Annotated in this window: 35 protein-coding genes (1 of these 35 only partly in view); 9 read left to right on the plus strand and 26 right to left on the minus strand. The window is 66.6% G+C overall.

Annotation, left to right across the window (positions count from 1 at the left end; translation table 11 throughout):
* The first annotated feature begins 164 nt into the window (after positions 1-164).
* Positions 165-1,049 carry a class I SAM-dependent methyltransferase gene (locus KCG34_RS05370; RefSeq protein ID WP_211939362.1) on the plus strand — a complete coding sequence of 295 codons (885 nt, stop codon included), beginning with the start codon at positions 165-167 and terminating at the stop codon, positions 1,047-1,049.
* A gap of 40 nt (positions 1,050-1,089) precedes the next feature.
* Here KCG34_RS05370 and KCG34_RS05375 read toward each other — a convergent pair whose 3' ends face one another.
* Positions 1,090-6,267, minus strand: a complete 5,178-nt coding sequence (locus KCG34_RS05375; protein ID WP_211939363.1) for a beta strand repeat-containing protein — start codon at positions 6,265-6,267, stop codon at positions 1,090-1,092.
* Between the two features lie 497 nt (positions 6,268-6,764).
* Here KCG34_RS05375 and KCG34_RS05380 point away from each other — a divergent pair, with 497 nt between their 5' ends.
* Positions 6,765-8,297 (plus strand): lipopolysaccharide biosynthesis protein, encoded by a 1,533-nt coding sequence (locus KCG34_RS05380; RefSeq protein ID WP_211939364.1) that lies wholly within the window; start codon positions 6,765-6,767, stop codon positions 8,295-8,297.
* A gap of 57 nt (positions 8,298-8,354) precedes the next feature.
* On the opposite strand, the gene KCG34_RS05385 is transcribed toward KCG34_RS05380, so the two are convergent.
* The 6 genes from KCG34_RS05385 to KCG34_RS05410 all read right to left on the minus strand — a co-directional run bounded on the left by KCG34_RS05385 (position 8,355) and on the right by KCG34_RS05410 (position 21,054).
* The gene (locus KCG34_RS05385; protein WP_211939365.1) at positions 8,355-10,592 is read right to left on the minus strand and encodes a GumC family protein; all 2,238 of its coding nucleotides are present in this window, start codon (positions 10,590-10,592) and stop codon (positions 8,355-8,357) included.
* Positions 10,593-10,979: 387 nt separating this feature from the next.
* The gene (locus KCG34_RS05390) at positions 10,980-15,554 is read right to left on the minus strand and encodes a beta strand repeat-containing protein (protein ID WP_211939366.1); all 4,575 of its coding nucleotides are present in this window, start codon (positions 15,552-15,554) and stop codon (positions 10,980-10,982) included.
* Between the two features lie 608 nt (positions 15,555-16,162).
* Positions 16,163-16,603 (minus strand): hypothetical protein, encoded by a 441-nt coding sequence (locus KCG34_RS05395; protein WP_211939367.1) that lies wholly within the window; start codon positions 16,601-16,603, stop codon positions 16,163-16,165.
* Complete coding sequence (locus KCG34_RS05400) at positions 16,596-18,053, minus strand: GMC oxidoreductase (protein WP_211939368.1); 1,458 nt, start codon at positions 18,051-18,053, stop codon at positions 16,596-16,598. Before KCG34_RS05400 ends, KCG34_RS05395 begins: the two co-directional genes overlap by 8 nt.
* Positions 18,054-18,103: 50 nt before the next feature.
* Positions 18,104-19,084: a UbiA family prenyltransferase gene (locus KCG34_RS05405; RefSeq protein ID WP_211939369.1), complete on the minus strand. Its 981-nt coding sequence runs from the start codon at positions 19,082-19,084 to the stop codon at positions 18,104-18,106.
* A gap of 185 nt (positions 19,085-19,269) precedes the next feature.
* Positions 19,270-21,054 (minus strand): hypothetical protein, encoded by a 1,785-nt coding sequence (locus KCG34_RS05410; RefSeq protein ID WP_211939370.1) that lies wholly within the window; start codon positions 21,052-21,054, stop codon positions 19,270-19,272.
* A 476-nt stretch (positions 21,055-21,530) separates the two neighbouring features.
* Here KCG34_RS05410 and KCG34_RS26045 point away from each other — a divergent pair, with 476 nt between their 5' ends.
* Complete coding sequence (locus KCG34_RS26045) at positions 21,531-24,965, plus strand: cadherin-like domain-containing protein (protein ID WP_211939371.1); 3,435 nt, start codon at positions 21,531-21,533, stop codon at positions 24,963-24,965.
* Between the two features lie 109 nt (positions 24,966-25,074).
* On the opposite strand, the gene KCG34_RS05420 is transcribed toward KCG34_RS26045, so the two are convergent.
* Positions 25,075-27,102 (minus strand): endo alpha-1,4 polygalactosaminidase, encoded by a 2,028-nt coding sequence (locus KCG34_RS05420; protein ID WP_211939372.1) that lies wholly within the window; start codon positions 27,100-27,102, stop codon positions 25,075-25,077.
* Positions 27,103-27,664: 562 nt separating this feature from the next.
* Between KCG34_RS05420 and KCG34_RS05425 the strand changes: the two genes are divergently transcribed.
* Positions 27,665-28,750: an acyltransferase family protein gene (locus KCG34_RS05425; RefSeq protein ID WP_211939373.1), complete on the plus strand. Its 1,086-nt coding sequence runs from the start codon at positions 27,665-27,667 to the stop codon at positions 28,748-28,750.
* Positions 28,751-28,953: 203 nt separating this feature from the next.
* Here the strand turns inward: KCG34_RS05425 and KCG34_RS05430 are convergent, their stop codons facing one another.
* From KCG34_RS05430 to KCG34_RS05460, 7 genes are all read right to left on the minus strand, one after another.
* Complete coding sequence (locus KCG34_RS05430) at positions 28,954-29,196, minus strand: hypothetical protein (RefSeq protein WP_211939374.1); 243 nt, start codon at positions 29,194-29,196, stop codon at positions 28,954-28,956.
* A gap of 51 nt (positions 29,197-29,247) precedes the next feature.
* Positions 29,248-29,811 carry a nitroreductase family protein gene (locus KCG34_RS05435; protein WP_211939375.1) on the minus strand — a complete coding sequence of 188 codons (564 nt, stop codon included), beginning with the start codon at positions 29,809-29,811 and terminating at the stop codon, positions 29,248-29,250.
* Between the two features lie 199 nt (positions 29,812-30,010).
* Positions 30,011-31,333 carry an amino acid permease gene (locus KCG34_RS05440; RefSeq protein WP_211939376.1) on the minus strand — a complete coding sequence of 441 codons (1,323 nt, stop codon included), beginning with the start codon at positions 31,331-31,333 and terminating at the stop codon, positions 30,011-30,013.
* On the minus strand, positions 31,323-33,872 hold the full coding sequence (locus KCG34_RS05445) for a CehA/McbA family metallohydrolase (protein ID WP_211939377.1): 2,550 nt from the start codon (positions 33,870-33,872) through the stop codon (positions 31,323-31,325). Before KCG34_RS05445 ends, KCG34_RS05440 begins: the two co-directional genes overlap by 11 nt.
* A gap of 5 nt (positions 33,873-33,877) precedes the next feature.
* Positions 33,878-35,197: an acetyl ornithine aminotransferase family protein gene (locus tag KCG34_RS05450; protein WP_211939378.1), complete on the minus strand. Its 1,320-nt coding sequence runs from the start codon at positions 35,195-35,197 to the stop codon at positions 33,878-33,880.
* 18 nt (positions 35,198-35,215) lie between these two features.
* Positions 35,216-36,784 carry an aldehyde dehydrogenase family protein gene (locus tag KCG34_RS05455; protein ID WP_211939379.1) on the minus strand — a complete coding sequence of 523 codons (1,569 nt, stop codon included), beginning with the start codon at positions 36,782-36,784 and terminating at the stop codon, positions 35,216-35,218.
* Entirely contained in the window at positions 36,781-38,115 is a 1,335-nt protein-coding gene (locus tag KCG34_RS05460) for an aminotransferase class III-fold pyridoxal phosphate-dependent enzyme (protein WP_211939380.1), read from the minus strand. The genes KCG34_RS05455 and KCG34_RS05460 overlap by 4 nt, the downstream gene beginning before the upstream one ends.
* Positions 38,116-38,288: 173 nt before the next feature.
* Between KCG34_RS05460 and KCG34_RS05465 the strand changes: the two genes are divergently transcribed.
* The gene (locus tag KCG34_RS05465) at positions 38,289-39,680 is read left to right on the plus strand and encodes a pyridoxal phosphate-dependent decarboxylase family protein (RefSeq protein WP_211939381.1); all 1,392 of its coding nucleotides are present in this window, start codon (positions 38,289-38,291) and stop codon (positions 39,678-39,680) included.
* 131 nt (positions 39,681-39,811) lie between these two features.
* Positions 39,812-40,465 (plus strand): GntR family transcriptional regulator, encoded by a 654-nt coding sequence (locus tag KCG34_RS05470; protein WP_211939382.1) that lies wholly within the window; start codon positions 39,812-39,814, stop codon positions 40,463-40,465.
* Between the two features lies 1 nt (position 40,466).
* Here the strand turns inward: KCG34_RS05470 and KCG34_RS05475 are convergent, their stop codons facing one another.
* The 7 genes from KCG34_RS05475 to KCG34_RS05505 form a co-directional block, all read right to left on the minus strand.
* The gene (locus KCG34_RS05475; protein WP_211939383.1) at positions 40,467-41,666 is read right to left on the minus strand and encodes a CaiB/BaiF CoA transferase family protein; all 1,200 of its coding nucleotides are present in this window, start codon (positions 41,664-41,666) and stop codon (positions 40,467-40,469) included.
* 21 nt (positions 41,667-41,687) lie between these two features.
* Complete coding sequence (locus tag KCG34_RS05480) at positions 41,688-43,943, minus strand: TonB-dependent receptor (RefSeq protein ID WP_211939384.1); 2,256 nt, start codon at positions 43,941-43,943, stop codon at positions 41,688-41,690.
* Between the two features lie 56 nt (positions 43,944-43,999).
* On the minus strand, positions 44,000-44,581 hold the full coding sequence (locus KCG34_RS05485) for a VOC family protein (protein WP_211939385.1): 582 nt from the start codon (positions 44,579-44,581) through the stop codon (positions 44,000-44,002).
* 37 nt (positions 44,582-44,618) lie between these two features.
* Complete coding sequence (locus tag KCG34_RS05490) at positions 44,619-45,266, minus strand: carboxymuconolactone decarboxylase family protein (RefSeq protein ID WP_211939386.1); 648 nt, start codon at positions 45,264-45,266, stop codon at positions 44,619-44,621.
* A gap of 29 nt (positions 45,267-45,295) precedes the next feature.
* Entirely contained in the window at positions 45,296-45,685 is a 390-nt protein-coding gene (locus KCG34_RS05495; protein WP_211939387.1) for a nuclear transport factor 2 family protein, read from the minus strand.
* 366 nt (positions 45,686-46,051) lie between these two features.
* Positions 46,052-46,675, minus strand: a complete 624-nt coding sequence (locus KCG34_RS05500; RefSeq protein WP_211939388.1) for a 2-hydroxychromene-2-carboxylate isomerase — start codon at positions 46,673-46,675, stop codon at positions 46,052-46,054.
* A 22-nt stretch (positions 46,676-46,697) separates the two neighbouring features.
* A complete protein-coding gene (locus KCG34_RS05505; protein WP_211939389.1) occupies positions 46,698-48,116 on the minus strand; it encodes an aldehyde dehydrogenase family protein in 1,419 nt (472 codons plus the stop codon).
* Positions 48,117-48,468: 352 nt separating this feature from the next.
* Here KCG34_RS05505 and KCG34_RS05510 point away from each other — a divergent pair, with 352 nt between their 5' ends.
* Together KCG34_RS05510 and KCG34_RS05515 are read left to right on the plus strand one after the other, a co-directional pair.
* On the plus strand, positions 48,469-49,767 hold the full coding sequence (locus tag KCG34_RS05510) for a spinster family MFS transporter (protein ID WP_211939390.1): 1,299 nt from the start codon (positions 48,469-48,471) through the stop codon (positions 49,765-49,767).
* Positions 49,764-51,410 carry a carboxylesterase/lipase family protein gene (locus KCG34_RS05515; RefSeq protein ID WP_211939391.1) on the plus strand — a complete coding sequence of 549 codons (1,647 nt, stop codon included), beginning with the start codon at positions 49,764-49,766 and terminating at the stop codon, positions 51,408-51,410. Before KCG34_RS05510 ends, KCG34_RS05515 begins: the two co-directional genes overlap by 4 nt.
* A gap of 2 nt (positions 51,411-51,412) precedes the next feature.
* On the opposite strand, the gene KCG34_RS05520 is transcribed toward KCG34_RS05515, so the two are convergent.
* From KCG34_RS05520 to KCG34_RS05530, 3 genes are all read right to left on the minus strand, one after another.
* Positions 51,413-52,093 carry a TetR/AcrR family transcriptional regulator gene (locus KCG34_RS05520; protein WP_211939392.1) on the minus strand — a complete coding sequence of 227 codons (681 nt, stop codon included), beginning with the start codon at positions 52,091-52,093 and terminating at the stop codon, positions 51,413-51,415.
* Positions 52,094-52,139: 46 nt separating this feature from the next.
* Entirely contained in the window at positions 52,140-53,744 is a 1,605-nt protein-coding gene (locus KCG34_RS05525) for an AMP-binding protein (protein WP_211939393.1), read from the minus strand.
* 77 nt (positions 53,745-53,821) lie between these two features.
* Entirely contained in the window at positions 53,822-56,068 is a 2,247-nt protein-coding gene (locus tag KCG34_RS05530) for a TonB-dependent receptor (protein WP_211939394.1), read from the minus strand.
* A gap of 221 nt (positions 56,069-56,289) precedes the next feature.
* Here KCG34_RS05530 and KCG34_RS05535 point away from each other — a divergent pair, with 221 nt between their 5' ends.
* The gene (locus KCG34_RS05535) at positions 56,290-57,588 is read left to right on the plus strand and encodes a glycoside hydrolase family 1 protein (RefSeq protein WP_211939395.1); all 1,299 of its coding nucleotides are present in this window, start codon (positions 56,290-56,292) and stop codon (positions 57,586-57,588) included.
* 50 nt (positions 57,589-57,638) lie between these two features.
* Here KCG34_RS05535 and KCG34_RS05540 read toward each other — a convergent pair whose 3' ends face one another.
* Positions 57,639-57,671, minus strand: partial view of a MarR family winged helix-turn-helix transcriptional regulator gene (locus tag KCG34_RS05540; RefSeq protein WP_211939396.1) — the 3' portion only. It continues 408 nt past the right edge of the window; 33 of the gene's 441 nt are visible here — the last part of the coding sequence; its start codon lies beyond the right edge, outside the window; its stop codon occupies positions 57,639-57,641.

Consider the following 57,671-nt stretch of genomic DNA (forward strand, 5'->3'; position numbering starts at 1 on the left):
TTTGGTAGCGGTGAATCATGACCTCGTTGCTTTCCTGCGCGGAATGATTTGAATTTCCTTCTTTCCTGACAATTGGGCGTTGAACATCGGCGTAAAATGGGGCGAATTGCCGGGGCGATCGGATGGGACGGAGGACCGCGCGCGCTATGGCTTTGGGCCGGTCGATGAAAGACCCCGCCGACCATCCTCTCCCGAAATTGCGGCCGGACTATCTGGCCCAACAAGAGGCCTATGGCGACGTGCGCCACCCCGACCGGCTTGTAGCGCACTACATGCTGGAACGCCGGCTGGCCGACCGCTTGCTGACCGCCAGCGCCAGCGAAAGGCGACAGCTTTACGGCCTGCTCTATGAGGAGCTGTTTTCCACCCTCGACGATCACCCTCAGCACACGGCCGAGCGGGAGGCGTGTTCGTTGCGCGTGACGCGGCAGCTGCGGCTGCTGCGGCCCTATGTCGATCAACAAGCCCGGTTTGTCGAGATCGGCTGCGGCGACGCAGCCCTGTCCATGGCGATGGCGCAGACCGTGCGCGAGGCTGTGGGCGTGGACGTGACCGATGCGCTGCTGCCGGGCGAGCGGTCAGCCAATTTCACCTTCGTCAAGACCGATGGAATTGCTTTGCCGATCGCTTCGCAAAGCGTGGACCTCGTCTATTCAAACCAGCTGATGGAGCACTTGCACCCCGACGACGCGTTGGAGCAGCTCCGCGAGATCCGCCGGATCATTCGCCCGGGGGGACGGTATGTTTGCATCACGCCGAGTCGGGTGACCGGGCCGCACGACGTTTCGCGCTACTTCGACTATGAAGCCACCGGCTTTCATGTTTCGGAGTACGACTACCGCTCGCTGCGGTCCGCCTTCCAGGTGGCCGGATTCAAGCGGTTCGAGGTGGTGTTCACGGCCCGTGGCCGCCGGATCGTTGCGCCCTACGCGATCGCACGAGCGGCCGACCTGGCGGCCTACGCCCTGCCGAGGAGCTGGCGGGCGCGTTTTGGCCGGACGCGTTGGGCCGACGTGCTGTTCGCCATGGTCGTGATCGGGCGTTGCTGAGATCCGCCGCGCTTCGGCGGCGGTCCCTGGCTTGGCCCAGTCAAACTACGTAGTGACCGCTCAGCGAGAGGCTGGAAGCATGCACGCCGAGGAGCGTGATGTGCTTGCCGTTGGAGAAGTCGACGGTGGAATAGGTTCCGTGGTCGGTGAAGGTGGGGTGCAGGCCGCCATTCAGGAACGCGCTGATGTCGATCCGGTCGGCGGCGGTGAAGTCGGTGATGGTGGTGCCGCTCGAAGCGGTATTGACCACGAAGGTGTCGGCCCCACCGCCGCCGGTCAGGGTGTCGGCGCCGAGATTGGCCACGATGGTGTTGTTCATCGCATTGCCGACCAGCTTGATGGACTGCAGCCCCTCCCCGATCAGCGTCTGCACATTGGCCGGCAGGGAGAAGTTCGAATAGGCCTCGACCGTCTCGTTGGGCGTACCGGCGGCGACCTGGATGACGTCGTTTGCATGCGAGACGATGAAGATATCGTTCCCGCCGGCCCCGCCGATCAGGGTGTCGCCGCCGTGAATGCTGGTCAGGATGTTGCCGCCGGCGGCGGAGCCGGTCGCCGTCAGGCCGGAGGCGGTCAGGCGCAGATCGTGCACGTTGGCGGGCATGGCGTAGCTGACGCTGGAATAGACGATGTCGCCCACCGCGCCGGCCCTGGCGACCACCTGGTCGCCGCTGTTGTTGACGAAGAAGCTGGTGTGGTCGCCCTGCCCCACCAGGGTGTTGGCCCCGCCGGTGCTGGTCAGGCTACCCCAGGAGGCGGCCGAGGTTCCCGTCAGGCCGGAACCGTTAAGCACCAGGTTCCCGACGTGGGACGGCAGAGTGTAGTTGCAAGCCGCCACGATGGTCTCGTTGTGCACATTCGACGCGACGATGACCTGATCGGCGCTGTTGTAGACATAGTAGGTGTCGTTGCCGGTCCCGCCGATGATGCGCTGCGGGGCGACATTGAGCGTGACCGTGGCGGGAGTGCTGCTGAGGCTGTCCTGGGCCAGGTAGGTGAAGCTGTCGGTTCCGACGAAGCCCAAGGTGGGCGTGTAGGTGAATGAGCCGTCGGCGTTGAGGGTCAAGGTCCCGTGCTTCGGGCCACCGTTGGGGGCCAGGACCGCACTCAGGCTGATGCCGTTGTTGTCGACGTCGTTGGCCAGAACGCCCTGGGCGGCGGCGACGGTGGCGACCTTGTCGCCGGCGATGGCGTAGGTGTCGGGGGTCGCGGTGGGCGGCGGATCCACCACGTTGACCGTGACGGTGGTGGGCGCGCTGGCGCCGAGGCTGTCCTTGGCGATGTAGGTGAAGTGGTCGGTCCCGGCGAAGCCGAGGGTCGGCGTGTAGGTGAACGAACCGTTGGCGTTGAGGGTCAGGGTCCCATGGCTCGGGCCGCCATTGGTGGCCAGGACCGCGGTCATGGCCAGGCCGTTGGGGTCGGTGTCATGGGTCAGGACCCCGTTCGACGCGGCGACCGAGAGGGTCTTGCCGGCGTGCACCGAATAGCCGCTGGCCTGGGTGACGATGGTCCCAGCGGCGACGTTCAGGGTGACGGTGGTCGGGGCGCTGGAGCCGAGGCTGTCGCTGGCGACATAGGTGAAGCTGTCGGTCCCGGCAAAGCCCGCATTGGGCGTGTAGGTGAACGAGCCGTTGGCGTCGAGGGTCAACGTCCCGTGGCTCGGGCCGCCGTTAGGGGCGAGGACCGCCGTCAGGCTGAGACCATTGTTGTCGACATCGTTGGCCAGAACGCCCTGGCCGGCGGCGATGACCGTCTGCTTGCCGCCGACGACGGCGTAGGTGTCGGCGTTGCCCGTGGGCGGGGGGTCGACCACGTTGACGGTGACCGTGGTGGGCCCGCTGGAGCCGAGGCTGTCGCTGGCGATATAGGTGAAGCTGTCGGTCCCGGCGAAGCCGAGGGTCGGCGTGTAGGTGAAGGAGCCGTCGGCGTTGAGGGTCAGGGTCCCGTGAGCCGGGGCGCCATTGGCAGCCAGGCTCGCGGTCATGGCCAGGCCGTTGGGGTCGGTGTCGCCGGCCAGCACGCCATTGGCGGCGGTGACCGAGAGGCCCTGGCCGGCGTGGGCCGAATAGGCGCCGGCCTGGGTGGCGATGGTCCCGGCGGCGACATTCAAGGTCACCGTGGTCGGCGCGCTGGAGCCGAGGCTGTCGCTGGCGACATAGGTGAAGCTGTCGGCACCGGCATAGCCAGCGGTCGGGGTGTATGTGAACGAGCCGTCGGCGTTGAGGGTCAAGGTCCCGTGGGCGGGGCCGCCATTGGTGGCCAGGCTCGCGGTCATGGCCAGGCCGTTGGAGTCGCTGTCGCCGGCCAGCACGCCATTCGCGGCGGTGACCGAGAGGCTCTGGCCGGCATGGGCCGAATAGACGCCGGCCTGGGTGGCGATGGTCCCTGCGCCGACATTCAAGGTCACCGTGGTCGGCGCGCTGGAGCCGAGGCCGTCGCTGGCGATGTAGGTGAAGCTGTCGGTCCCGGCATAACCGGCGTTGGCTGTGTAGGTGAAGGAGCCGTCGGCGTTCAGCGTCAGCGTCCCGTGGCTCGGGCCGCCATTGGTGGCCAGGCTGGCGGTCATGGCCAGGCCGTTGGGGTCGCTGTCACCGGCCAGCACGCCATTGGCGGCGGTGACCGAAAGGCTCTGGTTCGCTTGAGCCGAATAGCTGGCCGCCTGGGTGGCGATGGTCCCGGCGGTGACGTTGAGGGTGACGGTGGTCGGTGCGCTGGAGCCGAGGCTGTCGCTGGCGATGTAGGTGAAGCTGTCGGTCCCGGCGTAGCCGGCGGTCGGGGTGTAGGTGAAGGAGCCGTCGGCGTTCAGGGTCAGGGCCCCGTGCTGCGGCCCGCCATTAGTGGCCAGGGTTGCGGTCATGGCCAGGCCGTTGGGGTCGGTGTCCCCCGCCAGCACGCCGCTGGCCGCATTGACCGTCAGGGCATGGCCGGCATTGGCGCCGTAGCTGGCGGCCTGGGTGGCGACGGTCCCGGCGGCGACGTTGAGGGTGACGGTGGTCGGTGCGCTGGAGCCGAGGCTATCGCTGGCGATGTAGGTGAAGCTGTCGGTCCCGGCGTAGCCGAGGGTCGGGGTGTAGGTGAAGGAGCCGTCGGCGTTGAGGGTCAAGGTTCCGTGGCTCGGTCCGCCGTTGGTGGTCAGGCTGGCGGTCATGGCCAGGCCGTTGGGGTCGGTGTCGGCGGAGAGCACGCCGCTGGCGGCGGCGACCGAGAGGGTGTGGCCGGCCTGGTCGTTGTAGCTGGCCGCATGGGTCACCGGCGGGCTGGCCGAGCCGGCGGCGACGTTGAGGGTGACGGTGATGGGGGTTCCGGCCGAGAGCCCGTCCTTGGCCAGGTAGGTGAAGCTGTCGGTCCCGACATAGCCGGCGTTGGCGGTGTAGGTGAAGGAGCCGTTGGCGTTGAGGGTCAAGGTCCCGTGGGCGGGCCCGCCGTTGGCGGCCAGGCTGGCTGTGAGGGTCAGGCCGTTATAGTCGGTGGTTGCGGCCAGAACGCCGCTGGCGGCTGAGACGGAGAGGGCCTGTCCGGCGACGGCGGCGTAGGCGGGGGCCGCGGTGGGGGTGGAGGCGATGGCGATGGACTTGTCGGCGAACTGCAGGGTCTGGATGTTGCTGATCAGGTCGGGCCCCTCGGCGGTGGCCAGGGCGGTGACCAGCACCTTGCCGTTGGCCTCGCGCACGATGTCGTACTGGGTGGAGGCGGCGCGATAGACGACGGTGTTGGTCCCCGCGCCGCCGTCGATGACGTCGCTGGTGTTGGCCAGGAAGGTGGAGGCGGGCAGGTTGGATCCGGCCAGGGTGGCGTTGCCGTTGACGCCGAGGCTGGCGACGGAGGAGCCGCTGGAGATGCCGGCGCCTGAAGAATAGGTCAGCTGGCTGATGGGGATGCTGTGTCCCTCGTAGCTGGCGGACTTGAGGAACAACAGGTCGTAGTTGGAGCTGCTGGTCCAGGATGTGCCGCCGGCGAGGAGTTCGACGGAGGTGATGGGGCCAAGGCCGGCGGTGCTGACGGTGACGGTCTGCCAGGAGTAGCCGGAGGCGTTCATGTTCTGGGTGATGGCCAGGGGGGCCTGGACCACGTGGCCGTTGACCAGCACCTCGAGGGTGGGTGCGGAGTGGGAGCCGAGCCAGTCGCCGGCGAGCTGGAAGGAGAGGACGCCCTTGAGGGCGGCGGCGGCGGGGTGGGCGTAGATGGTGTCGTTGCCGGAGCCGGCGCGGATGGTGTTCTGTCCGGGACCGCCGATGAAGAAGTCGCCCTGGTTGCCGCCGATCAGGGTGGCGTTGGCGACGAGGCCGCCTGAGAGGAAGTTGACCAGGTTCAGGGAGCCCTGGACGGTGGGGTTGGCGGCCACGGCCATGGCCATGTAGGGCCCTGAGGTCAGGGTCGAGGTGGTGTTGGCGGCGTTGACCACCGAGGGGATCCAGCCCATGGCGCTGTAGGCGGCGAAGGATTGGAAGTCCTGGGCCAGGTTGCCGGTGCTGGTGTAGTCGCTGCCCAGCACAGGAACGCCCGACGCGTTATAGGCCGGCCCGACCACGTTCTCGACATAGTTCTGGTTGGAGGCAGGCAAGGCGTAGGGCGTGACCGTGCCCCCTGAACTGGTCGAGCCGTAGTAGAGGGTCTCGTTGAAGATCGCATCCAGGCTCTGCAGCGCCGCCGGATCCTGCAAGGCGACGGTCTGTGGGTTGTTGGCCACGATGTAGAAGGGCGTGGCCAGGTGCAGGCCGTTCACATAGGCGCGGATGTCGGTGATCAGCGTGCCGAGCTCTTGGGTCGCGTTGGCGTTGGTGGGATTGCCGAAGCTGTTGCCGGCGGCCCACTCGCTGTCGCCTGAGGCGACATCGAGGAAGATGCCGTTATAGCCCTGCGAGACCAGCTGGTTGATCCGCGCAAATATCGCCTGCTCCCAGGCCGGGTTCCAGTACTGCACCGAATAGACGCCAGGCCAGTTGGGGTTCGCGTTGCCGAACCAGCTGGGCAGGGACGTGCCGGAGAACAGGCTGGGCTCCTCCCACTTGGAGGCCTCGGTCAGGTCCGTGTAGCCCAGAATGATCTTGGAGCCGTTGGGATTGGCGACGCTCATGTTCAGCGCCGGATCGCTCGCCGTGCCCCCGAGAATGATCAGGTTCTCCTGCGAAGAACCGATCTCCTGGGCGATGTTCGGCGTCGTCGCTCCGCTGCCAATGAGATACAGAAACGACTGCACCTGAGAGATCGTGATCGGCATCGGCGCGGCTCCGTTGATCCTCGGTCACAGGTACGCGGCTCAGAGACACAGGTTAGGGCAAGGACGTCTGCAAACGCGCCCAGAAGAGTGTGACAAGACCACGTCCCGTTGGGACAAGTTCAAATTTCTAGACAGGCTTACGACAATACCGAACGGCACTCGCAATCATCATCCGATAGAATTGGATCTTCTGCTGGACGATCCAAATCAACGAACAGGCACGCCAAACCAATAGCGTCTGGCGACACGAACAAACTCACTCCGGTCCGTGAAGCTCGGGATAACACGTTTAGTAAAGCGGCCATTAATACTGGGGCTAAGCGCCGCAGCATTTGGCGGCCTGGGCATGATTGCGCTCTGGGGCAAGCCGCCCTTCCGCCGGTCAGCGTTGCGCAGGGCGCGCCGTGCTGGCGGCGCCGGGTCCTGTCGTCGGATGTGCGCGCAATGGCGTGTTGCCCCGGTCCACCTCAGCTTGCTAGGCATCGAAGATGCAAATTTTGATCAGCAGATCTGCCGCCGTGGCCATGCTTCGGCGCCTCGCGTCCTCGGACGTGACCGTCATCGCCTTTGGCCAGCTGCTGCAGCAGGCATTGATGGTGATCACGGGCATCGCCGTCGCCAGAATGCTGGGGTCCGCCGACTACGGGCTGATCAACATCGTTCGCAACATCTTCACCGCCCTCGCGATCCTGGCCCCGATCGGCCTCGACCTGGCCTTGCTGAAATACATGGGCCGAGCCAGCGACGACACCGCAGGGGCGGAGCGACTGGTGGCCCGCCTTCGCCTGGTGGTCCTCGCCATCAATCTGCCCGTAGCCCTGATCGGCGGCCTTGGCCTTGGCCGCCTGCTGATGGCTCACATCTACGTCTATCCAAAATTCGACCTGATGCTGCTGGTCACGCTCTTGGCCCTGCCGGTGAGCGCCGACCTGTCGATTCTGGGCGCCTATTATCGCGCCAGGGGTAGGCCGGGCGCCTATGCCCTCATGAGTTCCTATGTGCAGCCGATCGCCCGCCTGGTCCTGGTCGCCGCCGCCTTCTGGCTTTCGCCCACGGCGCTGGCCATCATCACGATCAATACCCTGCAGATCCTGATCAGCGCCGCCTTTGTCTGGACCCACTTCACGCTCTGGCGCCGGGCCGATCGAAACGCGCCGACGACGCCGTTGCAATCGGCGCCGCTGCGGAGCGACTGGGCCGCCGTTCGCATGGTGCTCGCCGACTCCAGCTGGATGGCGCTCAACCTCTTCGTCTACGGCATGATGAGATTTGTGGACGTCCTGGTTTTGGGCGCCTTTGCGCCAGCCAAGGAGGTCGGCGCCTATGCTGCGCTCAGCACCATCGCCCAATTGGTGCAGGTCTGGCCCTTTTCCGCCAGCCAGACGCTGGGCCCGAACATCTCCCGCCACTATCACGCCGGCGACGTCGCCAGCATAAGACGGGAGCTCAACGAGTACATTCAGTTCGCGGCCATCGTCGCCGGCTACGTGTTCGCTGGGGTCGCCGCGTTCGGCACACAGCTGAATTTCGTCTTCGGCAAGAGCTTCGTGTTCGGGCCGGTGATCGCCCTGCTCCTGCCCCTTGGCTGGCTGCTCAGCGCCACCCTGGCGCCGGTCGGGTTCTGTCTTTCTATGACCGGCCGCCACCGCGCCGAGCTTGCGATTCTCACCGCCGGCGGCGGCATATTGCTGCTGACCTGCTACCTCTTCACGCCACTCTGGGGATCGGTCGGGGCAGCCTCTTCCGTCTGCCTCACCTTCGCATTGATCAACATCACCCGCTTCTACTACGTCTCCAGGACACTGGGCTTCACCCCAGGCCGCCTGTTGGACATCTTTCCGCCGATTGCGGCGGCGGCTTTCGCCTACGGCGCCAAGGCGTTGGTGGGACTCATGCTGGAGCCCAGCCTGCTCTCGCTGCTACTCGGCTGCGGCCTCTACTCCATGGCGTTCGCCGCGCTCGCCTACCTGCTGGTCATGCGCGGCGACGGGCGAGAAGCCTTTCGGCGGCTGATGTTTCGCGCCAGCTGAGCGTCGCCCGAGCCTTAGCCGCCTCGTGCTGCAAGAGGCGAGCCTTGCGGCGCGGGCCTATTCCTCGAAATAGGCGCCGTAGCTCCGGTAGTACTGAGAGCCGCCATACTGGGACTTGCGCTCGAGACGCCGATCGACCTGGGTCAGGACCACGCCGGCGAGCGCGGCGCCTACCGCCGACAACTCGCGCACGGCCGAACGTACGGCGCTCTTGGGCGTCGCGCGCCAGCGGGCGAGCAGAAGAGTGGCGTCGACACGCTGCGCCAGGGTTCGCGCATCGGCCAGCAGCAGGACCGGGGCGGCGTCGAGAATGATCAGGTCATAATACTCGCGCGCGGCGGCCAGCAGCTTGTCGAGGGCGGGCGAACTCAGGACGTCCCTTTGCGGACTCGTGCTGGAGCTGAGCGGCAGGAACATCGCGCTGGACATGGAGTCCTTCACCAGCGCCCGCTCCAAGGTGACTGCGCCGTCAAGGACCTCGACCAAGCCAATGTCCGCCTCCACGCCGAAGGCCGCCCCAAGCGCGCGCCGGCGCAGGTCCGTGTCGATCACCAGCACCTTCGCATGGCCAAGCGCTGCGACCCGGGCGAGACATACCGCCGTGGTGGTCTTGCCTTCGTGCGGCACGGCCGAGGTGATCGCCACGACCTTGACCGGCCGACCATTCAGACGCATCGCCTGCAAGGTGGTGCGCAGGGTGCGGAAGCTCTCCGCAAAGACCGAGAGCGGGCGCTCGACCACGTAAACGGAAGGAACTCGTCCCTTCTTGCCGCCCCGCGAAACAGTCGATTGCAGTAGCGGGATCGAGGCCAGGGCCGGAACCGCGAGTTCGCTTTCGATCTCGTCGATATCGTTGAAGGTGCGCTCCAGAAGGCCGGCGCCGAACATTGTGCCGACGCCGCCGACCAGTCCCGCGGCCAGGGCGATGGCCATGGCCTTCAAGGCGTTGGGGGCCGAAGGCTTGCTCGGCGGCGTCGCCGGGGTGATCACGTGGGCGTTGGTCGGCGGGGCGCCGGTGGTGACATTATTCTGTTTGAAGCGCGCGAGATACTGCTGATAGGTCTCTCGCGCGGCCTCCTGATTGCGGAGGAGCTCGTTGAGCTTGACCGAGGCGGCGTCGCTGCCGACCAAGGAGCGATTGGCCCCGTTTAAGCTCGCCTGCAGTGACGCGGTCCGTTCGCGAGCCACCTGCACCTGGGCCGAGAGATTGGAAAGGATGCGGCGGATCTCGGCTTGGATCTGCCCGTCGATGTCGATCAGCTGCTGTTGCGTGGTCACGACATCCGGGTGCCTGGACCCGTAACGGGTGCGCAATTCCGTAAGGCGCTGGCTCAGGGACGCGCGTTGGCCACGCAACTGCTGGACCACCGGCGACGAGAGGGCTTCGCCCACGTCATCGCCGTTGCTGCCATGGGCAAGCTGATCCGCGGCGGTCTTGTAGCGCGCTTCGACCTCGGCTTGAGCCGCCCGGGCGCTGACCAGCTGCTGGCCGATCGCCAGGATGTTCTGCTCGTCCATCGTCGTCGAGCCGGCCTGTTCGAGCCCGTGGCTCGCGCGATAGGCCGCGACCGCGGCGTCGGCCTGCATCACCTGGCGCTCGAGATCGGCCAGGTTTCCGCTCATATAGGCGCCGGCCTCCTGCGACTGCTCGACGCTCGACAGCGATTTTTGCCGCTGATAGGCGGCTACGAAGGCGTTGGCCGTCTTGGCCGCCCAGGCCGGGTCGGTAGCTGTGTACTGGATGTCGATGACATAGCCGCCGCCCTCGCGTTCGACCTTCAATCCCTTCTGCAATTTCTGGATCGGGTCGAGCGGGCTTGCCGCGGGCTGCCCGTTCGAGGGATGCACCGCGTTCTTGATCGCCTTCAACCACGCGGGTGTGGACGATCCTTTTGCCTTGGCGTCAGTGGGCGGCGGGCCGAGGTCCAGCAACACCTGGCGGGCCACCGCACCGGATTGGATCATACCGATCTCAGTGTCGATCTTGGCGGCGTCGGCCAGGCCGGTGCCCGTATTGTCCGCCCCGCTCGCAACATCCGTCAGGTTTCGCGAGTTGATGTCCACCTGGACTTGCGCCATCGCCGTATATTGCTTTGGCGCGGACATGATGGCGCCCATAACCACAGCAAAGAGGACAGCAAAGACGGCCGATATTAGGATTGGACGGCGCATGAACAGCTCGCCAATGCGCACGAAATCGACGGCGTGACCGTCAAACTCGTTGGACCAGCCGGACTCGTCCTTGAGATTTGAACCAGGCGCGCGCGGGGTAAACAGCTTCGGGTTGACCGTCATTGATGTTTCTTTTCGACACAGAGAGCCTGGACAGGGGCGAACCAGCAATTCTCGCGCCGCGGTCGATCCTCGTCAAAACCGGGTATTCGCATAACTCAAACTCCCCGACCCGGCCCCATGCTACGCGACTTCAGCGAAGCCGCCAATGATACGGCGCCCCACAAGGGTCACAACGCCTGATGGCGACGGATACACCAGCGCTAGGGCCCGATCGCTCGCAGGCGGATCGAACGACAACAGACGCCGCACCGATCAAATGGCGCGGCGTCTGTCGTTATCGATCGGGCGATAGACTTTCGCCGCCCCCAATGGCCTGCAGATTACCAACCACCGGTTTACAAGAGGTAGCCGACGCCCCCGGCGCGTGGTGCGCGCCGGGGGCTGTTCTCAGACGATGAAGTGGTCGCTGAGGGAGAGGCTGGAGGCGTGCACGCCGAGCAGGGTGATGTGCTCGCCGTTGGAGAAGTCGACGGTGGAATAGGTTCCGTGGTCGGTGAAGGTGGGGTGCAGGCCGCTGTTCAGGAAGGCGCTGATGTCGATGCGGTCGGCGGCGGTGAAGTCGGTGATGGTGGTGGCGTGCGCGGCGATGTTGGCCACGAAGGTGTCCGCCCCGCCGCCGCCGGTCAGGGTGTCGGCCCCGGAGCCCGCGGTGATGACGTTGTTCATCGTGTTGCCGACCAGGGTCACGGCGTTTGCCGTCTTGCCGACCAGGTTCTGGACATTGTCCGACAGGGTGTAGCTGCACCAGGCGTTGACGGTCTCGTTCGGCGTTCCGGCGGCGACCTGGATTATGTCGTTCGAGTGCGAAACGCTGAAGACGTCGTTGCCGCCCGCGCCGCCGACCAGGGTGTCGCCGCCGTTGACGCTGGTCAGATAGTTGCCGCCGGCGGCGTTGCCGATGGCCGTGGTCCCCGGCGTGATCAGGCGCAGGCTGTGGACGCCGGTCGGCAGGGCGTAGCTGACCGAGGAGATGATCACGTCATGCTGCTGGCTGGTGGTGTTGATCACCACATCGCCGGTGTTGTTGACATAGAAGGTGTCGACTCCGGTCCCGGCCACCAGGGTGTTGGGTCCGCCGAGGCTCGTCAGGGTGTCGTTCATGGCGTTGCCGGCGCCCGTCAGGCCCGACCCGTTCACGGTCAGGTTCTGGATATTGGCCGGCAGCACGTAGTCGCAGGTGGCGATCACGCTCTCGTTCGGCGTACCCGCCGCGACGGTGATCTGATCGGCGCTGTTGTAGACGTGATAGGTGTCGCCCCCGGTCCCGCCGGTGATGTTCTGGGCCGCCACGTTCAGGGTGACCGTGGTCGGGGTGCTGCTCAGGCTGTCCTGGGCCAGGTAGGTGAAGCTGTCGGTCCCGACGAAGCCGAGGGTGGGCGTGTAGGTGAACGAACCGTTGGCGTTGAGGGTCAGGGTCCCGTGGCTCGGGCCGCCATTCTGGGCGAGGACCGCCGTCAGGCTGAGCCCATTGTTGTCGACATCGTTGGCCAGGACGCCCTGGGCGGCGGCGACGGTGGCGGCCTTGTCACCGGCGATGGCGTAGGTGTCTGGGTTGGCTGTGGGCGGCGGGTCGACCACGTTGAGGGTGACCGTGGTGGGTGCGCTGGAGCCGAGGCTGTCGCTGGCGATATAGGTGAAATGGTCCGACCCGGCGAAGCCGAGGGTCGGGGTGTAGGTGAAGGAGCCGTCGGCGTTGAGGGTCAGAGTCCCGTGGGCGGGGCCGCCATTGGTGGCCAGGCTGGCGGTCATGGCCAGGCCGTTGGGGTCCGTGTCATGGGTTAGGATCCCGCTGGATGGGGCGACCGTGAGGGTCCTGCCGGCGTGGGCCGAATAGGCGCCGGCCTGGGTGGCGATGGTCCCTGCGGCGACATTCAGGGTCACGGTGGTCGGGGCGCTGGAGCCAAGGCTGTCACTGGCGATGTAGGTGAAGCTGTCCGTCCCGGCGAAGCCCGCATTGGGGGTATAGGTGAACGAGCCGTCGGCGTTCAGCACCAGCGCGCCGTGCTGCGGCCCGCCGTTCTGGGCAAGGGCTGCCGTCAGGGTCAGGCCATTGGGATCGCTGGCGCCGGCCAGGACGCCCTGAGCCGCCGCCTCGGTCAGGACGTGGCCCGCATTGGCGCCGTAGCTGGCCGCCTGGGTGGTCGGCGCCTGGGCGGCGACGTTGAGGGTGACGGTGGTCGGTGCGCTGGAGCCGAGGCCGTCGCTGGCGATGTAGGTGAAGCTGTCGGTCCCGGCGTAGCCGGCGGTCGGAGTGTAGGTGAAGGAGCCGTCGGCGTTCAGGGTCAGGGCCCCGTGCTGCGGCCCGCCATTAGTGGCCAGGGTCGCGGTCATGGCCAGGCCGTTGGGGTCGGTGTCCCCCGCCAGCACGCCGCTGGCGGCATTGACCGTCAGGGCATGGCCGGCATTGGCGCCGTAGCTGGCGGCCTGGGTGGCGATGGTCCCGGCGGCGACGTTGAGGGTGACGGTGGTCGGTGCGCTGGAGCCGAGGCTGTCGCTGGCGATGTAGGTGAAGCTGTCGGTCCCGGCGTAGCCGGCGGTCGGGGTGTAGGTGAAGGAGCCGTCGGCGTTCAGGGTCAGGGCCCCGTGCTGCGGCCCGCCGTTCTGGGCCAGGGTCGCGGTCATGGCCAGGCCGTTGGGGTCGGTGTCCCCCGCCAGCACGCCGCTGGCGGCATTGACCGTCAGGGCATGGCCGGCGTTCGCGCCGTAGCTGGCGGCCTGGGTGGCGACGGTCCCGGCGGCGACGTTGAGGGTGACCGTGGTCGGGGTGCTGGAGCCCTGACTGTCGCTGGCGACGTAGGTGAAGCTGTCGGTCCCGGCGAAGCCGAGGGTCGGGGTGTAGGTGAAGGAGCCGTCGGCGTTGAGGGTCAAGGTTCCGTGGCTCGGCCCGCCGTTGGTGGCCAGGCTGGCGGTCATGGCCAGGCCGTTGGGGTCGGTGTCGGTGGAGAGCACGCCGCTGGCGGCGGCGACCGAGAGGGTGTGGCCGGCCTGGTCGTTGTAGCTGGCCGCATGGGTCACCGGCGGGCTGGCCGAGCCGGCGGCGACGTTGAGGGTGACGGTGATGGGGGTTCCGGCCGAGAGCCCGTCCTTGGCCAGGTAGGTGAAGCTGTCGGTCCCGACATAGCCGGCGTTGGCGGTGTAGGTGAAGGAGCCGTTGGCGTTGAGGGTCAAGGTCCCATGGGCGGGCCCGCCGTTGGCGGCCAGGCTGGCTGTGAGGGTCAGGCCGTTATAGTCGGTGGTTGCGGCCAGAACGCCGCTGGCGGCTGAGACGGAGAGGGCCTGTCCGGCGACGGCGGCGTAGGCGGGGGCCGCGGTGGGGGTGGAGGCGATGGCGATGGACTTGTCGGCGAACTGCAGGGTCTGGATGTTGCTGATCAGGTCGGGCCCCTCGGCGGTGGCCAGGGCGGTGACCAGCACCTTGCCGTTGGCCTCGCGCACGATGTCGTACTGGGTGGAGGCGGCGCGATAGACGACGGTGTTGGTCCCCGCGCCGCCGTCGATGACGTCGCTGGTGTTGGCCAGGAAGGTGGAGGCGGGCAGGTTTGACCCGGCCAGGGTGGCGTTGCCGTTGACGCCGAGGCTGGCGACGGAGGAGCCGCTGGAGATGCCGGCGCCTGAAGAATAGGTCAGCTGGCTGATGGGGATGCTGTGTCCCTCATAGCTGGCGGACTTGAGGAACAACAGGTCGTAGTTGGAGCTGCTGGTCCAGGATGTGCCGCCGGCGAGGAGTTCGACGGAGGTGATGGGGCCAAGGCCGGCGGTGCTGACGGTGACGGTCTGCCAGGAGTAGCCGGAGGCGTTCATGTTCTGGGTGATGGCCAGGGGGGCCTGGACCACGTGGCCGTTGACCAGCACCTCGAGGGTGGGTGCGGAGTGGGAGCCGAGCCAGTCGCCGGCGAGCTGGAAGGAGAGGACGCCCTTGAGGCCGGCGGCGGCAGGGTGGGCGTAGATGGTGTCATTGCCGGAGCCGGCGCGGATGGTGTTCTGTCCGGGACCGCCGATGAAGAAGTCGCCCTGGTTGCCGCCGATCAGGGTGGCGTTGGCGACGAGGCCGCCTGAGAGGAAGTTGACCAGGTTCAGGGAGCCCTGGACGGTGGGGTTGGCGGCCACGGCCATAGCCATGTAGGGCCCCGAGGTCAGGGTCGAGGTGGTGTTGGCGGCGTTGACCACCGAGGGGATCCAGCCCATGGCGCTATAGGCGGCGAAGGACTGGAAGTCCTGGGCCAGGTTGCTGGTGGTCGGATAGTCGCTGCCCAGCACGGGAACGCCGGAGGCGTTATAGGCCGGCCCGACCACGTTCTCGACATAGTCCTGGCTGGAAGAGGGCAAGGCGTAGGGCGTGACCGTGCCTCCAGCGCCCGTGGAGCCGTAATAGAGGGTCTCGTTGAAGATCGCATCCAGGCTCTTCAGCGCCGCCGGGTCCTGCAGGGCCACGGTCTGCGGATCGTTGGCCACGATATAGAACGGCGTGGCCAGGTGCAGGCTGTTCACATAGCCGCGGATGTCGGTGATCAGCGTGGCGAGTTGCTGCGTGGCGTTCGTATTGGTGGGATTGCCGAAGCTGTTGCCGGCCGCCCACTCGCTGTCGCCTGAGGCGACGTCGAGGAAGATGCCGTTATAGCCCTGCGAGACCAGCTGGTTGATCCGTGCGAACAGGACCTGTTCCCAGGCCGGGTTCCAGTACTGCACCGAATAGCATCCCGGCCAGTTGGGGTTCGCGTTGCCGAACCAGCTGGGCAGGGACGTACCGGAGAACAGGCTGGGCTCCTCCCACTTGGAGGCCTCGGTCAGGTCCGTGTAGCCGAGGATGAGCTTGTTACCGTTGGGATTGGCGACGCTCATGTTCAGCGCCGGATCGCTCGCCGTGCCCCCGAGAATGATCAGGTTCTCCTGCGAAGCGGCGATCTCTTGGGCGATGTTCGGCGTCGTCGTTCCACTGCCGATGAGATACAGAAACGACTGCACTTGCGACAAACTAATAGTCATAACCGCAACATCTCCAGAGAGTATAGCTTGTACCGACGCTCGCATGGGTGGCGGTTGCGCGGGATCGGCTCGCTATAGATCAGCGGAGACGCGGTATTGGGGCGACTAGCAATATTGTCGCATCGATTTTTGTTATTTAAAAATACCTAAATTTGAAACCATTTATTAATCATAATCGCCAATATTGTGATTTTATTTATGCAATACTAATAACGTTGTTCTTAGAAAAATTGCCGCATGTGTCGCATGGCACACGCCAACTCACCGGGCTCGCTGCGCGCAATGGGAAGACGCCCAGCCGGGAACGGAGAAAGCTTTTTGAGATAAGGGTTAGGCTGCTATCCGGCGCCGCGGGACACGTCCTTCGCACGCGGCGCGGCGGACCCGGAGCGTCGCTGCGCTGACGCGAGACGCACGCCGCCGAACACGAACGGAAGCTGGCCATCGGCACTGCGGGCGCCGTCGTGGGGCGCATTGTCGCAACGCCCTCACCTACCTCCGGTATCCGCAGCGCCGGCGCCCGATCGCGGCTTCAGGGGCGCCCGACCCCTGGCGGGGGGCGACCGTCTCGGCCCTTCAGGCGGAAGTCAGGCCTTCACAGCAAGCGGGTTCGCACACCCGAGCGCATAGGGGTCGGCGAAGGCGATATAGCGGGTCTTGCCTGGCTGCTGCGCGGCGGTGGTGAAAAAGTCGGTCGACAGCAGGAAGCTGGTCATGACGGCGCGGCTCCAGTGCTCGATCCCCTTGCGCCGCCCCATCGCCGCGAACAGCGGCGGCGCGGCCATCACGGTCAGCGCCGAGCGCAGCCCCCCGGCGGACCCGCCAGCGGCGTTGAGGAACGCCTGGGCAAAGAGGTCAAGCTCCTGGTCAGCCACGGCCAGGCCGGGCAGGCTCCTGCGCAGATAGGCGGCGATCGCCCGGCGAGGGGCCGGAGGCGCCAGGAACAGGACGCCGAGCGGCGCCAGAGCCGTGACGGCCAGACCGGCGGCGCCGGCGAGCAGGAATTTTCGACGCGCCCGCTCAACCATTCGAGCGCTCCAGTCGATCGCCGACGCGCAGCGCCTGGGCGCTCAAGGTCAGGGTTGGATTGGCGGGACCCGATACAGGAAACGTGCTCGCTCCCACCACGATCAGATTGCGGATCTGGTGATGGACGCAGTCCGGATCGACCACGCTGTCGCGGGGATCCGAGCCCATGACGGTCGTTCCCATGATGTGCGCCTCCGAGGGCTCGACCGACTTGGCCACGACGATCTCCTCGACATCGAGCGGCTGCATTACCCGGGCCAGATCCTGCTCGGCCCTGGCGATGGCCCGCGCCGTATAGTCGCTATGGCCGCGATAGTGGGCGACCGGCCGGCTCGGATTGGCTGGATCGACGGTCACCTGGTTCGCCTCGTCGGGCACGTCTTCATAGACAAGCCTGACCGGTAGCGCCTTGCGCCATTTGCCGAACTCCTGCCGCAGGAGCCCGACGTTCCAGGTTTCGATGAGACAGCCGGCCATCGTTTTGCGACGCTCGTCGTCATAGAGCATATAGCCGTGCCCCGTCACCGAGGTAGAGCCCTGGAAGCCGTCGGTGTGGGCCAGGCGAACCTCCGCGAGGAGCCCGACCTGCTCATGGAGCCGGCGACCGAGCTGCGGATGACTCAAGCCGGACCGCAACAGAAGCAGCGGATTAAACATGGCGTTGGCCGCGACGACGACGAGATCGGCTTGAACATGCTGTTCCGCTTCGGCCTGGCGATAAACGACGCCCTTCGCACTTCCGGCGGCGATGTCGATCCCCACCACCTCGGCCTCCACTACGATCTCGACCCGGGGGTCTTCGAACGGCTCCATCAGGCTGTTCTGGATGGTGAACTTGGAGTCGACAGGGCACAGATGACACACGCCGTTCCCGCAGCAGACCGGTCGCCCACTCGCGCCCGTGCGCGAACGCCCGCAGGGGGTGTGGAAGAACTGGTCTGGATAGGCGGCCTTTAGCCGTTGTTCGGGGTCATTGAATCTGTGGGGCGGCTCGGGGTAGGCCCCGGACCTCGGAAACGGCCAGGGCGCGTCCGGCCCTGACAGGGACATCGCCCGTTCAACCTGGTCGTAGTAGGGCTCGAGCTGCGTATAGGAGATCGGCCAGTCCCGGCCGACGCCAAAGTGCGTTCGCGTGGCGAAATCCACTGGCTTGAAGCGGGGCGCATTCGACCACCAGCAGTTCGAGCCACCGCCGAAACTCAGGTTGAACCACCACTCCTTGGATGGATCGCCCGAGCGCGTATAGAAGTTGCGCGCGTCGAACGGCGAGGAGCGCCGCGCCTGGATCTGTCGTGCATGCGGCCAACGCGGGCCGCGCTCAAGGACAAGCACGCGCGCGCGATCGCCCGCCCGGCCCAGAAACCCCTTCAGAAAGAAGGCGGCGGCGAATCCGCTGCCGATGACGATCACATCATAACGCGGCTGGGAAGGTCGCTTTACGAACGCCATGGAGCGCCTTGCATCTCAAAAGCCAAATATCGCCGTCATCGTCGCTGCCACTAGGGGAGCTTGATGAAATACTGCATCGTCAAGGGGGCGAGCGCAGGGATCTTCACAAGCGTGCAAACGGCGAACAGCCCGACCACCAGCACCACAAGCATCATCAGCCCCCGCTCTTGAAACAGGCGCTCCGGCCTTTGGGCGGTGGAATCCGCCGACAACGCCATCGCCAGGTATTGGCCAAACAGCAAAGCGATCGCTGGAAGCATCAGGATATATTCTATCCTGTATTTGACAAAAAATATCGCCAAGGTCATGGCGCTCGTCAAAGCATAAACAAAGCATGACACAAGGAGGCTCTGCTCACTGTAACCCGCGAAACTGGCGCGATAGAGGGCGAGCCGGTCGGCGCCGTACTCGCCAGCGACTTCGCGATATTCCGACAGGCGTTTGGCCGCCATCAGAAAGGCGCCGCCGATCCAATAGCCGATCAAGAGGCTGCCTGGCGGCAAGGTCGTCTTGTCCACCATCGCCCAGCCGATCATCAGCCGCAGCGGATTGTTGACCGCCTCGACCAGCACATCGACATAGGCGACGTCCTTCAGTCGCAGCGGCCTGACGTTGTAGACGATCCCCTGGGCGGCGAAGGCTGCGCAGACCATGAACAGCGTGGTGTTGGCGGAGAGAGCGAGCGCCAGGCCGCCCACGCAAAGCGCGACCCAGAGCAGCATCACCCATGTCCGGCTCATTTCCAGGCGCACCGCCGCGCGCTCGCGCTTGGTGGGGTGATGGGCGTCAAATCGGCGATCGAGCCACTCGTTGATGACGTAGTTGGCCGAGGCGATCAGGACAGCCGCGCCGAAACCGGCCGCAACGGCCCAGGGCGAACTCGTCGCCGCATCGCCCCTCAAAAGCAGAGCGATGGCGATCCCAGGCAGGATGAAGACATGCTTGGTCGCGTGGTCCAGGCGCATCAAAGCGAAATAGTCGCCAGGGCTAGCTCGGCGCCGTGCGGCCTGCGCCTCCGATGCAATCGTCATGGGCCTGTTGCCCCCCAGCCAGCGCCGCGCAGCTTCTTTCACGGACGGGCCAGTGTCTATGGCGAAGGCCACAGCTCAAGCCTATTCTTGCGAAGGTTGAAGATCGCCGCCGCAAACCCTTCGCAAATCGAAGGACACCGCCGCCCGCTGGACCGGGTGTCGCCCATCCGCACAGATTGACGGCTCTAGCCGCCATGGCTGGACAGGCTGAGGCAGGCCTGGTCCGGCGCTGGCGGCGAGACGACATCGCCGGAACCGGCGCGGGTCAAGCAGGGCGATCCGTTGTCGCGCCAATCGAGGCGCCAAACGGCGCGAGCCGGAAAGGCCGCGATAGTGGCCGGATTGAGCCTTGCATCCTTGTTCACCCAGACGATCTTCGCCGCGCCCGGGTCCGCCTGATTGAAGACGACCAGCTGATGGCTCGGCCAGCGGGGTCCGCTGTCGACGATCACCAGATGCCTTCCCGGGCGAGCGGCCAGATAGTCTTGCACCTCGGCGCGGGCCGAATGGGTCCGCAGCCAGCAGCACGCCTCCGAAAACGGATCATATAGACCCGGAGAAAAGTCCGGAACGCCGGAAACCGTCGCCTCGGCCGGCAGCAGCAGGCCCACCCCCAGGCAAAGGGGCAAGAGGCGGCTGAGGGCGACGCCGATCGGCCGTCCCGCGAATTCGATCGCCCGCAGGCGCTCGAGCCCGAGCGTTATGGCGATCACCACCAAGGCGAAGCCTGGCGCCGCATAGTGCGTCCAGTCCCAGGTCTCGATCACGAGCGCTGCGCCGAGCAACGCTCCGGCCGCCGCCAGAACGGGCCAGCGCCGCAGCCGCCAGCAGCCGATGGCGAATGGCGCCAGCATCGCCCAACCGACATAGAAGTTCCAAAGGCCGATCAATCGCTCTTTTTCCGCATTCAGCCCGCCCTTGAGGGTTGCGAAGCGGGCGAAGGCTTCGCGCTCGTAGTCGATGAAGTGCGCCACGCCGAAATAGGCGCTTGGAGGCCGGATGGCGGCGGACTGCATCCAGAAGGCGGGCACGTCGGCGACCGTTCGGCGGTACAGGCTGTAGGGCGCAAGCTTCCAATCGCCCGTGACGGCCCAGTCGTGCGCAGCGGTCAGAGCGAAGCCGGCGAAGACCCAGGCCAGGGCGACGATGCCCGCGGCCAGATAGCCGGACCGCTCGCCCCGCTCCGCCTTGAGGGCGCGCACGCCCAGGCCCGCCGCGAAAGCCGCGGCGAAGGCCAAGCCCTCATAAGGTCGCGTGGTCATCAAGATGAACACGCCGGCGCCTAGGAGACAGGCGGCGCCGAAGCTCGATCTGCGGTCCAGCTTCAGATAGCCCGTGACCAGCAATACGCCGCCCAGGGCCGTGAAGGCTCCGCCCCAGTAGGAGTTGGCCCAATAGCTGAACAGACCCCAGCGGCCAGCCACCAGTAGCGCGCCGACCAGCGCATAGCCTGGCCGGACCACCTGCCGAAGCATTCCATAGACGGCGAGACACAACGCCAGCATCGACAGCCAGACGCCGATCCAGGGCCCACCCCCGATGAGCTGGCCAACCGTCAGGGGAAAGCTGCGCAGGACGGGATAGATCGAAGCGTAGGCGGGACGGATGAGGACATAGATCGCCGAAAAGTCGTCCGGCAGGGGTCCGGGATTGGCCAAGCGCCCGTGAGCGAGCGTATCCGACTGCAACAGCAGGCTCGCTTCGTCCGGTATGATCGGCCTGGGGGCTCCGACCGTGAGCGCGATCACGACATGCCCTGCCAGCAACAGGGCGCCCAGCAGCAGCCCGCTGGCCCAGGGCCGAAGCGCTATGGCCTCGATAGCCGCCTCGAAGCGGGCGAAGGCTCGTCCGCCAAGGCGTGGGAACGCAATCGCCAATAGCACCGCCGCAACCAGCAGCGGAAGCTGGGCCGTCTCGAAGACGCCAATTTCCTGGAACAGCCTTCCGGCAAGCCCTGCAATCGGCTGCATCCGTCCCCTCCCCCGACGGCCGCCGGCCTTGCCGATTGGCCTCGCCCCGCCAGAACGGCCCCGATGCCCATTCAAGCGTCACATTGCCTCATAAGCCAAGGCTCGATATCTGCTGACGGGTATCGACCGCGCCGGTTGCATCGACGAAGCGCCGTCGATGACCGGTCTACGCCATGCGATTGAGCGCCGCCGCGGCCCGGCGCGTGGTGCGATGCGGAGCGAAAACGGGCTTGTATCTCGGCCCTCGCTGGGCCCGCGATTTCCGCTGCCTGGGCGGATCGTCGAGGGCAGATCCGGCCGATTCGAATCGCTGACTTTATGAAAGAATTCTGAAGGCGCCCGAACAAAATATTGCGACATTACGCCTCACACATTTTGTGGAACCGCTTGAGGCCTGAGCTGCTTTTGAGTGTCACTGCGGGGGGGCGTGTCACAGCGCACGATGTTCCGCGGCCACTGCGAGCGGAGCGGCATCGATGACGATAACCCTTTCTCAGGTTCAATCGCTTCTCTACCTGAGTACGGCCAGCGCCTCGACGACCAATATCGCCAGCGAGATCGCCAACGCATCCCAACAACTGATAATTCTTGCCGGTACGGCGAACGATCCGACGCTGAACATGAGCGTCGCCAATCCCAACGGCTCCAAGATCATCCTGGACTACACGGACCTGACCGAGGCCTCCAAGTGGGAGGAGCCCAGCCTGTTCTCCGGCACGTCCCTGCCCAGCTGGTTCGGCAAGGCGAACCCAAACTGGCCTGGCGTCTATTCGGTGCAGTACTGGAACCCGGCCTGGGAGCAGGTCCTGTTCGGACGGATCAACCAGCTGGTCGCCCAAGGCTATAATGGCATCTTTCTCGATGCCGCGGCCGGCGATACGGAGTGGGCGGCCGGCAACAGCCTTGGCAATCCCACCAACGCCAACGCGACCCAAGAGCTGGGCACGCTGATCACCGACCTCCGCGCCTATGTGAACAGCCTGCACCTGGCCACGCCCTTCTATATCGTGGCCAACAACCCGCAGGGTGTGGCCCTGCAGGACCCGGCGGCGCTGAAGAGCCTGGACGGCATTTTCAGCGAGACCCTGTACTACGGCTCGACCGGCACCGGGAGCGGCGCAACCCCGGTCGCCCTCCCCGCCTCCAACCAGAACTATATCGAGAACGTGGTCGGGCCGGCCTATAACGCATCGGGACTGCCAGTTTTCGGCAACGACTATCCGACCACCAGCAACCTGGCCCAGGACTTCCAATCCTTCGCCGCCTACAGCGCCATGGGCTGGATCCCCTCGGTGGTCAACGCCGCCAACACCGTCCAGACCCTGACCTCAGGGCCCTACATGGCCATGGCCGTGGCCGCCAACCCCACCGTCCAGGGCTCCCTGAACCTGGTCAACTTCCTCTCAGGCGGCCTCGTCGCCAACGCCACCCTGATCGGCGGCAACCAGGGCGACTTCTTCATCGGCGGTCCCGGACAGAACACCATCCGCGCCGGCTCCGGCAACGACACCATCTACGCCCACCCTGCCGCCGCCGGCCTCAAGGGCGTCCTCTCCTTCCAGCTCGCCGGCGACTGGCTCGGCTCCCACTCCGCACCCACCCTCGAGGTGCTGGTCAACGGCCACGTGGTCCAGGCCCCCCTGGCCATCACCCAGAACATGAACGCCTCCGGCTACTCCTGGCAGACCGTCACCGTCAGCACCGCCGGCCTTGGCCCCATCACCTCCGTCGAACTCCTTGCCGGCGGCACATCCTGGACCAGCAGCTCCAACTACGACCTGCTGTTCCTCAAGTCCGCCAGCTATGAGGGACACAGCATCCCCATCAGCCAGCTGACCTATTCTTCAGGCGCCGGCATCTCCAGCGGCTCCTCCGTCGCCAGCCTCGGCGTCAACGGCAACGCCACCCTGGCCGGATCCAACCTGCCCGCCTCCACCTTCCTGGCCAACACCAGCGACGTCATCGACGGCGGCGCGGGGACCAACACCGTCGTCTATCGCGCCGCCTCCACCCAGTACGACATCGTGCGCGAGGCCAACGGCAAGGTGCTGGTCACCGCCCTGGCCACCGCCGAGGGGCCCGACCTGATCAGCAACATCCAGACCCTGCAGTTCGCCGACAAGTCCATCGCCATCGCCTCCACCCCCACCGCGGCCCCCGCCTACGCCGCCGTCGCCGGACAGGCCCTCTCCGTCTCAGCCGCCAGCGGCGTTCTGGCCGCAACCACCGACTATAACGGCCTGACCCTCACAGCCAGCCTGGCCGCCAACGGCGGGCCCGCCCATGGGACCTTGACCCTCAACGCCAACGGCTCCTTCACCTACACCGCCAACGCCGGCTATGTCGGGACCGACAGCTTCACCTACCTGGCCAAGGACGGGCTCTCGGCCGGAACCCCCATCACCGTCACCCTCAACGTCGCCGCCGGCTCGGCCAGCCCGCCGGTGACCCATGCGGCCAGCTACAACGACCAGGCCGGCCACACCCTCTCGGTCGCCGCCGCCAGCGGCGTGCTCTCCACCGACACCGACCCCAACGGCCTGGCCATGACCGCCAGCCTGGCCACCAACGGCGGGCCGAGCCACGGAACCTTGACCCTCAACGCCGACGGCTCCTTCACCTACACCCCAACCCTCGGCTTCGCCGGGACCGACAGCTTCACCTACGTCGCCAAGGACAGCCACGGCTCCAGCGCCCCGACCACGGTCACATTGAACGTGATCGACCCGCCGCCCACCACCCACTCGGACACCTATGCCATCGCCGGCGACAAGGCGAACGCCGTCGCCGCCGCACAGGGCGTGTTGGCCAACGACATCGACAATGACGGCCTGACCATGACCGCAACCCTGGCCACCAATGGCGGTCCGAGCCACGGGACCCTGACCCTCAACGCCGACGGCTCGTTCACCTACACGCCCACCCTCGGCTTCGTCGGGACCGACAGCTTCACCTATCTGGCCCAGGACAGCCTGGGCGTCAGCACACCGACCACGGTCACCCTGAATGTGGCGGCCCAGCACATCACCGGCGGGACCGGGGGCGACACCTATCACGTCTACAACAGCGCCGATCAGATCACCGTCGCGGCGGGCACGCTGAACGAGAGCGTGATCGCCACCTGCGACTACGTGCTGCCGGCCAATATCCAGAACCTGACCGTGAACGGGTCGGGCCTGACCGGCGCCGGCAACGCCATGAACGACACCCTGACCAGCCTCGGCGGACCCAACACCCTGGTCGCCGGGACCGGGGTCGACACCTTCTATGTCAACAACACCGGCGATGTGGTGATCAACACCACCAGCCAGCAGCATGACGTGATCATCTCCTCGGTCAGCTACGCCCTGCCGACCGGCGTCCACAGCCTGCGCCTGATCACGCCGGGGACCACGGCGATCGGCAACGCCGCCGGCGGCAACTATCTGACCAGCGTCAACGGCGGCGACACCCTGGTCGGCGGCGCGGGCGGCAACGACGTCTTCACCGTCTCGCACTCGAACGACATAATCCAGGTCGCGGCCGGCACGCCGAACGAGACCGTCGACGCTTGGTGCAGCTATACCCTGTCGGCCAATGTCCAGAACCTGGTCGGCAAGACGGCAAACGCCGTGACCCTGGTCGGCAACACGATGAACAACGTCATCACCGCGGGCTCCGGGGCCGACACCCTGACCGGCGGCGGCGGGGCGGACACCTTCGTGGCCAACATCGCCGCGCACGCCACCACCATCACCGACTTCACCGCCGCCGACCGCATCGACATCAGCGCCTTCCTGAACAGCGGCCTGCACCCCACCTTCACCGACCACGGAACCTATTCCACCGTCGACTTCTCCAACGGCGAGCACATCACCCTGCTCGGCGTGCACGCCTCCAGCCTCTCCCTCAGCGACCATTTCATCGTCTGAGAACAGCCCCCGGCGCGCACCACGCGCCGGGGCGTCGGCTTTGCTTCGTTCGGGCACGGCCCTTCCCGGCCCCGCTTCGCGGCGCCGGCCGCAGACCTAGTCCGGAGACCTAGCTGAACAAGAGGTGGTGCCCATCGTGGGCCAGGATTGCGGCGTGCGCTGTCGACAGATGGGCGGCATCGTGATTGAGGCTGTCGATAGCCGCATAGTGCGCATGGTCCACGATCTTCGACGCGGCCGCATGGTCGATCAGCACGGTCAGGTCGCTCATCTCTCCGGCATGAAAACCATGCACCCCGCCAGCGTTCACGAAATAGTCGTGGAGGGCTTCGCCCGTAAGGGCGCCGACGCCCTGGTGGGTCAGGACCGTCCTGCTCGCGGCGGCGATGACCGTGTTGCTCGCCGTCGTTTGAACGGGCGCCGCCACAGTGGCTAGTGAACTCGCGACCTGAACCGCTGCGGCGATAGGTTGGCTATTGATAGCGATCGTCTTGTCGGTGAAGTGAAGATACTGAATATGGGACAAAGTATCGGGTCCCTCGGCTGTGTCCAGCGCAGTCACGACCACAGAACCGTTGGCTTGCCGAACCTCGGTATATTCATATGAGGGACCGCGATAGTACACGGTATTGACCCCGCCTCCGCCATTGATCGTGTCGCTGACATTGGAAAGGAACGGGCTGGCCGGCAGGGCGCTGCTGGAGATCGTTCCGACCCCATGGTATCCGAGCACCGCGACCGATGAGCCGGACGATACTCCGCTGCCGCTCGAATAACCGAGCTGGGTAAGGCCGATCGAACGGCCCTGATAGCTGGCGGACTCCAAAAATATCAGGTCGTAGTTTGAACCGTTCGTCCAATAGGTGTTCCCCGCCATCAACTTTACGGACGTGATGGCGCCAAATGCCGTAGCGTTTACCGTAAAGGTTTCCGCCGTATTGCCGGCGCTGTTTATGTTCTGAGTTATGGCCGTAGCGGCCATGGCCACCTTGCCGTTGATGAGCACCTCGAGGGTCGGATGCGTCGGCGCGTTCTGCCAATACCCGACCACCTTGAACTGAAGAATGTTCTTCAGGGCGGCGCCAGCCGGATGGGCATAGATGGTGTCGTTGCCGGTACCGCCCGTGATGAGGTTGTGGCCAGGACCGCCGACGAAATAGTCGCCCTGGTTGCCGCCGATCAACGTCGCGCTAGCCAGCTTGGCGCCCGAAAGGAAATTGATGTGTCCAGTTGAACCATGGGCCGTGGGATTGGCTGCGGTGGCCGTGAACATGTACGGGCCAGAGGTCAGCGTGGCGACGGTGTTGGAGGCGTTGAGGACCGACGCATCCCATCCCATGGCGGTGTAGGCGGCGAAAGACTGGAAATCCAGCGACAGGTTTCCGGTCGGCGGATAGTCATTGCCAAAGATCGGGATGCCCGCCTTCTGGTAAGCCGGGCCGACGACGGTCTCGACATAGGTTCGATTTGAGGTCGGCAGCGCATAGGAAGTCGCCCCACCGCCCGATCCAGTAGAGCCGTAATAGAGGGTTTCATTGAAGATCCCGTCCAGGCTCTTCAGGGCGCTCGGATCGTGCAGCGCCACGCCATCTGGATTGTTCGCAATGAGGTAAAAGGGCTTGGACAGATGTAGCCCGTTTATGTAGCTGCGCAGGCCGCTGATCAGATCCCCGAGGGCTTGGGTCGCGTTGCTGTTCGCCGGGTTTCCAAAGCTGTTGCCCGGAAGCCATTCATTGTCGCCGGCCGCGGCGTCCAGGAAAACCCCGTTATAGCCCTGCTTGATCATCTGGTCGATGCGAACGATAAGGGCCTGCTTCCAGGCTGCGTTCCAGTACTGCACCGAATAGACACCCGGCCAGTCTGGATTGGCCTTGCCGAACCAGCTCGGCCGGGATGACCCGGAAAACAGGCTGGGCTCCTCCCATTTGGAAGCCTCGGTCAGATCCACATAGTCGAGGATGAGCTTGCCGCCGCTCGGGTTGGCCACGGACATATTCAGCGCCGGATCATTTGCCGTGCCGCCAAGGATCACCATTTGCGCCGGAGAAGACGCAATCTCCTGGGCGATATTCGGTGTCGATGCACTAGCCGACACGAGATACAGATAATTTTGGACCTGCGCGAGCGTTATTGCCATGTTTGCCCCCATAGATATGCGAGTTACTTTCTATGTCCGTGTATATCTACGGCATATCGACGAATGCAAGCTTTGCAATTTGAGAAATATACTCCCGCTCCACCGCGCATTCACCGAAACCTTGACAGTAAATCGCCTACTATATCGCGAAAAAATGCCATAAATTCGCGGAATATCTATCAATCACCGCACACAAATAAAATAAACACTTGCAGGTATGGAACAAAAGCGCCGATCTCGCGTTAGGAGCCTCGAAGTCACACCAATGTATTGTTATTATTATATTTTTTCGATCGCCACCCCGGACTGACACAGAGCGCAACGCCAGATTTCAGCGTCGGAATGTCACACCGGCCATCGGCGGGCGCGTATGCAGTCCGAGGGCGAGCGGGTTCAAAACTCAGGCCGCCCTGATCAGAACCTTCCGGCTCTCACCGCCCCCTTTTGGGGCGTTGGGTCGTCGGCGGGTCCTAAGCCCGCGCCCTAGCCTGATTGCCAGACGAACCCCAGCCCACTACGACACTCGTCGAGCTCGATTTGATCGGCGGAGGGGCGGCCGGGGATGCATAAGAAGGCTCGAGAATCCCTGGACTCCCTGCAGGCGCTGCGCGCATGCGCCGCGCTGCTGGTTGTAATCGATCATTGCATGCTGGCGCTGGAGAAGCGGGCGCAAGCCAGCGGACTTGACGTCGTTGCGACCAATTTCGGTGGCCTTGGCGTCGACCTGTTCTTTGTGATCAGCGGCTTCGTCATGATCTACGCCCATGGCGAGGATTTCGGGGCGCCGCGCGCGCCTGCCTTGTTCGCTCTGCGCCGAATCGGCCGCATCGTTCCCCTCTACTGGCTGTTCAGCCTCGTCGCTCTGCTGAGCCTCTCCCTTCAGCATGAAAGGGCGGGGCTGACGGACCTCCTGCGCTCCTGGCTCTTCGTTCCCTACAAGGGCCTGGGATTCTTTGGCCAGCCGATCCTTGGACAGGGCTGGACGCTGAATTACGAAATGCTGTTCTACCTGGTGTTTGGCCTATCCCTTCTGCTCAGGCGCGGCCTGTTATTACTGTTTCTTTTCTTCATTGCTTTGAGGACAGCGGGCGCTCTCGGAGCTTTTCCTGCTGAAAGCATACTTGGATTTTGGTCCCGGCCGATCGTGCTCTATTTCCTCTTCGGCATCCTGATCGGCCTGCTGCGTCAACGCACGTCGTTCCGCCTAACCTTTCCCGGATCGATTGCAATCGCCCTGATCGGCATGGCGGCGGCGTTCACGAGCAGCCTTTACCAGGCGAAATGGCCGAGCCTGGACTATCTGACCTGGGCCCTGACCATCGCTACGGTCGCCGCGTGCTGCCTGGCGCGCCCTGCTCAGAAAGGCTTCGGCGCCGCCATGGCGCGCCTGTGCGGCGACGCCACCTACTCCACCTACCTGGCCCACACCCTGGTGGTCGGCGCCGCCGCCAGGCTTGTGGCGCGACTGGGCTTCAATCTGTCGGTCCCCTGGTTCATCGTCCTGGTGGCGCCCCTCGCCTTCGCTGTGGGGGTGGCCATCTATCGCCTTGTGGAGCGGCCACTTCTGAAGCTCTGGAGCCGATGGGTCGGGCGCGGCGCCGCGCCAGCTCGCACCGAGTTCAAAGACGCGGAATCCGTCAGCAGCTGAGATCTGAAGACAAGCTTGGCTTTTGCTCGTGTCCTGCGGGCGGCGGCCTCAACGTCGCCTATGGGCGGTTCCCCGCCTGCGTCCCTCTCCAAATCTCTGGAATCGATCACCATGAATTCGGATCGATTCGGTCCGAGGTCATGGTGATCTCTCCGCGCCGGACAAGACCAGGAACTCCGCCGTGGCCTTCGAAGGCTGGGCTGCTATGCGTCGCCGAAGTCCTCATCGGCCGTCAGCACCTCGTAGACCTGAGCGGCCATGCCTTCGAGCGGCAGGCCTTCGTCGCCCAGTTCGTCCTGCCGGTTCGCCCATCCGACGGCGACGGTCACGTCCGAGGCCGTGGGTCGAAGCGCCAGGATGGCCGACACTTTCCAGTCGAGCACATCCCCACAAATCCGACGCACCTCGTCCGGCGTCAGGCGGTCTTGGTCTAGCAAGGGCGCCATCAAAGATCTCCTAGTTCCGGCTGAATTGGGGCTTGCGCGCGCCGGTGCGCATCAATCGTCGAGCCAGAAGATTTCCGGCTCCTTCCGTGGAACCGGCGGCGGCTGGGATTGCGGATGGCCCACGATGATCGGCGCTACCGGCTGACAGCCAGATGGCAGGCGCAGCGCAGCCTTGCCCTCATCGCTAGCCAACCAGTGCTGGGCGAATCCGATCCAGCAGGCGCCGAGCCCGGCTGCGTACGCCGCCAGCATCAGGTTCTCGGCCGCCAGGGCGCAGTTCTCAACCGCCCATCCCCCCGAGGTGGCGCTGGAAATCACGATCAGGACCGGTGCGTCATAGAAGATATTGAAGCCTGGATCGCCGAGCATCGCCCGGAAGCGATCCGCCGCCGCATCGCCCATACGGGTCTCCATCAGGTGCGCCTTTGCTTTTGCCGAAATCTTTTCAAGCAAGGACTTGCTGCGCACGATCGAGAATAGCCAGGGTTGCTCATTCACCGCGCTGGGCGCCTGGATCGCGGCGTCGACAAGGGCGCGAAGCACTGGCTCGGCGATCGGCTCCTGTCGGTAACTGCGAACGGAGCGCCGCGAATGAAGGGTCTGGGCGAAATCCATCTCGTGACCTCATCTTGCCCCGCCCGCCATGCGAACTCGGGCGAAGGCCTACGGCGAGAGCACTTGGCCGCTCTTTTCCGGCGCGCGGCCTTGATCCGCATCAGCGTGACCGCGACGGCGTCAGTGAACGCTGCGCCAAGCAGGGACGAGGCCTGGATTCGCAGGTCTGATGAACACGGCCTTCGCCTGCTCGCGGATTTCAGGAGGCCGCCTGCGCCGGACGCCGCCTGCGCATCAACAGGAACAGCGGCAGTCCCGCCGCCGCCAGGACCGCTGTCCACAGCAGAGGTTCTGCGCCGGCGCCGGCGAAGGCGAACAGCACATAGGCTGCGCTGAGGCCGCCCACGACCAGGAACATGACGGGCGCCGATCTTCGTTCGCGCCGCCACAGCACGACGATGGCCACGGCGCAGAGCAGGTAGAGCGGCAGGCAGGCCGCCGTGACCATCAGGCTCAGAAAGCTGAAGCCGGCGACCAGGGACCTGGAGTAGTTCATCAGCACCATGGCGCTGGCGAGGACGCCGGTCACCACGAGAGCAAGCGCCGGGGCGCCGCGACGGTTCACCTGCGCCAGCGGGATCGGCAGGACGCCGTTGATCGCCATGGTGCGCGAGACCTCGCCGGCCAGGAGGGTCCACCCGTTCAGCGCCCCGAGCCCGCTCACCACGACGAACATCGCCAGCCAGCGGCCGCTGCCGGCGGCCAGGTAGCGGTCGAGCAGGTCGACGAACGGCGCCGAGGATTTCGCCAGCTCGGCCTGGGGTATCAGCAGCATGGGGATGATCGACACCGCCACATAGATCGCCGCCGTCAGAGCCGTTCCGGCGAGCGTGGCGCGGGGAATGGTCCGCCCGGGATCCCGCACCCGGCCCGCCGGCACCGCCGCACATTCAAGGCCCAGCATGGCGTAGAGCGCGAGCGTCGCCGCCTGGGTCGTCGGACCCAGGGCCATCGGCGTCACGGGGGTGTGGGCGGCATAGAGCACGGGATGGGCGATCAGGAGCCACAGACCGAGCAGCACGATGCCGGCCAGGGGCAGGAGCTTCAGGACCGTGGTCACGATCTGCACGAAGCCGCCGGCACGGAGGCCGAACAGGTTCACCAGCACGAACAGCCACTGCAGGCCCAGCGCCAGCATGAGCGGCGGCGCATGCCCCGCGATCGATGGGAAGGCCGCCTGCACATAGCCGACGATCGAGACCGGAATGGTCGCGTTGGTGACCCAGACCGAGACCCAGTAGCCCCAGATCGCGACGAAGGCTGCGGTCTCACCCTGGGTGCGGCGGATATAGCCGAACGGGCCGTCTTCTCCGGGCATGGCCCTGGCCAGGCTGGCGAAGACCTGTGCGAGCACAAGGCAGCCGATCGCCGTGACGCCCCACCCGCTCATGGCGTTGAGGCCGAAAGGCGCCAGCGCCGCCGGCAGCAGGAACACCCCCACCCCGATGGTGTTGCCGACCACCAGCGCGGTGCAGGTCCAAAAGCCCAGCGTGGCCCCGGGCGCGCTATGATCAGTGCTCATGTGCGCGTCCCTTCGTGCCGGCAAGCCCGCGATAGCGGTCTAGGGCCTGTTGCAGGTAGTCCATGACCTGCTTCTTCTCTTGCGGCGTGTTGTAATCGTCGCGCGCCGCGGCCGAGGCCATGGTCTTCTCGATCCAGGTCACGAAATAGGCCGCGTCCGCCGGCGCCGGCGGCGGGCCTTGCGGACTTTCCAGCCAGATCGGGCTCGTCGTCGCATAGGGGTAGAGGTCCAGCAGGGCCGGATCGGCCCCGTCGTTCCAGGCGCGCAGCAGGATCCATCCGCCGTCCCGAACCTCGATCTCGCCCTGGGCGTCCAGGTTGCGGCGCTCACCGGTCAGGGCGAACGCCTTCAGCACCCGCCCGTTCTGCACCAGCTCGAGGTGGTCGATCGCCAGGGACGAGCGCAGCGAGATCCGGTAGGCGAGCCGTTTGCCCCCTAAGGCGACGCTGTCCCCCGGGTGGCGGCCGGCGAGTTCCAAGCCCACCAGCGGGCCGTTGCTGACGAAGCTGCGCCCGGCCTTCAGCGCCGAAGCGAGCGCCGCCGGCGTCCGCTCGCCGCCGGTGTCGAGGAACACGCGATTCAGCCCCACCGGCCCGCGCAGAGAGGCGTAGTCGGCCATGGCGTCGGTCCCCGCGCCGGCCGGCAGGCGGAAGCCGAGATCGAGCAGCCGGTACCAGACCTCGGCCGTGGCCTTGTGGTCGGAAAAGCCCATCACCTCCACATAGTCGACCTTGCCGTGGGCGGCGTCGGCCGGCAGTTCGTGAGTCAGCGTCGTTTCCTTGGCCGGGTCGATCGGATTGTCATAGGGGTGGACATAGCCCACCAGCGCCCCCTGCGCATGGGCGAGGTCGGCCACGGCCCCATTGTCCGGCCAGGGGCTGGCCAGCGCCGTGTGCCGATAGGAGGCGAAGCCCGGCGTCAGCAGGTGATCCGACAGGTTCAGCAGGCCGAGGTGACCCCAATAGCTGGTGTGGAATTCCTGACCGTGCAGGATCAGCGTCTGGGCGTCGCTGGCGGGGTCCGGATCGGGGCGGAACCAGGCTACGTCCGGCACCCGCTCCTCCTTGTTGACGATCAGGTCGTAGATCACGTCCAGGTCCTCGGCCTTGGCCTGGGCGGCGAGGCGCGTGGGCGAGTTCCGATAGTGGCCGCCATAGTTCATGTGCACGTGCAGGTCAGCGCTGACGAAGCGACCGAAGTCCGCGGGCAGGTCGTTGGCCTTCAGATTCACCGCCAACGCCTGGGTCTGCCCCGCGGCCAGGCTCGCCTCGCCGCGCCAGATCAGGCGCCTGAAGCCATGCTGCACGGTGATGATCACCGGCCCCGCCGGCGCGCTGACCGAGCAGGTCGCGGGGCAGTGGAAATAGTGGGTCTCCATCGGCTGACGTGCGCGGTCGAAGCCGTCGGAGCCGTGCATCCAGGCGTGGTCCGGCGCATAGGCCCGGCCGTCCGCGCCCGTCACCGTGACCCTGGCGGCGACCGGTCGCCCGGCCTCGTCGCGAATGTCGATATCCAGCCGGCCTTGCGGCGACCTGTAGCGGCGCTGCGTGGCGATGACCTCGGTCTCCGCCCCGCCGGGCAGGTCGCGCAGCATCAGGCGCGTGTCGCCCGGGGCGTTGCTGATCAGCGCGATCCGCCGGCCGTCCGGCGACCAGCGCGCGTCGGAGCGGTCAAAATCTCCGAACGTGGCCGGCAGGGGCGCCGCCCCCTCCGGCGTGGTCAGCCACAGCTGGCGCCACTGGCGGCCGTGATAGCTGGTGAACAGCACCCGCTTGCCGTCCGGCGCCGGTTCCGGCCGGGCGCTCCACATGGTCTCCTCGCTGAGCACCCTGCGACGGTCGGCGGAATCGCTCGCCGACACCGACCAGATGTCGCCCGTGCCCCAAGCGACTTCCGGATTGCCGACATAGTAAAGGCGCTGACCATCGGGCGACCAGGCCGGGTTCAACGCGTGGTCGACGGCGGCATAGTAGTAGCGGTCGATCCGGCTGCGGCGCTCGCCGAGCAACAGATGGGCGCCGCTGATGCCCTCCGGCCCGATCTCGCCGACGAACAGGTTGAAGTGGCCCGTCCCCGCGGTCGAAACCCAGGCCAGCCGCTTGCCGTCCGGCGAGAGCCTCGGCTCGACATTGACCGCGCCGCCCGTCGTCAGCCGCTGCTCGCGGCCGGTAGCGAGGTCCAGCCGCCAGAGCTCCACCGCCGCGCCGTCATAGCGGTCGAACACCACGCTGCCGCCGTCCGGCGCGACATCAGGCTGGTAGTCGTAGGCGCCGGCCGCGTGGGTCAGTTCGACCGCCTCGTCGGACCCGATCGCCTGCCGCCACAGCGAGCCGGCCATGCTGTAGATCAGCGCCTTGCCGTCCGGGGTGAAGCTGACGCTGCTCGGGCCCGTGGTCAGCTGCGGCAGATACTGTTCGCGCCAGTAGTAGTCGTGCGGCAGGTCGATCTGCTTGAGCACCGGCTCGCGGCCGGCGGCGAACGCGGCCCCTGCAACCAGGGCGGCGACGGCGGCCAGGAAGGCCAGGGCGCTGTGACGCATCCGCCTCAGGCCGCCGCCAGGGCCTGGTCGAGGCTGGCGGCCAGCAGGCCGAGCCCCTCGTCCACCTCCGCGCGGCTGACGTTCAGCGGCGGCATGAACCGCACCGTGCTGACGCCGCAGGAGAGCAGCAAAAGCCCATTGTGATAGGCGCGCTCGATCACCGCGTCGCACAGCGCCCTGGCGGGCGCGCCGCCGGCCGCGGGATCGATCAGCTCCATGCCGATCATCAGGCCGCGTCCGCGCACCTGGCCGATGCAGGGCCGGGTCCTGGCCAGGTCCCCGAGGCCGGCCATGAAATGCTCGCCGACTTCCGCCGCGTTTTGGGCGTAGCCCCCCTCGACCAGGTCCAGGGTGGCGTTGGCGGCGGCGCAGGCGATCGGGTTGCCGCCATAGGTGTTGCCGTGGGCGCCTCGGGTCCACTGCTGCATCAGCCGCCGCTTGGCCACCACGGCGCCGATCGGCAGGCCCGAGCCCAGCCCCTTGGCCAGGGTCATGATGTCGGGCGCCACGCTCTCGTGCTGGCTGGCGAACATCTTGCCGGTGCGGCCGACGCCCGACTGCACTTCGTCGAAGATTAGGAGGATGCCGTGCTCGTCGCAGAGCGCCCTCAGGCCGGCGAGGAAGCCTGGCGGCGGCACCAGATAGCCACCCTCTCCCTGGATCGGTTCGATCAGGATCGCCGCGACCTCCGAAGGCGGCAGGTTCCGCTCGAACAGCATGCGGATGTAGTCCAGCGTCGCCTGCCCCTGGTCTGCGCCGGCGAACAGCGGCCGATAGGGATTGGGATAGGGCACATGGGTGACGCCCGGCATGGTGGGGAAGAAGCCCTTCTGCTGGGTGTACTTCGACGAGGTGAACGCCAGCGAGCCCATGGTCCGGCCATGGAAACCGCCCAGGAAGCCGATGAAGCGCGACCGGCCGGTGACATAGCGGGCCAGCTTCAGCGCGCCTTCCACCGCCTCGGTGCCGGACTGGCAGAAAAAGCTCAACACCGGCTCGCCCATCGGCGCCAGCCGGGCCAGGCGCTCGGCGAGACCGACCATTCGCTCGTGCCAGTAATCGCTTGAAATATGCAGAAATTCGCCCGCGGCCTCGCGCACCGCAGCCACCACGTCCGGGTGGCTGTGCCCAGTCGCGCAGACGGCGATGCCGGCGGCGAAGTCGAGGAAGCGGTTGCCATCGACATCCCAGACCTCGGTCCCGCGCCCGTGGCTCATCACGAAAGGGTAGTCGCGCGGATAGGAGGGCGAGATCACCTCGGCGTCTCGGGCGATCATCGCCTTGGCCTTGGGGCCGGGCAGTTCGGTCTTGATGTGCTGGCTCATGAGGTCGTTCGTCCTTGGTCAGACCACTACGGTGCGCGACTGCTCGCGCATGTAGAGGGGCAGGTAGTAGTAGGAGGCGATCGCCTTGCCGGTCGAGCCGGAGCCCTTCCAGCCCGCGAACGGCTGATAGCCGGGCCAGGCGCCGGTGGTCGCGCCCTGGGGGCGATTGGCGTAGGTGACCCCGGCCTCGATGTTTTCATGGAACCAGGCCACGTCGTCGTCCGAGCCGTAGACTCCGGCGGTGAGGCCCATGGCGGTGTCGTTGGCCAGGCGCATGGCGGTCTCGCGGTCCGGGACGGCGTGCAGCATCAGGGCGGGAACGAACATCTCGTGGCGGAACAGAGGATGGTCCGCCGGCGCCTCGGCCAGCATCGGCTCCACATAATAGCCGCGAGCGAAATCGCCGTCGGTCAGCCGCCGGCCGCCGGCGAGGACCTTAGCCCCCTGCCCGCCCAGCTGTTCGGCAAAGGCCGCATAGGAGTCCCAGGCGCGCTGGTTCACCACCGGCCCCAGCCAGGCTTCGCGACGCCGCGGGTCGCCGACCGCGACGCCGGCGATCTTCTGCAGAAGCTTTTCCTTCAGGGCGTCAGCGACCGAGGCGTCGACATAGACGCGAGACAGGGCGGAACACTTCTGGCCGCCCATCCCATAGGCCGAACGGACGATGCCGGTGGCGGCGGCCTCGAGGTCGGCGTGGCGGGTGACGATGCAGGGGTTCTTGCCCCCCATCTCGGCGATACAGGGCTTGGGAAAGGCGCCGGTGGCCAGGGTTCGCAGGATGCCGGCGCCGACTGCGGCGGAGCCGGTGAAAGTCACGCCCGCGGTCAGCGGATGCTCGACCAGGGCCCGGCCGACCTCGGCCCCGGAGCCGGACAGGTAGTTGAACACCCCCGGCGGAAGCCCCGCCTCTCGAAGGCAATCGGTCAGCAGCCGGCCGGCCCAGGGCGTGTCGGTCGAGCCTTTCAGCACCACGGTGTTGCCGGTCACCAGCGCCGCAGCCGTCGGACCGCCTGCAAGGGCCAGCGGAAAGTTGAACGGGGCGATGACCACCCAGGGACCATAGGGCCGCATGACGCTCCGATTATGCGAGACCACGCCCTGAAGCGGATCGTCCGGCAGCACCCGGTCGTAGCCGCCATTGCTCTCGAAGTCGTCGGCGTAGCAGCGGAAGAAATCGACCGTCTCCTGCGCCTCGCCCAGCGCCTCCATACGGTTCTTGCCGACTTCCAGCGTCAGGGCCGCGGCGATGTCATAGACCCGCTGCTCCAGGATGTCGGCGATCCGCCGCATCATCCTGACCCGCTCGGCCAGCGGCGTGCGGCGCCAGGCGGGGAAAGCCGCGTGCGCCGCCGCCATCGCCGCCTCGACATCCGCCTGGCCCGCCAGGGCGAACTCGCCCAGCACCAGGTCCCGGTCGATCGGGCTGACATCCGGCGTATGGCTCGCCGCGGCCCGGTCGGCGCCGTCGATGAAGAGGTCGCCCCTGACGCCCAGCCGGCTCTGCACCTGCGCCAGCGCGGCCTCGAAGCGCGCGTGCATCTCCTGCGGGGGATCGAACATGGTTGCGTAGGTCAGGCGGAAGCTCATCGCGGATCGCCCTCTGCTGAAGCGGGAAAGAAGCGGCTGAACAGGCGGTCGAGCGCGGCCAGGGCCGCGGCGAGGTCATCTTCCTCGATCACCAGCGGCGGGGCGAGGATGATCAGATTGCCGCGGGTGGCCAGGGACAGGCCCTCCCCCATCGCCGCCTGGACCAGAGCCTTCAGCGCCGGCGGCGTCTGCGGCCAGGGCGCCAGCGGCTCGCGGGTGGTCCGGTCGGCCACAAGTTCGATCACCGCGAACAGGCCGCGCCCGCCCCGCACGTCGCCGATCACCGGATGGCGTGCTTTCAGCCGCTCGAGTTCGGCCAGCAGCTCGCCGCCCATGGCCTTCGACCGGGCGATCAGCCCTTCGTCCTCATAGGCGGCCAGGGCCGCGACCCCGGCCGCGCAGGACAAGGGATGGCCGCAATAGGTGAGACCCGTGTAGAGCATCTCATGCTCGAGCCGCCCCGCCACATCGGCCGACAGCACCACGGCGCCGAGGGGCGCCGCAGCCCCCGTCAGCCCCTTGGCCAGGGTCATCATGTCCGGACGCCCCGCCTCGCCGTATCGCTGCCAGGCGAACCATTCGCCGCAACGGCCGAAGCCGCTCATCACTTCGTCGGCGATGAGGTAGACGCCGCGCTCCTTCGTGGCCGCCTGGAGCGCCGGCCAATAGCTGTCCGGCGCGACGATCCCGTTGGTTCCCGCGTCGGGCTCCATCAGCACCGCGGCGACCGCGGCCGCGCCCTCGGCGTCGATCGCCTGGCCCACCGCTGCCGCGGCGCGCAGGCCGCTGTCCTCGTCGCTCTGACCGCCGAAAGGACATCTGTAGGCATAGGGCGGGGCCACGTGGCGCACGCCATAGGCGGACGCGTCGACCTGGCTTTGCGTGCGGCTGTCGCCGGACAGGGCCATGCCCATGTAGCTGGCGCCGTGATAGGAGCGATCGCGCGTGACGATCAGGCCGCGCGGCTTGCCTGAAGCCTGCCTGGCGAACTTGACCGCGTTCTCGTTGGCGTCGACCCCGCCGAGGGTGAAGAACACCCGCCCGCCCTCGAAACCCGAACGCTCCAGTAGGCGCGCCGCCAACTCGGCGCGCGGCTGCGCGCCCCAGGCGTTGGCCACGTAGCACAGCCGCTCGGCCTGGGCGCGAATGGCGGCGACGAGGCGCGGGTGCTGGTGGCCGAGATTGCAGCATTCAGCCTGGCTGCTGAGATCCAGGACCCTTCGCCCGTCGGCGAGATGCAGCCATGCGCCCGCGCCGCCGACCACGGTCGGCGCGTCCCAATCCGCCTGCACACACCAGCTGTGCAGCACATCCCGCCGCTCGGACGGCATCGAACTTCCCCCTCGTGGCGCCCGATTCTGACGCCGGCGCCGCGTCAACCAACGCCATTTCACCCCTTGGCGTCAACGCCGACCCGGCGAAGGAAAAAAGGGACCGTCACCCTGGCCGCCGGCCTGAAAGGAACCGATAGAGCTGACCGAGGCAGGAGTGCTACGGTTCCGCCATGAGCGACAGCCCGTCCCTTCAAGTCCTTGCCCAGGTCGCTCGCGCCGCCGCCGCCTATCGCTCCGAGGTGGACGCCGCCGAGCACACGCCGGTCGCACGCTATGCCGATATCCTCGCCGAATTTGCAGGACCGCTTCCAGAGCGCCCGGGCGATGCGGAGCAGATCATCGCCGATCTGATCCAAAAGGCCACGCCGGGCATCCGGGCTTCGACCGGGCGGCGGTTCTTCGGATGGGTGATCGGCGGATCGCACCCTACGGGCGTGGCGGCGGACTGGCTTACGGCCGCCTGGGGACAGAACGCCGGCAATGTGCTCGCCGCCCCGGCGGCGTCGGCCGTGGAAGCCGTTGCGGCAGGGTGGTTGCTGGATCTGCTGGACCTGCCGCGCGATGCGTCGGTCGGATTCGTCACCGGTGCGACGGTGGCGAACTTCGTCTGCCTCTCGGCCGCTCGCAGCGAGGTCCTTCGCCGATCTGGATGGGACGTGGAGGCCGATGGCCTCTATGGCGCTCCCAAGGTCGAGGTGGTGATCGGCGCGGACGCCCACGCCACCGTCTATTCGGGCCTGAAGTATCTGGGCCTTGGCGCGAGGCGGGCGCGGGTCGTAGCGACCGACGCCGATGGCGCCATGCTGGCCGAAGACCTCGAGCGTGTGCTGTCGGAGATCGACGGCCCGACCATCGTCATCGCCCAGGCTGGCCAGATCAACACCGGCGCCTGCGATCCTTTCAAGGCCATCGCCCCAGCCTGCCGCGCCCACGGCGCCTGGCTGCATGTCGACGGCGCCTTCGGCCTTTGGGCCCGCGCCTGCCCCAAGCGCGCTCACCTGGCCGCCGGCGTCGAACTCGCCGATTCCTGGGCGACGGACGGGCACAAGTGGCTGCAGACGCCTTACGATTCCGGCTACGCTATCGTGCGCGACCCGGAGGCGCACCGCCGGGCGATGGCTATCTCGGCCAGCTACCTGCCCCCGGCCGAGGGCTCGGAGCGCGATCCGTCAGCCTATGTGCCCGAGCTGTCGCGCAGAGCCCGTGGCTTTGCGACCTGGGCCATGATCCGCCAGTTCGGCAGGGCCGGCATCGCCGATATGGTCGAGCGTTGCTGCGCCGTGGCCAGCGAGATGGCCGACCGCCTGGCCGCCGAGCCTGGGGTCGCCCTCGTGCGTCCCGTCACCCTGAACCAGTTCATGCTGCGCTTCGGCGACGACGACGCCATGACCCGCCAGACCATCGCGCGGGTTCAGGATGAGTCGGTGTGCTTCGTGGGGCCTGCCGACTGGCGCGGCCGAACCGTCATGCGCTTGTCCGTCTCCTCGGCCGCCACGACCGAAGCCGATGCGGCCGCCAGCGCGAACTCGATCGCCCGGTGCTGGCGGAGCGTGCGAGACTAGGGTGACCGCAAAGCGCGCGCGGCGAAAGCCAGCGGCGCGGGCGTTGCCGTCGACCGGCCGACATATGCTAGGCTGGACTCTCGCGCTCGACTTGACGCGCGACGAACACAGGTCAGGAGCGTTCCAGATACATGGCTGTGGCGGTCGAAAGCGCCTATCGCGCCATTCGCGACGGCATTGTCAGCGGGGTTTATCAGCCGGGCGACCACCTGACGGCCCAGGACCTGGCCGCGGCCAGCGGGGTCAGCCGAACGCCGGTGCGCGAGGCGATGCGGCGGCTGCACGCCGAGGGCCTGATCCGCGTCATCCCCAACCGGGGCGCCTTCGTCGCCAGCCTGGACGAGACCGATATCCACAAGATCTACGACCTGCGCGTAGTGCTGGAGGGCTATGCCGCCGAGGCCGCCAGCCGGTCGGCCGATGACCGCCAGATCGAGGCGTTGCAAGCCCTTGCCGACCAGCTCGGCGAGATGGTGTCCGATCCGGCCACCCTCGACCTGGATCTGGTGGCCGCCAATAACAACAGCTTCCATCGGCTGCTGGTGGCGGCCGCCGACAATGCGCGGCTGGAGACCGCCCTCGCCTCGATCGTCGAGGCGCCGCTCGTGCTGCGCACCTTCCGCCGCTACAGCCTGGAGGAGCTTCAGCGCAGCGCCAGCCAGCATCGCGAACTGGTCAAGGCTCTGCGCGCACACGATGGCCTCTGGGCGCGCAGCGTGATGACCAGCCACATCCTGGCGGGGCGCGACGCCCTCCTGAAATCGCTGGAGCCGCCGCCGGGCTGAGTCAGATCACCCCGGTTTTCGCCAGGGCTTCGATCTCGGATTCCGGCAGGCCCAGGGCCTGATAGACCTCGGCGTTGTCCTGGCCGATCGCCTGCGGCGCGACCCGCCGCACCGAACCCGGCGTCTGCGAGAGCTTGGGATGCGGGCTCTGCATGACGAAGCGGCCCCACCTGGGGTGGGTCAGCTCGGTCAGGGCCTTGCGGGCGGCGAAGTGGGGATCGGCCAGCATGTCCGGCGCGCGGTAGATGCGGCCGGCGGGCACGCCGGCCTCGACCATGGCCGCCTCGACCTCGTCTACGGTCAGGCCCGCAGTCCACTCAGCGATCAGCGCGTCCAGCTCGGCCTGGCGTTCGCCGCGGGCCTGATGGGTGGCGTAGCGCGGATCGGCCGCCAGCTCCGGCCGGCCCATGGCTTGGCACAGCCGCTGGAAGACCGTGTCCTGGTTGCCCGCGATCAGGTACTCGCCGTCTTGGCACGGATAGACGTTCGACGGCGCCACGCCCGGCAGGATGGCGCCCGAGCGGGCCCGCTGATGACCGGCGACCACATAGTCGGGCACCAGGGACTCCATCACCTGAAGCACCGACTCGAATAGCGAGCTGTCGATGGTCTGGCCCTCGCCGGTGCGGTCGCGGTGGCGAAGGGCCGCCAGGGCGCCAAGGCAGGCGAAGGTCGCCGCCAGGCTATCGCCGATCGAGACTCCCATGCGTGACGGCGGCCGGTCAGGATCGCCGACGATGGCGCGCCATCCCCCCATCGCCTCGCCGATACCGCCGAAGCCGGCGCGGCCCGCATAGGGCCCGTCCTGGCCGTAGCCGGAGACCCGCACGATGATCAGGCCGGGATGATCCTTGCGCAGGACATCCGGCGACAAGCCCCAGCGCTCCAGCGTTCCGGGCCGGAAGTTCTCCACCAGAATGTCGGCGGTGGCGATCAGCCGGCGGGCCAGGGCCTGACCCGCCGGTTCACGCAGGTCGATCGAGACCGATCGCTTGTTGCGGCCCAAGACCTCCCAGAACAGCGGATAGCCCGGCTGGCCCCACTGGCGCATGGGATCGCCCTGGCCAGGCGGCTCGACCTTGATCACCTCGGCGCCGAAATCGCCCAGCAACTGGCCGCAGAACGGCCCGGCGATCAGCTGCCCCATCTCGACCACCCGCACGCCGTCGAGCGGGCCGCCCGCACCGGAAGTCACCGTCATATCCTCCATTTCGACTCGAACTCAGAACTTCGCGCCCACGGACACGCCCCAGGTCAGGGGCGGCTCGTAGCTTTCCGGGGCCGACAGCGGCCCGACGGTGAAGCGCTCATAGAGCACACGCTCGTCGGTGAGATTTTTGACCCACCCCGAGACGCGGTACTTCTCGTCCGGCGTCGCCATGGAGACGGTGCCGTTGACGATGGTGTTGGCCTTGCGCAAGGAGAACCACGGCGCGACGACGTTGATCGGCGTCAGCGAGGTGTACTGCTTCGAGGTATAGGCGGCGTTGATGTTGGCGGAGAAGACGCCGAAATCCAGGCGAGTCCGATAGTTGAGCGCGCCGCTGAGCGACCAGTGCGGCACGCCGGGCAGCGGGATCTTCTTGTAGTCGTTGACCCCACAGAAATAAGGGTCCTCGCCCCCTGCACAGGGTCCGTTCAGGTTGGCGGTGAACTTGTCGAAGTGAGCGTCCAGGTAGCCCAGCGCCGCGTCGGCCGAAAAGCCGTGCCCGAGGACGGCGTGGGTCTCGATCTCCACCCCCTGATAGGTCGCCGCGCCGGCGTTGGCCACCACCGTCTCGTCAGCGTTGGTGACAGTGTTGAGGCGCTGCACCTCCTCCTGGATGTTGTTGTATTTTTCGATGAAGGCGTCGGCGTTGACCACCAGGCGCCGGTTCAGGAACTCGTTCTTGATGCCGATCTCGTAGTTGTCGACGTGTTCGGCGGCGTAAGGCCCGGCTGAGGACGCGCTGCCGGCGCGGCCGTTGAAGCCTCCCGAACGGTAACCGCGCGAATACTGCACATAGGCCATGTTGTCCGGCGTGATCTTGTAGTTCAGCACCGCCTTGGGCGAGAAATCGCTCCAGTTTGCGCTGTAGTTGAACTGGGTCGGAAAATAGAATGGCGGCGTGTTGTGGAAATCCTTGGATTCGTAGCTGTACCGCCCGCCGGCCGTCAGGGTCAGCTTGTCGGTGAAGTGCAGGTCCACCTGGCCGAACACGGCATAGGAATCGTCGCCTTGATTGGCGTACTGGGTGGTGATCTGCGCCGGCGGATAGACGCCAAACAGCGAGCCGCCCTCCAGGTTCTGCAGGGCGTAGTGCTGATGCAGGTAGTAGACCCCGGCGACATAGTCGAGGAAGTGCTTGCCGCTCGGCGAGGCGACATGGATCTCCTGGCTGAACTGGTCCTGGTTCTGGATGCGCTGGGAGACGAAGAAAGGCGCCGTGGACTCGCCAACGGTGACGTCGCCGGCCCCGCCATATTCATTGACGTTGTTGTCGTCGTACTCTCGATAGCCTGTGATCGAGGTCAGGACGCCCCAGTCGAAGCGCCAGTTCAGGGTCACCGACGCTCCGACTGTGTCGAAATTGAAGAAGGTAGGAAAGGTCACGTTGACGTCGTAGGGCTTCTGGTTCGGATTGGCCGCATAGCCGAGCTCGGCGAGCAGGAAATCGGGCGCGGGCGCGATAGAGCCAAAGGCCGGGGTCCCGTTCATGTTGGGGAAGCCCTTGTCGCGGTCGCGGGTGTGATCGACGACGAGCGTGGCGTCGAAGCGATCCGTCGGCGTGTAGAGCAGGGTAAGCCGCTCCGACAGGGAGTCGATCCCGCCCAGGGTGGCGCCGTTGGCGATGTTGTGGAGGTAGCCCCCGTAGTTCAGGTCCATGATCGAGACCCGGGCCGACAGCACGTCCTTGATCAGCGGAATGTCCAAGGCCCCACGCGCCTCGAGCCGGCCGCGGTCGCCGCCGGTCAACTCGATCTCGCCGTCCAGTTGCCCGGTAGGCTTCTTGGTGGTCATGGCGACCACCCCCCCGATGGTGTTGCCGCCGTCCAGCGTACCCTGCGGCCCCCGCCGGACCTCGACGCTGTCGATGTCGAACAGATCCTGGGTGGCGCCCACGTTGCGCGCCAGATAGACGCCGTTGATCTCGGCCCCGACCGTGGGCTCGAAGGTCGATTCGACGTCGCCGAAACCCAGGCCCCGGATCGAGAACGACGAGGCGTTGGGGAAGGTGGCGACCGCCTCCAGGGTCACATTGGGGATGCGCCCGTCCAGGTCGGTCAGGTTCACCACCGTCGCCTGCTTGAGGGTCTGGCTGTTGAACGCCGTCACCGCCAGCGGCGCGTCCTGCAGGCGAACGGCCCGCTTTTGTGCGGTGACGATGACCTCGCTCACCTGGTTCTGAGTCGCGTCCGCCGGGGCCTCCGCTGCGCGCGCCGCGGTGGCCAGCGCGACCAGGGCGGCGGACGCAAGAAGGGCGTGAAGTCGTTGCATGGTTGATCCCCCCAAGGGTCTTATCGTTGTTGCTGACGGCTTTTCGGCCGCGCGGATCAGGCGCCGGCGACGATCAGGCCGGTCGCCTTGACGCCCTCGGCCGTCATCGGATCGTGGGCGACGTCTTTTTCGGTGAGCGCGCGGGTCCAGGCGGCGAATTCCAGGCAGACGCCGTCCGGATCGAAGAAATAGACCGAGCGCACGAAAACGCCCGGATGCAGCTCGGCCGAGACCTGGGCCGGGGTGTCGTCGTGGTTCATCACCGGCGAGAGGGCTACGCCCTTGGCCCGCAGCTTTTCGCAATAGGCGTCGAACTTCTCCGGCGAGACGTCGAAGGCGATGTGGTTCATCGAGCCGTGGGCGCTGACCAGCGAGCCAACGCCGGGCAACGCCGCCGGCGCGGAGACGCCCGGCTGGCCCTCCGGGGCATCCGGGAACCAGAAGAACGCCAGGCTGTCGCCATTGCCGATGTCGAAGAAGAAGTGCTGCCCCATGCCGCCCGGCAGATCGATGGTCTTGGTCAGAGGCATGCCGAGAATGTCGCGGTAGAATTCCACCGTCTTGGCCATGTCCCGGCACACCAGGGCCAGGTGGTTGACGCCTCGGATCTCGAACTCGGTGTTCTGCTTCCCGGACATGGGGCTGGGTCCCTTTGCGATCGCAAGTTGGAGAAGATCAGCGCGGCGCGCGGGGCGAGGCGCTGAGGAAGTCGGTGGCTTTGAAGCCTTCGGGCGCGGCCACTTCGACGATGGGCTCGTCCCGGTCGTCGAACTCGAGGCGGAGGGCCCGGCACATCACCGCATGCATGTCGTAGAGGCAGGTGATGTAGGTCAGCTCGAGGATCTCCAGGTCGGACAGGAAGGTCTTCAGCTTGTCGATCACCGCTTCGGGCGTGCGCCCGCCAGCCATGGACAGGCAGTCGGTATAGGCCAGCACGGCCCGTTCCTTTTCGTCGAACACGTCGGAGACCGCCCAGTGCGGAACTGCGGCGATCTTCTCTTCCGACACGCCCAGGCCACGCAGCGACTTGCAGTGCTGGGAAAAGACGAACTGGCTGCCCTTCACCCACCCGGCGCGGGTCTGTCCCAGCTCCCGAAGGACCGGGTCGAGCTTGCGGTCAGGGTGGCGATAGACGGCGAACCCATCGACCGCGTGCTTGAAGATGTCTGGCGCCAGGGCGAACACCGTCCACCAATCGCCGCGCGTGCCGGTCGCCGTGCCCGGCTGGGTCACCGGATCGCGGTCGCCAAACAGGCGGTTGTAGTACTGCAGCACCACCTCGGACGGGGCGTCGGCGCGAGAAACCTGGCGTAGTCTAGGCATGCGGAAACTTCCCTTTGGCTAAGGCGGCTCTAGGCGGCGGGGCGACGGAAGGCGGCGACCTGGGCGGAGTCGAAATATTCGTCCAGGCGGGTGATGTGGCCGTCCTCGACGGCGCAGACGATACAGGCGGTCAGGCTCACGGCCTCGCCGTCGGCGCGAACGCAGCGCAGCTCATGCTGGTGCACGAACCCGCCTTCGAAGACCTTCAGCCGACGGTCGGCATAGACCCTGGTGGGGATCCGGCGAACGAAGTCCTTAAGGGTGGCCGCGTTCTCTTCGCGAGTCTGCTCCAGACCGTCGGTGTTGTGCCAGATGCGGGCGTTCGGAGCGTAGGAGCCGTAGACCGTGTCGATATCGCCGGCCTCGACGGCGTCGAAGAAGCGCTTGGCCAGGGCCGCGATCCCATCGGCGTCACTCATTCCAACCTCCCCGCGCCGCGTTTCAGCGCCTTTCCGCCTTGAGGCGGATTGTTCAATTTCGGTCGACCGATGCAGCTTTGCATCCAATGATTGGACATATCAACCCATATAGAACTTTTTTCAGAAAGATTGCATGCAATCTTAGCTACGCGACGCAAGACGCTGGGAGCGCTTTGCGGGCTCACGGCCAACCGGAGAGGCCGACGCCCAGCTAAGATCGGGCTGCGCGAGACCTCGGGGGAGGAGCGAGCGTGACTCATCATTCCAGCCTGCGGGCTGTCGTCCTGTTGCTGCTTTCGTCGCCGGCCGTCGCATCGCCAAGGGCGTCAAGGCGGTGCTGCTCCCGTAGGACTGTCGAGGACAGACTTAGGTTCGGCGGTCGCCCAGTCGGCCGAGCGCCTGCCGGACAATCGGCAGCTGGTCGTTGCCGAAGTAGAGGTCGGCCCCATTGACGAACATGGTCGGCGAACCGAAGCCGCCGCGGTCGATGACCTCCTGGGTGTTGGCCCTCAGGCGCTGCTTGATGTCCTCATCCTGGCTTCGTCTCGCGAGGGCGTCGCCGTCGAGACCGCAATCCTTGGCGACATCGACCAGCACTGCGACTTCGTCCAGATTGCGCATTTCGCCGAAATAGGCTTCGAACGCGCGCTCGGCGAAGCGGAACAGCGCCGCCTGGTCCGGCTCCAGCACACAGCAGAAGCGCATGGCCTGGACCGATTTCACCGGATGGTGCGGCGAGGGGAAATTCATGGCCACCCCTGCCAGCCGCGCCCATTCCTTCAGCCATTTGAAGCTGTGCCGGATCTTGGGATTGTCCGGATCGGCGCGCCCGGCATAGACGCTCGGGTTCACCGCGTTGAACACCCCGCCGACCAGGAACGGCCGCCAGGTGATGGACGCGCCGGTCTCCCGGACGATCGGCTGGATGTTGTGGAAAGCCACTCGCGTCCAGGGCGAGGAGAGATCGAAGAAGAATTCGAGGTCGGCCACTCGCTCTCTCCGGCGTCCGCCTCTATTGCCGCGCCACGTAGACAGCCTGGGGCGCCATGAATTCCAAGAGGCCCTCCATGCCGTTCTCAACGCCGAGGCCGCTCTGCTTGTGGCCGGCGAAGGGCGTGTCCGGACGCAGGTTTAGGTTCTGGTTGATCCAGACCGTGCCGGTCTCCATGCGCCGGGCGATCTCCATCGCCTGGTCCACATTCTTTGACCAGACCGCGCCGGCGAGGCCGTATTCGCTGGCGTTGGCCCGGTCGACCACCTCGTCGATCGAGGAGAACTTGAGCATCGGCAGGATCGGGCCGAAGGCTTCCTCCTGCACCACCCGCTCGTGCTCCGGCGGGTTGTCGACGATGGTCACGGGCACGAAATAGCCTTCGCCCTCCGGGATCTCGGCGCCCTGCAGCAGCACCAGGTTCTTGGCCTTGGCGTCGTTCAACAGGTCCATGACCCGCTCGTACTGGCGCCGGTTCTGGATCGGCCCCAGGACCGTGCCCTGCTCGGCCCCATCGCCGACCTTGACCCCCTTGGCGATGGCGGCGAGCCGATCGCGCAGGCCGTCATAGACGTCGGCATGGACATAGAGCCGCTTGGTGGCGACGCAGATCTGGGCGGTGTTGAAGAAGGCGCCGAAGAAGATCTTCTGCGCCACTTCGTCGAGATCGACATCCGGCAGCACGATGGCCGCGTCGTTGCCGCCCAGTTCCAGGGTGACGCGCTTGAGGTCCTTGGCCGCGCTTTCCATCACCCGCTTGCCGGTGGCGGTCGAGCCGGTGAAGGAGATCTTGGCGAATCCCGGATGGGCGGTCATCAGCGGCCCGAGGTCGTCACCGCCCGAGATCACGTTCAGGACGCCCGGCGGCAGCACCTCACGCCAGATCTCGCCGATCTTCAGGGTGCAGAGCGGGGTGAAGGGCGAGGGCTTGAGCACCATGGTGTTGCCGGCCACCAGGGCCGGGGCGATCTTCCAGACCGCCAGGGTCACCGGGAAGTTCCAGGGCGCGATGGCGCAGACCACGCCCAGGGGGACATAGCGGGTCTCGATGAATTGGGTAGCCGAGTCCTCGGACACGTGCACCGGCGGGGTCATGCCGGAGACGGCGTGCATCCAGGCGGCGGCGCCGAGGATCTCCTGCTTGGCGGCGTCGACGGGCCGCCCCTGTTCCTGGGTGAACAGGCGCGCCAGTTCGTCGGCGTGGGCGACCAGGGCCTCGCCGGCCTGGCGAACCAGGGCCTGGCGCTCCTCGATCGGCCGGCGGCGCCAGGTCTTGAAGGCGGCCTGGGCCGTGGCGACGGCTTCGTCGAGCTGCTCGCGGGTGCAGTCCGGCGCGTGGGCGAAGACGGCGCCGGTGGCGGGGTTGACCACCTCGATCTCGCCGGCCGTCCGGGCGGCCTGACCGTTGATCGTCATGGTGAAATTGGAGCGGATGTCCATCGTCGCCTTCCTCGGTTCCCAGCCTACCAAGGCAGCCTAGCGGGCTGCCGCAGCGGCAGTGGAGAGGGTTGGGCGCGAAAAATGCGGCCACCTATTCCAGAGCGAGGGCGATCATCTCCTGGGTCAGGGCCTGCAAGGGGGCTTGTCCGCCGGCACGAAGAAATCCGTATCGACCATGCCCAGGGCTCAAAGAGCCGCGGGCGCAAAGATGTTCACACACACGATAGTGAGTATTGACGTTCGTCGCCGGCCCGCGGCATGGTGCGGCCAAGTCGACGCCTGTGATCGATTCAGAAAGCCATGGGAGAAGCCGGTGGGGAGTGCGCGGTCGCCAAGGGTCGGCCCCGAGGCGATGACCTGTGACGAGTCGGCGCGGGCGGCGCCGGGCGCTCGGGCCTGGGCGGTGTTGGCCATGCTCTGCTTCGTCTATGTGCTGAACTTCCTCGACCGGCAGCTGCTGTCGATCCTGGCAAAGCCGATCCAGGACAGCCTGCACATCTCGGACGGCCAGCTGGGCCGCATCGGCGGGCTCTATTTCGCGCTGTTCTACTGCCTGATCTCGATCCCGGTCGGCTGGCTGGCGGACCGGACCAACCGGGTCAAGGTGCTGTCGCTGGCCTGCGCATTGTGGAGCGCGGCGACCATGGCCTGCGGCCTCTCCGCCAGCTATCCGCAGCTGGTCGCCGCCCGCATGACCGTAGGCGTGGGCGAGGCCGGAGGCGTGCCGCCCTCCTACGCCATCATCACCGACTATTTCCCGGCCCGCCGGCGCGGCTCGGCCCTGGCCCTGTTCAACCTCGGCCCACCGATCGGCCAGGCGTTGGGGGTGGCGTTCGGCGCCTCGATCGCCGCCGCCTACAGCTGGCGCCACGCCTTCGTGCTGCTGGGCGCGGTCGGCCTGTTCGCCGCCCTGTCGGTGATCCTGGTGGTGCGCGAGCCGCCGCGCGGAGGGCTCGACACGGTCGAAACGCATGCGCCTGCCGAAAAGGCCGGGTTCCGCGAGACTTTCCTGGCCTTTTTCTCGCGTCCGGCCCTGGTGCTGGTCGCCCTGGCCAGCGGGGCGACCCAGATGGTCACCTATGGCGCCGGCAACTTCACCTCGCTGATCCTGATGCGCGAGAAGGGCATGACCCTGAAGGCGCTCGCACTCTATTACGCCCTGGTGGTCGCGGTGGGCATGGGCGGCGGCATCTTCGCCTCGGGCCTGGCGATCGACCACTTCACGCCTCGATCCAAAGCCGCCTACGCCCTGATCCCCGCAGTCACCCTGGCCATCGCAGTCCCGTTCTTCGTTGGCTTTGCGTGGGCGCCGTCCTGGCCGCTGGCCATCGCCCTTTTGCTCGGCCCGACTTTCTTCAACTACTTCTACCTCTCCTCGGCGGTGGCCCTGGTGCAGCAGGAGAGCGCGCCGAACCAGCGGGTCATGGCCGGGGCCCTGCTGCTCTTGGTCATGAACCTGATCGGCCTGGGGCTTGGTCCGACCTATGTCGGCTGGATCAGCGATCAGCTCCACGCAGCCCATCCGCACAATAGCCTGCAACTCGCCTTCTACGCCCTGACGCCCTTCTATGGCCTGGCGATCGTCCTGTTCCTCTGGCTGGCCCGCGTGCTGGCCCGGGAGGGGCGCGCGGCCGGAGACCCGATCCAATGATCAAGCGCCATCCCCTCGCCGCCCTCGCGGCGGCTGTCTCGCTCCTTGCGGCGGCCTCACCCGCCCCTGCGCAGGACCGGCCCGTGGTCGATGCGCCGGCCGGCCAGGTCCAGGGAACGCTCGACGGCGAGATCCGGGTGTTCAAGAACCTGCCGTACGCCCAACCGCCGGTGGGGCCGTTGCGCTGGAAGCCGCCCGCGGCGCCGGCCCGCTGGAGCAACCTTCGCGACGCCTCGCAGTTCGGGCCCGCCTGCCTGCAGCCCCGGGCGGCCCAGGCCGGCATCTATACCGACAACCTGCCGCAGATGAGCGAGGACTGCCTGTCGCTGAACATCTGGACGCCCAAGGACGCCAAGGCCGCGCCGGTGATGGTCTGGATCCACGGCGGCGCGCTGAGCGGCGGCGGCGCCCGGGAGGCGATCTATGACGGCCGGCGCCTCGCTGAGCGCGGGATCCTGGTGGTCTCGATCAACTATCGGCTGGGCGTTTTGGGCTACCTCGCCCATCCAGGCCTGAGCGCGGAGTCTCCGCTGGGCGTCTCCGGCAACTACGGCCTGCTCGATCAGATCGAGGCCCTGAGATGGGTGAAGCGCAACATCGCCGCGTTCGGCGGCGATCCGGCGAAAGTGACCATAGCGGGCGAATCCGCCGGCGGCCTCAGCGTCATGTACCTGATGGCTGCGCCGGACGCCCGCGGCCTGTTCGCCAAGGCCATAGCCGAGAGCGCCTACATGATCTCGACCCCGTCGCTGACGGAGCGTCGGTTCGGCGAAATACCGGCGGAAGAGAGCGGCCTCGCCCTGGCGGCCAAGCTGCATGCGCCGGACATCGCGGCGCTGAGGGCCATGGACGCCGAGAAGCTGACCAATGCGGCGGCCATGGCGCGGTTCGCACCCTTCGCCGCCGTCGACGGCCATGTGCTGCCGGGCCAACTGGTCGACGTGTTTGACAGGGGGCAACAGGCGCACGTGCCGATCCTGGCGGGCTTCAACAGCGGAGAGATCCGCTCCCTGGCCATATTGGCGCCGCCGGTTCCGGCCAATGCGGCGACCTATGAGGCGATCATCCGCAGCCGCTATGGCGACTTGGCCGACACTTTCCTGCGGCTCTATCCGAGCAGCAATCTGCACGAGAGCATCTTCGCCACGACGCGGGACGCGCTCTATGGCTGGACGGCGGTGCGGCTGGTCAAGAAGCAGGCCGAGCTAGGCCTGCCGTCATACCTCTACCTGTTCGACCACGGCTATCCGGCCGCCGACAATGCGGGGCTGCACGGCTTCCACGCCAGCGAGCTGCCGTTCGTGTTTGGCACCGCGGACCGCACGCCGGCCTACTGGCCCAGGCCGCCGAAGACGGCGGGCGAGGCAGCCCTGTCCGACGCCATGCTGGACTATTGGGCGAGCTTCGTCGCGACCGGCGCGCCGAAGGCTGCGGGCCAGCCGGACTGGCCGGCCTATGACACCGCGGGCGCCTTCATGGCGTTCCAGGATAGCCCTCGGCCATGGGCCAGCCTGATGCCTGGCATGTACGCGTTGCACGAGGCGGTGGTCTGCCGCCGACGGGCCAAGGGCGACATCGCCTGGAACTGGAATGTCGGGATCGCCTCGCCACCCCTGCCGCCCGCGACCGCAGCCTGCCGCTGAAATCAGCCCTTTTCGGACTTCAGCGACAGGAAGCCGGCGGCCATGAAGCGGGCGATGCGGGCCTTGACCGCCATGAAGTCGTCGGAATGGCAGACCCCGCCGGACAGCCGGTCGATGCGGCCGGTGCGGGCGAAAGTGTTCATCAGGGCGCCGGTGACGAAGTGGTAGCCCCAGAAGATGTCCTCTTCCGAATAGTCCGGCAGGGCCTTCTTGAGGATGCCGACCAGCTTCAGCACCACCGGATCGAAGTGGACGTCCATCAGCGCCGCCCCCTCGGGCGTGTTGCTGACCCGGGCGCAGAAGGCGGCGTAGTTCATCCAGGGCTCGCCGCCCTGAAAATAGAGATCGAGGTCGGTGTCGAGAAAGGCGTGCAGCGCGCCCTCCACCGTCGGATGATCGCCAACCTCGGCCTCGTAGCGGTCCAGAGCCTCCACCCGCCGCCCGCTGGTCACGGCGGCCCGACGGGCGAACACCGCTTCGAACAGGCTGAGCTTGTCGTCGAAATAGTAGTGCAACAGGGTCGTGTGCACGCCGACGCGCAGGGCCACGTCGCGCAGGGTCACCCCGTGCAGGCCGTTCCTGGAGAATAGGAATTCGGCCGCATCGAGTATCTGCTCGAGCGTTTCGGCGCGCTGCTCGGCCTTGGTGCGGCGAACCCGCTTGGGCGTCGGCCCCTCGGACATCAAGCCAACCTCTCAAATCCGCGGGCAGGCTGGCTCGGCGCACGCGTCAGGAACTGGACCCTCCGCCAGCAGCCTCCCCCTGCGCGTATTCGGCACGCAGCCTGATCTTGTCAATCTTTCCCGTAGACGCCAGGGGCATGGCCTCGACCTGCACGATGCGGTCAGGAAGCCACCAGTCGGCCACCTTGCCGCGCAAGCCCTGCAGCAGATCCTGCTCGTCGATGGCCTCGCCCCTGATCGGCTCGACGATCAGCACCGGGCGCTCGCCCCATTTCGGGTCCGGCCGGCCGATCACCGCGACCTGAGCGACATCGGGGCGGCGGCCGACAATGTCCTCGATTTCGGCCGGATTGATCCACTCGCCGCCCGACTTGATCAGGTCCTTGGAGCGCCCGCAGATGGTGAGATTGCCGGCCTCGTCGAGGCTGGCGAGATCGCCGGTGTCGAAATAGCCCTCCGGATCGAGCGCGTCGGCCTCGGCCTTGAAGTAGCGGTCGAGCACGCTGGCGCCCTTGACCTTCAGATGGCCGACCACCCCGCGCTGCCGGGCGAGCGTGACCCCGTCCGCGTCGGTGAGCTTGAGGTCGAGGCCCATCACCGGGCGCCCCGAGGCCCGCAATGCGCCGGGCGGCGCATCGCGCGACGCCACGGCGCCCAGGGGCGACAGCTCGGTCATGCCCCAACTGGTCTGCACCTGCGCGCCCAATCGCTGTTCCATCCGCTGGATCAGGGCGTCGGGGCAGCTGGAGCCGCCGATGATCAGCCGTTCCAAGTCGGGCAACTCGCCGCCCGTGGCGTCCAGGTGGTCGATCACGCCGAGCCAGACTGTCTGGACGCCGGCGGCGACCGTGATCTTCTCGTCTCGCATCAGGCGGGCCAGGCTCGCGCCGTCCGTATGCCTGCCAGGCAGCATCAGCTTTGCGCCCACCGCAGGCGCGGCGAAGGGCAGGCCCCAGCCATTGGCGTGGAACATGGGCACGGCGACCAGCACCGCATCGCGGCCGGTCAGGGCGAAGGCGTCGGCCTGGAGCGCGCGCAGGGTGTGCAGGTAGTTGGAGCGATGGGTGTAGAGCACGCCCTTGGGGCTTCCCGTGGTGCCGGAGGTGTAGCAGAGGCCGGCCGGGGTCTCCTCGTCGAAGCCGCCCCAAGCCACAGCGGCGCCGTGCGCTTGCAGCAGCGCCTCATAGGCCCAGGCCCTGGCCTGACCGCCGGCCACCGGACCGGGCGCCGCCTCCTCGTCCAAGAAGATGACGTGCTCGAGCCCGGGGCACAGCGGGAGGATTTCGTTCACCAGCGGCAGAAGGTTCGCCGCCGCCGCCAAGACCCGGTCCTCGGCCTCGTTGACCATCGCCGCCAGATGGGCCGCAGTCAGACGCGGGTTGAGCGTGTGACAGACCAGGCCAAAGCCCATGGCCGCGTAGTAGGTTTCCAGGTGGTGCTGGGTGTTCCAGGCCAGGGTCGCGATCCGGTCGCCGAAGCCCAGCCCCAGCGACGCCAATGCGCCCGACAGCCGATTGCTGCGCTCGTGCAGCGCCGCATAGCCGATACGTCCGGCGACCTGGCCAGCGTCGGCCGTGACCACCGCCTGCTCCCCCGACCATTTGGCGGCGTGATCGAGGAACTTGTCTACCGTTAAGGCGTAGGACTGCATGGTCAGACAGACGGGCCTGCAAAACAAAGCTCGGCCGCCGGCTGGACTAGCCAGCACGGCGGCCGCAAGGGGGACCGCTAGAAGGTCTTCATGACGCTGACGCCGAACTGGCGCGGCGCGCCGGCCAGGCGGATCGGCGACAGCAAGGCGCTGACATAGTGGTCGTCGGTGAGGTTGTAGGCGTAGCCGGTGACGACATAGCCGTTATGGGTCCAGGCGAGTGAAGCGCCCACAATGTCCCGCGCCGCCAGGTAGTCGCCCTGAGCCCGGTTGTCGAACAGCGTTCCCCACTGGTCGGAGATGTGGCTGTAGGTCATGCCCGGCGTCAGGGTGTCACCGTCGTTCAGGTGGAAATTGTAGCTGGCGCCGAGGTTGAAGGTGAAATTGGGCGCGTAGGTCTGCGGATGCCCGCCGAGATTGATACAGAAGGCGCTCGCCGGTCCCTTGGTCGGATTGCAGACATGTCCGTCGGTGCCGACCCTGGGATCCTCGGAATAGAACGTGCCGAGCTCGGTATGCTCCAGGCCCAGGCCCGCATTGAGCGAGAAGTCTCCGAACACCGCCTGGACCGAGCCTTCGACCCCGTAGAGCTTGGTGCGCCCGGGGACGTTCTCCTCGGTCTGGCTGAAGAACGACGGGTCGTTCGGCAGGGGAATGATCACCTGGAAGTGCTGGAAGCTGTTGTCGTAGGCGCCCACCTGCAGCCGCACATGGTTGTCGAACAGGCTCGACTTCCAGCCGATCTCGTAGTCGGTCACATATTCCTGCTTGAACGGCGGGGGCATGTAACCGCCGAAGAAGTAGAGCGGCGTGTTCAGGCCGCCGGGCTTGGCCCCGGTGGCGACGAAGGCGTAGAGGAAATTGTGTTCGTTCAGGTTCCAGTTCAGCGTGACCTTGCCGGTGAGGTTGTTGCCCTTCTCGCTGCCGTTCATGCTCCAGCTGTAGCCGTACGGAATGAGTTCGGGGATGTAGAAGGTCCCGACATTCTTGGTGAACCAGTTGGTGTAGCGGGCGCCGACCTGTAGCTGGAAGCCGGCCGGCAGGTCGTAGCTGACCTGACCAAACACCGCCCAATTGTAGGTCCGGTTTGTCCCGTTCAGGTCTTCGTCATAGACGCCGTGCGGTACGCCGATTTCGAACCCTCCATACGGGAAGTTGTAGGTGATGTTCCCGTAGTAGGCCCCGAGGATCCAGGTCAGCGGCCCCTTGCTGGGCGAAATGACGTTGAACTCCTGGGACAGGGTCGTCGTGTCCACGCCCTCGTCGATCATGTAGTTGCTGCCGGTCGGCGCCGCGGCTGTCGGCCCGGTCCAGGCGGTCCCGTCGATGTCGCCGGTCCAGGCCGACCGGCTGGTCGCGCCGCTGGTGACCGACCGGAAATCGACGCCGCCGTCGGTCACATAGTCGATCTTGATCGTGCTGCGCACGAACTGGTCGATCGCCGAGGTGTGCCAGTTGTTGGCGAAATTGAACAGGCTGCCGGTCCCGTTCACCTTGCCGGTCTGCGGATTGATGATCGCGTCGCCGAAGTATCCGCCGTTGTTCAGGTAGTCGTAGTCCAATTTCGCGAGCACCGAGAGGTGCGCGTCGGGCTTCCAGAGCAGCGACAGCCGGAAGGCCCCCCACTTGACGTTGGGATCGCCCGTCCAGGGCCCTGAGATGTGGTAGAAAGTATCGCGATACTGCCCGTCGAAGGCCACCCGCGCGGCCAGGGTGTCGCTGATCGGGAGGTTCACGGCGCCCTGCAGGCCGGTGTCGTTGTAGTTGCCGTAATGCCCCAGCAGATAGCCGTCGTGGCCGCCGCCGATGACGGGGTTGTTGGTATTGACGATGATCGCTCCGCCGGTGGCGTTCTGGCCGCTGAAGGTGCCCTGCGGGCCACGCAGCACCTCGACGCCGGCCACGTCGAAATAGGGCTCTTCCTGGATGTAGCCGGGGAAGGTGGCCGCACCGTCGCGATAGGTGATCACCCCCGTGGACGTCTGGGTGTTGTGCTCGCCCTTGCCGATGCCGCGGATGTCGACGTCGTTACCCTGGCCGAAATTGTTGACCGTCAGCGAAGGGCTGACGAACTGCAGCTGGTCGACCGTGAACACGCCTTGCTTGGAGAGATCCTTGCCGTTGATGACGGTGGCGGCGATGGCGGTCTTCTGCAGGTTGGTGGTGCGGCGTTCGGCGGTGACGACCACCTCGCCGATCTTGCCCGCGCCGCTGTTCGAGCCCGACTGCGCCGCGGCAGGCGCCTGAGCCGACTGGGCGGCCGCCGAGCCACCCCATCCCAAAGCGATCACCGAAGCGCTGAGCCAAAGTGCGTGAAACTTCATCGCCCTCCCCTTCCCCAAATTGGTCGCGCTCTTGCGGCGCGCACCCTGACGCTGCCCTTCACTCGCTAGCCTGTCAATACTCATTCATTCGTGACTGAATATGTTGACCCTGGTCGCGAACGCCGCATAGATGGCTGACGGAGGAAAGCCGGCCAGGACGTCATCGTGCGAGGTCATGAGCCCAGCGCGCCGGACGCCGTTCGAATAGGGAGCGCTGCAGAATGATCAGCCGCAGGACGATCTTGGCGGCCGCTGGGGCCGCCACGCCGGCGCTGTCGGCCGAGGCCAAGGCAGTAGCGCGCAAGGCGCCGCCAGGCTTCCTCTGGGGCACGGCGATCTCGGCCTATCAGAGCGAAGGCGGCAACACCAACACCGACTGCTGGCTACTCGAGAACCTGACCCCCACGGTCTACAAGGACCGTTCTGGCGACGCCTGCGACAGCTACCACCGCTTCGCCGAGGACATCGCCCTCAACGCGGCCCTGGGCTTCAACTGCTACCGCTTCGGCATCGAATGGGCGCGCATCGAGCCCAGCCCGGGCAAGTTTTCCAACGCCGAACTGGACCACTATGAGAAGGTGCTGGAAGCCTGCCACGCGCACGGCCAGACGCCGGTGGTCACCTTCAACCACTTCACCGTCCCTTTGTGGTTCGCGGTGCGTGGCGGCTGGGAGCAGGCCGACGCCGCCGACCTGTTCGCCCGCTATTGCGAGCATGTGACGCAGCGCCTCGGCCCCCTGATGGGCCGGGCGACCACCTTCAACGAGGCCAATGTCCAACTGCTGGTGCAGGTGATGGGCCAGATCCTGCCGCACTCGCCGACCACCGGCCAGATGCTCGAGGCGGCCCGCCGCGCCACCGGCTCGGAACGGTTTTCGTCGATGGTCTACGCCAATCCGGACGTCACCCAGCCGATCCTGCTGGAGGCCCACCGCAAAGCCTATCAGGCCATGAAGGCCGCCCGCCCCACCCTGCCCGTCGGGATCAGCCTGACCACCCAGGACATCCAGGCCGTGGGCGAGAACTCGCTCGCACCCCAGATGGAGGCCAGGCTCTATGGCGGCTGGATCGACGCGGCGAAGACCGATGCCGATTTCATCGGTGTACAGACCTACACCCGCTTCCGCTTCGACAGCAAAGGCTGGGCGCCCTTCCCGCCCGGCGCAGAACTGACCGCCGCGGGCTACGAGTTCTATCCCCAGGCCCTCGCCGCCACCATCCGCTGGGCGCACAAGACCATCGGCAAGCCGATCTACGTCACCGAGAGCGGCATCGGCACGGACGACGACAGACGCCGCATCGCCTTCATCGACCAGGCGCTGGACGGGGTGCGCGCCTGCCTGGACGAGGGCCTCCCGGTGCACAGCTATCTCTACTGGTCGCTGCTGGACAATTTCGAGTGGTCGTCGGGCTTCGCCAAGCATTTCGGCCTGGTCGCGGTCGACCTCGAAACCTTCAAGCGCACGCCCAAGCCCAGCGCCTATCACCTGGGCCGTCGAGCGAAGTTGAGCCTTCTTTGAACGAGGGCGACGGCGCCGCCGCCGATCCGGGCTAATGCGGTCCATCCATCTCAGCTCACCATGAGCTGTAAGCCGTTCAGCAC

It is taken from the genome of Phenylobacterium montanum (assembly GCF_018135625.1).
Taxonomy (GTDB): domain Bacteria; phylum Pseudomonadota; class Alphaproteobacteria; order Caulobacterales; family Caulobacteraceae; genus Poindextera; species Poindextera montana.

What these genes read in the sequence shown, in the direction of transcription:
- KCG34_RS05405 (WP_211939369.1), bottom strand. Translation starts at nt 19,084, where the DNA reads ATGACGATTGCATCGGAGGCGCAGGCCGCACGGCGCCGAGCTAGCCCT.
- KCG34_RS05420 (WP_211939372.1), bottom strand. Translation starts at nt 27,102, where the DNA reads ATGGCAATAACGCTCGCGCAGGTCCAAAATTATCTGTATCTCGTGTCG.
- KCG34_RS05505 (WP_211939389.1), bottom strand. Translation starts at nt 48,116, where the DNA reads ATGGACATCCGCTCCAATTTCACCATGACGATCAACGGTCAGGCCGCC.
- KCG34_RS05470 (WP_211939382.1), top strand. Translation starts at nt 39,812, where the DNA reads ATGGCTGTGGCGGTCGAAAGCGCCTATCGCGCCATTCGCGACGGCATT.
- KCG34_RS05465 (WP_211939381.1), top strand. Translation starts at nt 38,289, where the DNA reads ATGAGCGACAGCCCGTCCCTTCAAGTCCTTGCCCAGGTCGCTCGCGCC.
- KCG34_RS05400 (WP_211939368.1), bottom strand. Translation starts at nt 18,053, where the DNA reads ATGGCGTTCGTAAAGCGACCTTCCCAGCCGCGTTATGATGTGATCGTC.
- KCG34_RS05445 (WP_211939377.1), bottom strand. Translation starts at nt 33,872, where the DNA reads ATGCGTCACAGCGCCCTGGCCTTCCTGGCCGCCGTCGCCGCCCTGGTT.
- KCG34_RS05375 (WP_211939363.1), bottom strand. Translation starts at nt 6,267, where the DNA reads ATGCCGATCACGATCTCTCAGGTGCAGTCGTTTCTGTATCTCATTGGC.
- KCG34_RS05480 (WP_211939384.1), bottom strand. Translation starts at nt 43,943, where the DNA reads ATGCAACGACTTCACGCCCTTCTTGCGTCCGCCGCCCTGGTCGCGCTG.
- KCG34_RS05515 (WP_211939391.1), top strand. Translation starts at nt 49,764, where the DNA reads ATGATCAAGCGCCATCCCCTCGCCGCCCTCGCGGCGGCTGTCTCGCTC.
- KCG34_RS05440 (WP_211939376.1), bottom strand. Translation starts at nt 31,333, where the DNA reads ATGAGCACTGATCATAGCGCGCCCGGGGCCACGCTGGGCTTTTGGACC.
- KCG34_RS05530 (WP_211939394.1), bottom strand. Translation starts at nt 56,068, where the DNA reads ATGAAGTTTCACGCACTTTGGCTCAGCGCTTCGGTGATCGCTTTGGGA.
- KCG34_RS05435 (WP_211939375.1), bottom strand. Translation starts at nt 29,811, where the DNA reads ATGGATTTCGCCCAGACCCTTCATTCGCGGCGCTCCGTTCGCAGTTAC.
- KCG34_RS05535 (WP_211939395.1), top strand. Translation starts at nt 56,290, where the DNA reads ATGATCAGCCGCAGGACGATCTTGGCGGCCGCTGGGGCCGCCACGCCG.
- KCG34_RS05475 (WP_211939383.1), bottom strand. Translation starts at nt 41,666, where the DNA reads ATGACGGTGACTTCCGGTGCGGGCGGCCCGCTCGACGGCGTGCGGGTG.
- KCG34_RS05385 (WP_211939365.1), bottom strand. Translation starts at nt 10,592, where the DNA reads ATGACGGTCAACCCGAAGCTGTTTACCCCGCGCGCGCCTGGTTCAAAT.
- KCG34_RS05525 (WP_211939393.1), bottom strand. Translation starts at nt 53,744, where the DNA reads ATGCAGTCCTACGCCTTAACGGTAGACAAGTTCCTCGATCACGCCGCC.
- KCG34_RS05430 (WP_211939374.1), bottom strand. Translation starts at nt 29,196, where the DNA reads ATGGCGCCCTTGCTAGACCAAGACCGCCTGACGCCGGACGAGGTGCGT.
- KCG34_RS05510 (WP_211939390.1), top strand. Translation starts at nt 48,469, where the DNA reads ATGACCTGTGACGAGTCGGCGCGGGCGGCGCCGGGCGCTCGGGCCTGG.
- KCG34_RS05450 (WP_211939378.1), bottom strand. Translation starts at nt 35,197, where the DNA reads ATGAGCCAGCACATCAAGACCGAACTGCCCGGCCCCAAGGCCAAGGCG.
- KCG34_RS26045 (WP_211939371.1), top strand. Translation starts at nt 21,531, where the DNA reads ATGACGATAACCCTTTCTCAGGTTCAATCGCTTCTCTACCTGAGTACG.
- KCG34_RS05455 (WP_211939379.1), bottom strand. Translation starts at nt 36,784, where the DNA reads ATGAGCTTCCGCCTGACCTACGCAACCATGTTCGATCCCCCGCAGGAG.
- KCG34_RS05495 (WP_211939387.1), bottom strand. Translation starts at nt 45,685, where the DNA reads ATGAGTGACGCCGATGGGATCGCGGCCCTGGCCAAGCGCTTCTTCGAC.
- KCG34_RS05490 (WP_211939386.1), bottom strand. Translation starts at nt 45,266, where the DNA reads ATGCCTAGACTACGCCAGGTTTCTCGCGCCGACGCCCCGTCCGAGGTG.
- KCG34_RS05460 (WP_211939380.1), bottom strand. Translation starts at nt 38,115, where the DNA reads ATGCCGTCCGAGCGGCGGGATGTGCTGCACAGCTGGTGTGTGCAGGCG.
- KCG34_RS05370 (WP_211939362.1), top strand. Translation starts at nt 165, where the DNA reads ATGAAAGACCCCGCCGACCATCCTCTCCCGAAATTGCGGCCGGACTAT.
- KCG34_RS05520 (WP_211939392.1), bottom strand. Translation starts at nt 52,093, where the DNA reads ATGTCCGAGGGGCCGACGCCCAAGCGGGTTCGCCGCACCAAGGCCGAG.
- KCG34_RS05410 (WP_211939370.1), bottom strand. Translation starts at nt 21,054, where the DNA reads ATGCAGCCGATTGCAGGGCTTGCCGGAAGGCTGTTCCAGGAAATTGGC.
- KCG34_RS05425 (WP_211939373.1), top strand. Translation starts at nt 27,665, where the DNA reads ATGCATAAGAAGGCTCGAGAATCCCTGGACTCCCTGCAGGCGCTGCGC.
- KCG34_RS05485 (WP_211939385.1), bottom strand. Translation starts at nt 44,581, where the DNA reads ATGTCCGGGAAGCAGAACACCGAGTTCGAGATCCGAGGCGTCAACCAC.
- KCG34_RS05395 (WP_211939367.1), bottom strand. Translation starts at nt 16,603, where the DNA reads ATGGTTGAGCGGGCGCGTCGAAAATTCCTGCTCGCCGGCGCCGCCGGT.